The following is a 56,798-nucleotide window of genomic DNA, read 5'->3' on the forward strand; positions in this document are numbered from 1 at the left end:
TGGCACTCACCTGAACCATGCAGAAATCCGGCTCCTGCATCACCAGAAGAACCCCGTGCGGTTGAATCAAACCGGGGATGTGGATGGGTTCGCGGTCACAGTTGGTCAGGTCGATGGCCTGTTCGGGGGGCAGCAAATTCAGGTCTTCAAAAAGCGGCATGTGTTCCTTTGACTTCCCTGTGCTTCTCTGTGCGGTCCAGAGCGTCCAGAAAACCCTGGAAGGTCTTCTGAGCCCCTTGCACCACCTGCTCCACATCGGTGGTCTGGTCCAGCAGAAACTGCCGCACCTTTTTCCAGATTTCTCCGGTCTGGCCCTGGTGACCGCTGAAAAACCGACCTCCGGTTTGCGGGGTGATCCCGAGGGTCTGCAAATGGCGACCGATCAATTGCCCACCCAGCATCGACCCCTCCACCACGTATGTGGCTCCGAGGACCTCCTGCCAACTGTGCAAAGGGAAGTCTGGCTTCCCCTCTGGCATCTGCAAACCAAAAAACTTCAGGTCCTGTGCCAGCCAGTTTCTCTTGGGAACCGGCTTCCAGTCCAGATGTTTCCATTCAGGCCGGGCTTCCATCTGGGGCTCCAGCCTGACGTAAACTTCCGCGAAACAGGTCAAAACCCGCTGGTACTCTGGAATTTCAGTGAGGTTGAGGAGGTCCAGACGGTCCTCCAGTTGATGGTGTACATCCCGTGTGCTCTGCTTGAGGTGCAACAACACAAGGTCCAGAGGGGGTTTGGGATCCACAGTTCCCGGTGAAATCAAAGGCATAACACAGACTCGGGGATCTTCCTGATCGGTTCGGTAAGGAAAGTGACATTCTTTGGACTCAAAAAACCCAATTGAATTTCAATGATAGAGAAATGATAAAAGATTTGGTGCCTTTTTGGTTGGATGTGGAGGTGATTTTTTCGACTTGTTTTGACTTGAAAGCAAAACAGCTTCTCAAATGGCATTTTGATGTTGGTTTTTTTTGATCAAATGCACCCTGAACGCTGTACCGCAAACAGAACCCTGTCTTTTGAAGCTGTGGGGGAAAACGATGCAGAACTGGAAAACCCCCTCAGGAGAAAATTTCATTCTGTCCCAACAGTTCAAAAAGTTTTCAAAAACCATGAAGAAAATAAAGAAGCTCACCAGAGCAAAAAACAACAAGGCGAAACTTCTTCCGCCTTGTTGCTGTGTTGGACGTGCGATTTTGACAGACTTTACAGAAATTGTGACAGGTCGGCAGTCACTTCATAAGCACAGTTGTCTTCGGATTCATTGCGAATCAGGATCGACAGTTTGCCTCTGGGGTCCACTCCGGCTTTGCTGACATCAAACTGGTACAGCATGCTGCCTTCCCAGAGGTTGTTGGCCGCTTTCTGCCAGTCGGTCACCAGAATTTTCTTGGCAGGCAGGGTGGGTTCGCCTTTGGCGTTGCGGATGGCCACCGTGTAGGCGTTGCGCAGCTTTTCTTCTTTCAGACCCGTCATGGTCAGGTACACCCGCAATTGACCATTGGGAAGGGTCTGGGCTTTGATCAGGTCCTCGGGTTTGGGTGGACTTTTGAACTGGTTGCGGGCTTCGGTGGCGGCCAGAAACACATCATCGGCCTGACCGGTCAGGGTGATGGTTTTGGGGTAACTGCCTTTCGAGAAATCGGTGGGGGCTTTCAGCCAGTTGCTGACACACTGGGGGCCTCCATCGATGGCCTTGACCACATCACCTGCTTTGAATTTGCCTTCGGCGACGGTCAAATCAAGGGTCTGGAAGGTGGCGACTTCATCTGCACGGCCATAAGCGCTGTCAATGATGCGTTTGGCGGTGGCAGCGTCCAGGGTGGGGGTCCAGGCCAGAGCGGTTGCGCCCAGCACAGCAGAAGCCAGAGAAAAAGAGGTGAGGATCAGAACTTTACGCATGGGGACTCCTTGGAACATTTTGGAACATGGGGGTTTTCACTTGAGGTAGACCAGACGGCAACGGGTGCTGACTTGCAAGAAGCGCGCCACATCTGCGTCGTTTAAGACCACGTTTTCTTTGATTTTGGAGTAATACCCGACGGCTTTTGCTGCTTTGTAGCGGTAGACTTCGCCATCCAGAGCACCATTTTTGCGGGCCTCTTCTTCGGAGGTGAAGTACTGCTGCAAGCCAGCCTGCACCAGATCGGTGGACACCCCCTGCACGAGGGTCTTGTCCGGCCAGAGTTGCTTCATGCTGGCATCGAACACAAAACTGGTGGGGGTGCGCTCCAGCCCCAGACCTCGGGCATCAATCAAAGCCGTACAGGTGACGGGTTTGCTCTGGGAATTGGCTGCCACCGAAGGGCGTGCCGTGGTGCTCGGGGTGATGGTGCCCTGCGGGGTGTTGGGGCGGGTGGTTTCCAGACCGCCTGTGGTGCCAGAGGGGGCACTGGTGCTGCCTGTGGTTTTGGGACCTGTGGTGGCCGGCGTGGTGGTTTCACCTTCTGAATCTGTGGTTCTGCCGGGTGCAGCGGTGGATTCGGCAGGGTTTCCAGAGGAACCATTCTTGGGTGCTTGCCCCGTGGTCTCCGTCTGTCCCTGATTTCCCCGAACCCCGATGGTGGGAGCAGTGGTGGTCTGCGTGCCTGCATTGCCCCTCACGCCACCTGTGAAAGGAATGTTGGTGGTGCTGGTGGTGTCGGTGGTGCTTGCAGATGGATTTCGGCCCGCCTGAGTTGAGGTTTCATCCTCGCTCTGGTTGGTGCCAGAGGGCTTGACCGTGGTGGTCCCTGTGGTGGGTGTACCACTGCCGGTTTTGGGTGCTGTGGTGGTGCCAGCAGAGGCATTGTTGTCAGGGGTCTGGCTGCTGTTGGGCGCACTGGTTGTCCCGTCGGTTGCGGTGGATGCCTCTGGACGGCTGCCCGTTTGACCCTGTGCTGCAGTTGAACCCGCAGCAGGTTTCTGGCCTGTGGTTCCCTGCGTGTTCTCAGAGGCCTCAGGTCTGCCTGCGTTCACACTGCCCTGAGCCGTAGAGGAGGTCTCAGTGCGCCCCGAGGTGGTGCCTCCCTGTGTGGGATTCGCAGGGGTGGTCCTTGATCCTGTGGTGCCCGTTTCGGTTTCAGAACCTGTGGCTCTGGGGGAACCCGTGGCGGTCTCGGGGTTTTCCGTGTTCCTGTACCACGCATTCAGGGCTTCGGTTTCGGCCTGGGTGTTGGGGCGGGAAATCCCTGTGGTGCTTTCTGAACTCCCAGAGGTGGTGCTGCGGATGGGCGCACCGGAGGCAGAAGGGGCTGCACCCTCGTTGCCAGAGCGCACAGGGGCATTGACCGAACCCGTTTCAGAGCCGTTGGGTGCATTGCGGTTGTTGGTCACATCCACATTCCCATCGGTCTGGGGGCGCACCACACTGCTGGTGCTGTCCAGCGCACTGTCCTGACGCTCTGGAGCGTTGGCCTCACCTGTGGTGGGGTTTGCAGCCTCTGGACGTCCAGAGGTGGAAGGCAGGGGGCTTTCGGTTTGTGGCACAGGAAGTTCGGTGGCACTGCCCACAGGGGTGGGCGGAGCCACGGCTTCTTCGTCATCAGCAGGATTGGAGGTTCCTGTGTTGCCCACTGTTCCGGTTTGACCCGTGTTGCTTTTTGCAGGAGGGGTCACAGCAGGACGCACTGGACTGCTCTTGGGCACCGTCAGGTTGATGATTTCCAGAGGAGGCAGCACCGACTCTTCCAAAATGGGTTTTCGGGTGTCCTGCGTTTGCAGTTGTACCATCAACAGGCCCAGACCTGCTGCAAGGTGCAAGGCCACCGTGATCAGGGCTGCACGCCTGCGTTCGGTGTCGTGCAGCAATACGGGCAGGCGAACCGTCACTTTACTTCTCCTCCGTGGCCAGAGCGATCTTGACGGTGCCCACCTGACGGATGGCGTCCATCACGGAAACCACCACCCCATAATTGCTCTGTTCATCTGCACGCAAAGCCACCACCCCTCCCGATCTTTTGACAGCGGTCTTCACCTGCTCTTGCAGTTGTTGCAAGGTGACTTTTTTGCCCTCAAGAAAGATTTCACCGTTTCTCTGAACACTGATGGTGGGAATCCTTGTGCTGTCCTGTACGCTGCTGGAAGCGGTGGGCAGGTCCAGCGGCACCGTGCGGTCCTGACTCATCAGTTGGCTGGTGAGCATGAAAAAAATCACCAGCAAAAGCACGATGTCCACCATCGGGGCAAAATCGAAAGTCACCGGGTCTGCTTCACGCCGCCTGCGTCTCATGCCTGAGACACCTTCGGTTTGATGGGTTTGCGCTCGGGTTCATAGATCCCCAGAGGCACCCCTGTGAGCACCCCTTTCTGACGCAAACGGAACTCTTCGAGCCAGCTGCTCAGGGCTTCTCTGGAGCGGTCCACCTGCAGCATCACCCCATCGGCTTTGTTGCGAAGGATTTGCCGTCCGACGTAAGCCACAATGGCGACCACCAAGCCGCCAGCGGTGTTGATGAGGGCTTCACTGATGCCCACCGAAAGCTGGGTGGGGGTGGGCGCAGTGGTCTGGGAGAACACCAGAAAGGACCGCACCATCCCGATCACGGTTCCGAGCAGTCCCAAAAGGGGCGCAATCTGGGCGATCATCCCGAGGGTGTTGATGCCCTGATACACCCGGTCTTCTTCCAGCATGGTGGCGTCTTGCATGGCGGCCAGAGAAGCATCCCGACCTGCTGGATAGCGCTCCAAGCCCGCACGCATGACGTTTCCACTGGGTTGCTGGGCAGCAGCAGCATGCTCCACCGCTCCAGCCAGATTGTTTTGCATCAGGTCGGCATGCACCTGGGTTTGCAGCAGTTTCACATTGGGGTCCAACTTTGAGAGCACCTGAATGCGGTAGGCAATCTGATAAATCACAAAAACAGACAGCAGGATGAGGATCCAAAGCAAAGGTCCGGCGGCTTTCAGCATCTCTAACAGCGGCATGGACCCATTATCAGGACAAGTTGTGAGATGCACATTTATTCATGAAGGTCTTGCCCACCTGCAAAAAAGTCCTCATGTTGAAAGAACATTGTCCCGCATGGCATTTTCATGAACACAAACATGATCTCATTAAATTTGAATGATAAGCAACAATTAAGAAAACCCTTTCTGAGAGAAAGAATTTTGAACAACCATGGAGGATTTGTGTGGTGATGGAGGTCACAGCATGTCGCCCTTTTTGCTCTGCACATCTTGTGGATGTCTCAAAAGACTGCTCATCCACGCCTGATACACTGTCCCCATGAAGAAATGGGCGACCACTGCTGCCCTGCTGGCTTTCAGCGCACTGGCAACCACCACCCCTTCCACCACTATGGGCCGCGAAACCTGGGCCACCCAGGTCATCAACGGCGAACCCCTGTACGGCAAGGTCAAAGAAGTCACCGAATGCACCACAGACCGACCCACCTGCAAAACCCTCAAATTCAATGCCTCTGGCGTGGAAATGTCCAGCCTGAGCAACCGAAAACTGTTGTCCTCTGCTGGAGGCACGGTCAAATACAGCAGCACCTTCAAAAATGGAGCGGTTTACCTCGACACCTTTAAAAATGGGCGCATCTCACAGGTGGAGTATTATCCTCAAAAAGGCTTTCTGGAACGCAAAATGCAATACGTCCATGACAGCAAAGGCTTACTGACCCGCTACGACCTGCAGGAGTTCAACCGCTCTGGCAAGCAAATCCGCACGGTGTCCATGCAGTTCACCTACCAGAGTGGCCGTCTGGTCCGTTCGGTGGTCCTCACCCCCGGATTCGAGGTTTTTGCTTCGCACACCAGAGAGGGACGCAAGCTTTACGCGTTTGACAACGCCAGATTGCTGAATGTCTTTGATTACAAACTCGACAAGCAAGGCAACTGGACCCAGATGTATGAACTGGGAGAACTCAAAGCCGAGAGAAGAATCACCTATTACCCTTGAAATCACACTCTGGTCAAGAGCACAGAAGCAAATGGCAAACCCACGATCAGATGCAGAGCAGCACCGTTTGATCGTGGGTTGTCTGTCAGGCAAATCAGGTGGTTTTCATTTTGAGGTTCAGTTTGATTCTGGCGTTGGGGCTTTGCAAAAGCACCACAGCAAGCAGGAACAGTCCACGGATCACGGTCTGCCAGTAAGAGTTGATGTTGATGTGCCCGAGCCCGTTTTCAAAGTTCAGTACGGTGAAAATCATTCCCAGCAGCACCACTCCAATCAGGGTGTTGATCACGCTGCCACGACCTCCCGTGAGCAGGGTGCCACCCACCACCACTGCTGCAATGGCCGTGAGTTCCCAGCCCATCCCTTCGTTGGGTTGACCGGCGCTGAACTGGGTGGCCAGAATGACCCCTGCAAGGCCAGCAAGTGCACTGGAAAGGGTGTAGACCAGCCATTTCACTTTCTCGACAGGAATCCCCATGAGTCTCGCCGCTTCTTCATTGCCTCCGATGGTGAGGGCGAACCGACCATAAGGGGCTTTCACCAGAAAAACCGCCCCCAGCACAAACACCACCAGCAGCATCCATGCTGGAATGGGAAAGCCCAGAAAATCCCCCTGCCCGAGGTCTCCAACGCCCCCTTCGCTGCTCAACAGGACCGTTTGCTGCCCTGAGGCGATCAGGGCAAGACCTCGGGCAATCAGGAACATGCCGAGGGTGACCACGAAGGGCATCACTTTCAGGCGGGTGATCACCAATCCATTGAGGAGGCCCAGCACAGCGCACAGCAACACAGGCACCAGCACTGCTGCCAGCAATCCGTGAGGGCTCATCAGGGCAGCGATCACACTGGCAAAGGCTGCCATCGAGCCCACCGAGAGGTCAATCCCTCCGGTGATGATCACAAAGAACATGCCCAGTGCAATCAATCCAAACATCGCGTTGTAACGAAAGAAACTCTCGATGTTGTACTCGCTGAGGAAGCCGTTGTAGCGCAGACTGGCGAACACGAACAGCACCACCAGAGCCACCAAGGCTCCGTTTTGTTTCAAGAGGCTTTGCATCAGTTCCTCCGTTCTTTTTGCAGGGCCACGGCACCCACAATGATCAGGCCTTTGACCACGAGGGCCACTGCGTCGGGCACCCCCTGTGCCAGCAGGGTGTAACGGATCAACTGGATGATCAGGGCACCAATGAGGGTTCCCAGAATGGTGGCTTTTCCGCCTTCCAGCAAGGTCCCCCCCACTGCCACCGCAGCAATGGCGTCCAGCTCCATGTTTTCACCGACCTGATTGGCGTCGCTGGAAGAGTTCACAGCAATCACAATCAGTCCAGCCAGTCCAGCCAGCAGACCGCTGATGGCATACACCCACAGTTTCACCCGTCTGACCGGAATCCCGGCCAGTTCAGAGGCGCGTTCATTGCCGCCCACCGAAACCACCTGACGTCCAAAAACTGTCGATCTCAGCACGTACATGGCCACAGCCACCACCAGCACCATCAGGTACACCTGAATGGGAATCCCCAGCCATTTGCCCTGTCCAAGTTCAGCAAAACTCGCGTTGGTGAACGTCTGGAGTTTCCCATCGCTCATCACCTGGGCAATGCCTCGACCCGCAATGAACAGAATCAAGGTGGCAATGATGGGTTGAATCTGAAAGCGGGTGATCAAAAAACCATTGAACAGACCAAACAGACCGGCCAGCAAAATGGGAAGCACCATCGACAGCACATTGCCCACCACCGTTCCTTCAAAGTGGCTGTTCAGGAAGATCAGGGGGGCCAGAGCACCACTGATGGCCATCAGCGCGCCCACAGAGAGGTCAATGCCTCCAGTGGCAATCACCAATGTCATGCCCACCCCCACAATCACGATGGTGGCGACCTGCGTCAGGTTGATGTTCAGGGTTTGCAAGGTCAGGAAATTCGGAGTGAAAATCGCGTTGAACACAAAGAGCACCAGCAGGGCGATGATCCCCCCATACTGTTGCAGCACCTGTCTGAAGTCCATGGGTTTTCGGGGAGGGGTGTTTTTGGGTTTCATGGTGTGACTGTCAAGCATGGGCCGTTCCTTCCGTGCCCGCCATGGCATGCATGATCTGGTGTTCGGTGATGTGCTCGCCTGAGAGTTCTCCAGCACTCTCCCCTTCACGCAGGACCACCACCCGGTGGCAGCCCTCGGTGAGTTCTTCCAGTTCTGAAGAGATCATCAATACCCCGAGGCCATTCTCAGAGAGTTCACTGATGAGCCTCTGGATTTCGGCCTTGGCTCCCACATCAATGCCCCTTGTCGGCTCATCCAGAATCAGCAACTCTGGGTTCATGCACAGCCACCTTGCCAGAAGCACTTTCTGCTGGTTACCCCCAGAGAGTTCCCGGATGGGTTGCTCTGGTGACGAACATTTGATGCCCAGTCTGGAGATGAACCGGTCCACAATTTCTGTTTGTTGCTGGGCATCGATGCGTCCCAGCCTGGCAATGCGGGGCATCAGGGCCAAGGTGAGGTTTTCCCGCACCGAAAGGTGGGGAATGATGCCTTCCTTTTTGCGGTCTTCACTGCAAAATCCCATCCCCAGTGCAATTGCCTGACGGGATGAGGCAAGGGGGACCCTCTGGTTTTTCCAGAGCATTTCACCCGCATGGATTTTTTCTGCGCCAAAGAGGGCCTGTGCCGTTTCGGTGCGACCAGAGCCGAGCAAACCTGCCAGTCCGACAATCTCGCCTTTGTTCACCTGCAAGTCCACACCCTTCAGCCGGAGTCCCTGTTTGATGCCTTTGACTTGCAAAAGAGGCTGGGTGGCTTGGCTCTGGCCTTTCTGAAATCCGGTGCGACCACTGCGTTGCACGTCTCCCACTTCCCGACCCAGCATTTTGGAGACCAGTTCGTACTTGCTGATCTGTTTGATGGGACCGCTGTGAACCATCTTGCCGTCTCGCATCACCGTGATGCTGTCACAGATGGCAAAAAGCTCATCGAGGTAATGGGACACAAAAATCACCGAGACATTTTCACTCTTCAGTTTGTTGATCACTTTAAAAAGGGTTTCCACTTCGGATTCATCCAGTGAACTGGTGGGTTCGTCCATCACCACGAGTTTGGCTTTCATGCTGATCGCCCGTGCAATGGCCACCATCTGCTGGGTGGCAATCGGGAAAGACCCGAGTTCCTGACGCACATCGAGGTCAATGCCCATGTTCCGCAAGATCTCCTGTGCCTGATGGTTCATGCTTTTCCAGTCGATCATGCCGTACTTGCGGGGTTCACGGCCCAGCAGGATGTTTTCACTGACCGAGCGTTGTGGAACCAGATTGACTTCCTGATAGATGGTGCCAATTCCACCATGCTGGGCATCGAGTGGGGTTTTGAAGTCCACTTCCTTGCCATCAAACCAGATTTTCCCGGAGTCCTTGCGGTAGGCTCCAGTGAGGATTTTCAGCAGGGTGGATTTGCCTGCCCCGTTCTGACCAATCAGGGCGTGGGCTTCTCCGGGCCTCACCTTCAAGGATGCGTTGCTGAGGGCTCGGGTGCCTGTGAAACTCTTGTTGATGCCTTCCATGGACAGCAGCAGGTTCGGTTGGACTTGGGTCATCTCTCTCCCCTTTCCGGGAAAGGTCTCACCTGCCTTGGGGACAGGTGAGACAGTTTGTTGCTGGGGGTCTGTGGAGAGGAACAGACCCGCCAAGGGTTTCAGGTCAGTAAGCGTCTTTGAGGTAAAGTTTGGCGTTGGATTTGTCGAAGAACTTGTCTGGGTTGATGACCTTGAGCGGAATGGTCTTGCCCGCAGCGTAATCTTTGAGGGTCTGGAAGGCTTTCACACCGAAACGGGGGTTGCACTCCACAGTGGCCCCGAGCTTCCCAGCGATGATGGCGTTCAGGGCATCTTTTTCACCGTCGATGGACACGATGATCACGTCTTTGCCGGGTTTTTTGCCTGCAGCTTCCAGTGCGGTGATGGCCCCCAGAGCCATCTCGTCGTTGTGGGCAAAGACAGCCGTGACTTCAGGGTGGGCTTGCAGCAGGGTTTCCATCACCTTGCGGCCCTCATCGCGGGTGAAGTTTCCGGTCTGGGCAGCGATCACCTGCATGCCGGGGTAACTCTTGATGTAGTCGTGGAAGCCCTGTTTGCGGTCGTTGGCTGGAGAGGATCCGGTGGTGCCTTCAAGTTCGATGATCTTGGCGTTCTTCTTGGTGGCTTTGACCAGCCATTCTGCAGCCCGCTTGCCTTCCTGAATGAAGTCCGAGCCAATGAAGGTGATGTAGTCTGTGCCCGCTTTGGCGATGCTGTCGTCTACATTGCGGTCAATGATGATCACAGGGATGCCAGCTTTGCGGGCTTCCACCACCACAGGAGCGAGGGGTTTTTCTTCTCTGGGAGAGATGAAGATCGCGTCCACACGCTGGGCAATCAGGCTGCGCACATCGGCGACCTGTTTGGCTGCACTGCCGTTGGCGTTGGTTTCCACCAGGGTCCATCCCAGTTTCTTGGCTTCATCCTGCATGGATTTGCTGAAGGCCAGACGCCAGGGGTTGTCGCTTTCGGTCTGGGAAAAACCGACGCGGTATTTGTCTTTGACGGGCAGTTTGGGCAGGCTCTGGGCGCTTGCAGAGGCCAGCACGGATGTGATCGCTAACATGGAAAGACCAAAAACAACAGACTTCGACTTCATGTGATTTACCTCTGAGAAGGGAATTATCGACGGCAAAAAACCTACAGCAATACCCGGTTGAAGCAGAACATGGCAATGATCATGTTCCGTAAGTGAGCGATCTCATATTGAGTTGTAGACCATCGATAGGAGTCAGTTTGGCACAACACCTACACCTTGTCAATAGAAGCTCAAGATGCAGAATTCACCTCCTCAATACCACTTTGGTTTTTCTTCAATCCACACAGAGTTTTCACCAATACCATTCAACACAAATCAGCATTGTGAAGGATCACAACACTGACAATTGGCCCTGAAATACCACCAAGCCCAACGCATCAAAAGATCCAAACTGCATTGGCTGGATTTCTCGCAAGACACCTACGGCAATTCAAAACCCTCTGCCTTTTCAGCATGCTGATGGAGAAAAATTCAGTTGTCCTTCTGAAAACAAAGTCTTGTTTTTCATTTGAAGATTCATGCTGTTGACGCGGCCCTCCTTTGCATCAGGACGACCAGAGCAAGCAGACAGGGGTTTTTGTGATCGCTCACGCTTCATGCAGGAAACGGCCACAAAGGGTGGCTTTGCTCAATCAAAAGGGAGTTACGCTTTTCGTCAAAACAGAGAACCGCCCACCTGGGCGGTTCTCTGTTTGTTCACTGCAAGGAAGTGTGATGCAACCCGAGGGTCACATGGTGGCGGAAGCGTACATGTTGCCACCGTAGCGGCCCAGCACTTCACGCACCTGGGTGTGCTGGGTGCCCTCGGGCACGTCTACAGCAACCAGCACGTGGCCTTCGTTGACGGAGCGCTCGTAGTATTCGGCTTCGTCTTTTTTGTATCCAGCTTCAGCGAAAGCACTGGCGAGGGTGCCGGTGGTGCCACCGACCACTGCGCCTGCCACTGCGCCACCGGCCACAGAGCCGAGGGTGGAGGCCAGAGCGCCAGCGGTGATGAAGGGTCCCACACCGGGAATCAGGGCAGCAGCAATGCCGAACAGTGCACCAGCGGTGGCACCCACAGCCAGACCACGTCCAGCGGCGTTGCCCACATCCTGGCCCATCATGTTTTCGGCGTCGTTTTCACCACGGGCCACGAAAGACAGGTGGGTGTCTGCAATGCCCATGCGGCGGAGTTCATTGACGGCTTGTTCGGCTTGAGAACGGTCATTAAAAACAGCAGTAATACGGTCCATGTTGATTCCTCCTAAGTTTGGAACAACCTTCTTTGAGCAAGCTTCACCTCAGCATCTTTACAAAGATGTTGTGATGCGGCTCAGGTTGTTTCTGAAAAACATTATTGCAGGTGATTCATGACAAATATTTAAACCACAGGCATTTGATTTGATTACCCTTAAGATTATAGACAATCATACTTTTGTTTTCAGTCCCGCTTCAGATGAACATGGTTTTATGTCATCAAATCATACAATTCAGAAACAACAATAGGACGAGTTATGGAACTTCAGGATTCGAGATTCAGTTCTGATTCAGGTTGATTTTGTTTTCTCTGAATATAAAAAACCAAAACCTCTGGTGTCAGATTCATGCATCTTCATTTCCAGAGCTTCCACCACAGAACAAAACCTTATGTTCTTCATGGGAAATTTCACCCCAAGCTCAGGTGTCCTTCAGACGCTCTGGAAGGGGGTTTGAGGAGAGCGTTCAAATCGGGCGGTCCTTTCCAGTACACTGAAACCATGAACCTGTTGACTTTTCAATTTCCCAGAGGGGCTGGAACCATCGGGGTGCAAATCCCTGTGCACAACGAGGGTCTGGCAAGGGTGCAAACCCTGGTGGCCGATCCTGAGCTGCAAGGGCTGGACATGACGGTGCAGGGCCTGATTCTGGCTCTGGAATTGCAAAGCAAAGTGCTGGCCAATTATTTTGATCTGGAACCCGAGGCGCACTTCAAGTGCAAACTGCATCTGGCTCTGGAAAAACAGCGCATCACCACCATCACGGCCACCGTCTGCGAAGTGGGCTACGAGGCCAACGCAGTCACTTCTCTTCCCCTGCATTGTCAGGTGGATGCCGCAGGCAACGTGATCAATGTCAGCTTGATCTGAGTCGGTTTGATCCAAAAAGGGCTTTGATCCTCACAGCCACTGATTCAGGACCTGCACCGCAGCCTCGATTTGCTCGGGGGTGCCCTGAATGTCTGCCTGCAATTCTGATCCGCACACCGCCCCGAGGGACAAGAGCTGGATCACGCTGCGGGCATCTGCCGTGCGTCCTGCGTGCGAAAGTTGCACCTGAGCCCCAATCTTGCCCAGAAGGATGGCCATTTGTGCTGCGGGCCGGGCGTGGATGCCTGCCTGATCTTTGACGGTGAGGACCCTCAAAGGTGAACCTCAATGACTTTGAGGTTTTGAGGCAACTGCACGGGGGTGCTCAACTGGTCGGTGTACCAGGTGTCCAGTTCTTCCAGAGCACCCACCCGGTACGGCAAAAAGATGCCGTAATTTCGGCCCAGAACCACCACATTTTTGCGCATGCTGTGCCCGAGCAGTTCCCGTTTGTAGCGTGCGGTTTCCGGACTGGACACGGTGATGCCTGCCTGTGGGTGCAGTCCCTCGGCTTCAATGAAGGCCTGATTGGCAATCAGAAAGCGAATGTCCTGACTGCTGACCTCTGGGAGGGTGTAGCCTCTGGGGTGCAGTTGGCCCCCGAGCAAAATCACATCCATGTTGGTGCCTTGCAGCATCTGGGCGGCTTGCAGGTGGTTGGTGATCACGGTGACCCGCCGGGGGTTTTCCCGCAGGTGACTGGCCAGAGCCGGGGCGACCCTCTCCCCTTCCAGAATGATCACTTCTCCGGTGCTGATGTCTTGCAGGAGGGTGCGGGCAAAAGCTTCGTCCAGAGGGGCGATGCTCTGGGTGCCTGCGTCCGGTCTGGGGGTGGTGGCCCCTCCGCGCACCCGTTTGAGCATGCCTGCTTGTTGCAGGGTGCGCAGGTCGCGCCGCACGGTGGCCGGGCTGACCCCGAGCAGGTCGGCCATCTCTTCGACCCGCAGGGCTTTGCGGCTTTCGATCAGTTTGAGGAGGTCGTGGTGTCGCCCGGTCAGCATGCCTCAAAATAGCACACAGCTGATCAATTTGATCAAAATTTGCACAGCCTTCTGGGGTTTTTCAGGGCATTTTGCAGGGTTTTTTGGGGTTCACTCACAGGATGCTGATTCAAACTTGATCGGTTTTGTTCATCAATTGACAGTTCTGATCAGGCCCCTTTAGGCTGAAATCAGCATCCATGCAGCAACCTTGCATCCCGAATCCATCCTCATGTTCACCGCAGAAAGGCACGTCCATGCGCATTGAAGGCACCCCGGTCATGCCCGGCATCGCCCACGGCATCCTGTGGCACCCCGAGCCCACCGATTTGCCTGTTCACGGCTCTTTGCAAGCTTTTCGGGAGGTCAGGGAGCAGTTTCTGCAACGCCTCCGTTCCCTGCCCACAGAATTTCAGGTCACCTATCAGGCCATCGTGAATGACCCTTCGTGGGAGCATTTCGTGCAAAAACACCTTCAGGAGGTGCCGCTCGGGCAGGCTTTGCTCCTGACCGCCAGAGCCCTTTCTGAGCCCCTCTTTCAGCTGGAAGACCCTTACCTGAGGGCCAGAGGGGAAGACATCTTGCAGGTGGCTGCTTCCCTTTTGAGGATGCTTCAGGCCCCCTCGACACCACCTGAGCAGGCCATTTTGCTGGCACAGGACGTCAGTTTGCTGGAGTTGACCGAATGGCGCAACCAGCTCTCTGGGATGCTGCTCTGTGACATCTCCTCGACTTCCCATGTGGCGATTCTGGCCCGCAGTTTTGGCATTCCCACCCTGATTTTGAAAGGCCCACCTGCCTTGCAAGAACACACCCCCGCCATCCTGAATGCTTTTGAAGGCTGGGTGGAAACCCAACCCACCCAGAGCACCTATGACCGTTTCCCTCCCGAGCAACTGGACCTCGCTGCCCACCGGAGCCCGGTGTTTTATCAGGGCAAAAAGCGTGCGGTGTGGGCCAACATCAACCGTCTGGAAGACGCCATGCTGGCCGCCGAACTCGGGGCAGATGGGGTGGGTCTGGTCCGCACCGAGTACCTGTACGGTGCCCATGCCCACCTGCCCGGCCTGCACGAAGAAACCCTGATGTACGAACGGGTGGCCCGCCACCTGCACGGCAAACCCGTGACGGTTCGCACATTGGATCTGGGCGGAGACAAACCTCTGGTCCCAGTTCAAGGGCTTCCAGACTCGGGGATGCTGGGCCTCAGGGGCATCCGGCTCAGCCTGAAATTTCCCGAGCACTTCCGCCAGCACCTCAAGGCCATCCTGAACGGCTTCAAAGGCACGGAGTTGCGGTTGATGTTTCCTTTCGTCACCACCCCTGAAGAATTCTCTGCTGCCCGACAACTGGTGCTGGAGGTGGCCGGGCGTGAACACCTCCCCCTTCTGGGCATGATGCTGGAGGTCCCGGCTGCTGCTTTTTCCCTGCCAGAGTTCAAGCAGGCCGGGTGCGATTTCATCGCTTTTGGCACCAACGACCTGCAACAGTATTTTTTCGCATCCAGCCGTGCAGACAGCGAAACCAGCCACCTGCAAGACCCTTGCAGCCCGGCCTTCAAACGCCTGATCGAGCACACCGCATCGGAAGCCCGCAGGCTGGGGATGGGCCTCAGCGTGTGTGGCGAAGCGGCTTTTGATCCCAGACTCACCGCGTTCTGGTGGGAACTGGGCTTCCATGCCGTTTCGGTTCCCCCTGCTCTGGTGCCGTGGCTGAAACAACGCACCCAGAGCCTTGGAGGTGCCCCATGAAAACCGCCCTTGTGCTGGTGGCCCACACCCATCAACTGGCCCAATCGGTCCTGGAACTGACTTTGCAGATGACCCGCACCCCCCATTCCCTGTGGGCGGTGGGCGGAACCGATCAGGGTGGGGTGGGAACCAGTGCCCTGAAAATTCAGGTGGCCATCCAGACCGCGCTGGAACACCACGACGGGGTGGTGCTGTTGCTGGATCTGGGCAGCGCCTGTCTGAATGCCCGCATCGCCTGTGAGCACTTCAAAGACCAGCAGGTCCTGATTGCCGATGCCCCTCTGGTGGAAGGTGCCCTCTTGGCCGGGGTGGCCGCAGCCACCGGTGAAAGCCCCGAGACCGTCAAACAACGGGCCGAGGAGGCCAGAAGCATCCGAAAAGTGATTGGTCCGTTAGAATGAAAGCATCTCCGGCAAGTCCCTTTTTGCCCCTCGTCCTGACCGACTGGCCGTCCTGAACCTGGAGGCCCATGAAACACCGCTCGAAGCTCTTTGGAGGTTTGCAGCACATCGGCAAAGCCCTGATGCTGCCGGTGGCGGTATTGCCCGCAGCAGGCCTGCTGGTGGGCATCGGCACCCACGCAGCCACCCACCACTGGCTTCCCGAGGCGGTGGCCAACATCATGCTCAGTTCAGGCAATGCCATTTTGCACAACATTCCGTTGCTGTTTGCAGTGGGCGTGGCCATTGGCCTGACTGCAGGGGCCGGGGTGGCAGCTCTGGCAGCACTGGTGGGGTTTCTGGTGATGGTCTCCACCATGGGCAGCATCGCCGAGTTGCGGGGTTTCGACAGCCTGCAAACCAGCTTCGGGCGCAGCTTCATGAGTGAAGTGATGGGTGTGAAAACCATCGACACCGGGGTTTTCGGTGGGATGCTGATGGGCATCCTGTCTGCCCTGCTCTACAACCGTTTCCACACGGTGAAACTTCATCCTGCACTGGGTTTTTTCTCTGGGAAACGCCTTGTGCCGATTCTGTCTGCGTTGCTGGCCGTGGTGGTGGGCAGTGTGCTCACCCTGTTGTGGCTTCCCATCCAGACGGCTCTGGACGATTTCACCCGCATGGTGATGGCCAGCAACCCCGAGGTCAGCAGCGGCCTGTACGGCTTTTTGAACCGCATGCTGATTCCGTTTGGCATCCACCACATCTGGAACAACCCTTTCCTGTACAGCCTCGGAGAGTACGTGACGGCCTCTGGTGACGTGGTCCGAGGGGACAGTGCCCGTTTTCTGGGAGGGGACCCTCAGGCCGGGCTGTTCATGAGTGGCTTTTTTCCGGTGATGATGTTCGGTTTGCCTGCGGCAGCTCTGGCCATGGTGCACACAGCCAAACCCGGCAAACGCGCACAGGTGGCCGGGATCCTGTTCTCTGCTGCCCTGTCCAGCTTCCTGACCGGCATCACCGAGCCCATTGAATTTGCGTTCCTGTTTGTGGCCCCCTTGCTGTACGGGATTCACGCGCTTCTGACCGGCCTGAGCTTTCTGATCATGAATGCCTTGCAGGTCAAACTGGGGTTCAGTTTCAGTGCCGGTTTCATTGATTACATGCTGCTCTGGGGCAAAGCCAGCCATCCCCTGATGCTGCTTCCAGTGGGTGCCGTTTATGCCCTGCTGTACTATTCGATCTTCCGCTTTGCCATTGTGCGCCTGAACCTCCCCACACCGGGCCGCGACGACGAAACCCCCCAGAGCACCCCCGCAGCCCAAGAGCACATTGCCACCGAAGTGCTGGCCGCTCTGGGTGGAAGTGGGAATGTGCTGCACATCGAATCGTGCATCACCCGGCTCAGGGTGCAGGTGAAGAACATGCACCATGTGAACCCCCACCGCCTGAAGAACCTCGGGGCAAGCGGGGTGGTGCGCCTCGGAGAGAACGTGCAGGTGGTGTTTGGGGGCCAGAGCGATGCGCTCTGTCAGGACATCTTGCAGATCATGGAAGGGTCCAGATCGGCAGCCATCGTGCCACGCAAGGTCCAGCAGGTGGGCGGGGGCATTTTCATCCAGTCTCCGATGCGGGGCCGGATTCTGCCTCTGGCGCAGGTCCCAGACGATGTGTTCAGCCAGAAACTCATGGGGGATGGTTTCGCCATCGATCCCACCGACGGTCATGTGTATGCTCCGTGCGATGGAACCGTCGAGGCCCTCTTTCCGACCATGCATGCTCTGGCGATTCTTGCGGACAGTGGGCACGAAATCCTGATTCATGTGGGAATCGACACGGTGCACCTCGGAGGGGAGGGCTTTCAGGCCCATGTGCGTCAGGGAGACCGGGTGCGTGCTGGAGACCTGCTTTTGACGGTGCAACTCAACCAGATCCGTGAAAAGGTGCCGTCTCTGATCACCCCGGTGGTGTTCACCAACCTGCTTCCAGAGAACCGGGTGCTGCTGACCGACTCGGGCATCAACATTGTCTGAAGGTGTTTTTGTGGCTTGATATATGAATACTTGTTCAGATATAGTGGAGACATGAAGCAAGCCCCGACCACCCTCACCTACTTTGTCGACGAGATGGACTGTGCCAACTGTGTCAAAAAGGTGGAGGCCGCCACCAGCAAACTGCCCGGAGCCACGGTGCTGCGCAGCAACTTCACCACCCAGATTCTGGAAGTCACGCTGGACGAGCAAGTCACCCCCAGAGCCACCCTCGAAAAAAACCTGAAAGACATGGGTTACGGTCCCAACCTGCAAGCCGAAAACGGACAGCAACCCAGAACCCAGAACCAAAAACCGGCTACAGACCGCTCAGATGAACACGAGAAAAACGCATGGCACCAGACCCGGCAAGGCAAACTGGTCATCCAGAGCGGCATCCTGCTGGGGATGGCCTACCTGCTGGGCTTTCTTCTCCCTGAATTTGCCCGCTGGTTTTACATCGCAGCCACCCTGCTCGGGGTGTGGCCCCTCCTGAAAAAAGCGGTGGCTTCGGCGAAACTGGGCGATCCTTTCAGCATCAACATGCTGGTCAGCGTGGCTGCCCTGTCTGCGCTCTTGATCGGTGCAGAAGCCGAAGGGGCCGTGGTGGTATTCTTTTTCGCCATCGGTGAACTGCTGGAAGGGGTGGCTGCCGGGAAAGCCCGCCAGAGCATCAAAAAACTGGCGGCTCTGGCCCCCAAAACCGCCACGGTGGTCCATGAAGGGCACACCCACGAAGTTCCGGTCAGCAGCCTGCAAGTGGGGCAGGTGGTGCAGGTCTCTCCCGGCGGAAGGATCCCCTCCGACGGCACCCTGCTGGAAGGGGAAAGCAGCATTGACGATTCCCCAGTCACCGGAGAGAGCATCCCGGTCCACAAAAGTCCTGGCAGCACGGTTTTTGCTGGATCGATCAATCTGGAAGCCGTGATCCGGGTCCGGGTGGACAAAACCTCCCGAGACAACACCATCGCCCGCATCATCAAAATGGTCGAGGAGGCCGAAGAGTCCAGAGCCCCCACCGCCCGTTTCATTGACCGCTTCAGCCGGTATTACACCCCTGTTGTCGTGCTGGTCAGCCTGCTCACCGTGCTGATTCCTCCGCTTTTTCTGGGAGGGGCATGGATGGACTGGATTTACCGGGGCATCTCGATTCTCCTGATCGGCTGCCCTTGCGCTCTGGTGCTTTCCACCCCCGCAGCCATCACCTCTGGCATTGCTTCAGGGGCAAGGCGTGGACTCTTGATCAAAGGTGGGGCTGCACTGGAAGCCCTCGCAGGCATCAAAACCGTGGCCTTCGACAAAACAGGCACCCTCACCGAAAACCGCCCCAGGGTCACCGACATCCTGCCCCTGAAGGTCACGCAGGACCAAGCTTTGCAACGGGCCGCTTCCGTTGAGCAGGGTTCCAGTCACCCTCTGGCCAAAGCTTTGCTGGAAAAAGCCAAAACCCTTTCTTTGCTGCCTGCTCAGAATGCACGGGCTTTGCAAGGCAGAGGGGTCAGTGCCCTGATTGAAGGGGTGCAGCACAGTGTCACCTCTCCCAGGCATGCAGCAGAGCAAACCGACCTGACAGAGGTCCAGAGCCAGATTCAGGACCTTGAACATCAGGGCAAAACCGTGGTGGTGCTGCTTCAGGAAAACACCCCTCTGGCCCTCTTTGCCATCCGCGATGAACCCAGAGCAGACGCCAGAGAAGCCCTTTTGCAACTGCAAAGCATGGGCATTCAGACCACCATGCTGACCGGAGACAACCACCGCACCGGACAGGCCATCGGGCAACAGCTCGGGATTCAGGTGCAAAGCGAACTCCTGCCTGAAGACAAGCTGTCTCACATCCGCGCCCTCAAGCAACAAGGTGGAGTCGCCATGGTCGGAGACGGCATCAACGACGCCCCTGCTCTGGCAGAATCCACCGTCGGCATTGCCATGGGTGGTGGAACCGAAGTGGCCCTCGAAACCGCAGATGCAGCCCTGCTGAGAAACCAGACCAGAGATGTTCCAGCGCTCATTCAACTGTCCAGAAGCACCATGAGAAACATCCAGCAGAACATCGTGTTCGCTCTGGGCCTCAAAGCGGTGTTTCTGGTGACCACCCTGATGGGCTACACCAACCTCTGGATGGCCATTCTGGCCGACACCGGAGCCACCCTGCTGGTGACTGCCAACGCCCTCAGGCTGCTCAGGAAGTGAGAGAACAGTGTGATGCACAGCACTTTTAAAAGTCCTCACAATTCGATCACCTACAATGTTTTCGGATGAAACCCACTCTTGGTATCACACTTTTGATGGCAGGCCTGCTCGGTCTGGTTGCATGCAACAACAGCTCAAAAGACATTGAAGGCGTGGAAACCTTCAAAGTCGAAGGGGCAGGCAACCACCAGAACGGCAAAATCAGCTACGAGCGCATTCCCCCAGCCGGTGGCCCCCACAACCCCATCTGGCAAAACTGCGGGGTCTACACCCAGCCCATTTTCAGTGAATATGCAGTGCACTCCATGGAGCACGGTGCTGTCTGGATCACCTACCAGCCTGACCTTGCTCAGGACGATGTGAACAAACTGGTGGATGCTGCCAAAATCAACAGTTACACGGTGCTCTCTCCATACCCTGACCTGCCCAGCAAAGTGGTCGCCAGCGCATGGGGTGCCCAGCTCAAACTGGACAGTGCCGATGACCCCCGCCTGAAGGACTTTGTGCGCAAGTACGCCCAGAGCAAAGATGCCCCCGAACCCGGAGCCACCTGCTCTGGTGGTTACAGCGGAGTCCAGTAAACCCAGGTGTTTTGAATGGGCAGACCTTGAGGGTCTGCCTTTTTGATGGGTGCCGCCAACCAACCAGAGGCCACATTCTTGAACATCTGATCAGGTATCATGTTCTGAATGAGCAACCCTGTCCAAGACGACCAGTGCGAAATCCTCTGCGTGCACCCAGAGGCTGTTTCCACTGCCCTTCAGGCCATCCCCTCTGAAGACTGCGTGGAGGGTGCTGTGCTGCTCCTCAAAGCGGTTTCAGATGCCACACGCCTGAAAATCCTCTCGGCCCTGTCGGCAACAGAGCTTTGCGTGTGCGATCTGGCGCAGGTGGTGGGCATCAGCGAATCCAACACCAGCCATCAACTGCGCTTGTTGCGCACTGCCAAACTGGTGCGTTACCGCAAGGAAGGCCGGGTGGCTTACTACAGCCTTGCGGACCACCACGTTCGAGAACTCCTCAACAGTGCTCTGGAACACGCCAGAGAATAAAGCATGTATTGTTTCACGTGAAAACCAGCAGTTCAGCTTTCCAGCACTTCCAGCACCGTTTTGGGCTGCAAGGTGCCTTTGAACCACACCACTTTGACCGGCAGGTCTTTGAGGTCCACTCCGGTTTCGCCCAGATTGAGGCGTTCAGAGATGGCAATGATCAGGTTTTCACAGTCCACTTTCTTCAGTTGCTGGAATTTGCGTTTCAGGTACTCGGGTCGCCAGTAGCCGATCACTTCCAGCACAAAACTGCGTCCATCCGGGTGGGTGATGCGAAAATCGGGAATCATCACGCTGCCCGGGACCGGAAGCAAGTCCACTTCCTTTTCCAGCACCCATTCGGTTTTGGCTTTGGCCCACTTGCCTGCAAAGGATTCTTCCAGAGCACTGTCAAAAATCTGGCCTTTTTTGTAGTGGCTGCGCAGACCGCACTGGGAATCCAGAGTGTAAGTCAGGGTTTCTTCACCTGACATCAGGTCCAGAGAACGGGGTTTCAGGCTGGCGGTCAGGTTCCATTTGCTGACGTTCAAAAGGGCCGGGAGCAGTTTGGCCATGGCCAGTCCATAACGGGTGCTGGAAGAAAACAGGCTGGTGGGACCATCCACGGTGATGGTAAACCCGGTGTCCTGATCCCCTTCGATGTAGGTCATCAGGCCAAAGAGCTTCAGGAATTTGAACAGGTACTTGTACTCTGCTTGCGAATTGCGAAAAGCGGTGAGTTTGAGGTCGTAAGCCCGGTAAAAAATGCCCTGCGCCTGCGCGGTGTTGAAACGGTCCAGCAAATCTTCAGGGGTGGGGGCCTCGAAGGTGGTCAAAAAGTGCCGCTCTGGAAGGTCGGCATACAGGCCTTCTCTGAGTTGCCCTGCGGTGAGGGGCAGCCCCAGTTCATCGGAGAGGGCTCTGGCCACCTCTTCAAGGGTGCTTTCAGAACGCAGGTCAATGGGGCCTTTTTGGGCAGCATGCAAGAAGACCTTTTCACGGAGTTGCACCGGTTCCAGAGGGGTGATCTGCTCAAACGTGGCATGTTCGGTGCTCAGGATGTGCGCGAGACCCCTCTTTGTGCGGTAATCGGTGCTCTCCCCTTCCAAGGTTTGTAGGGCTTCTTGCAAGTCCCGTCTGGGCAGGCCCACATGCTGTTCGAAGATTTCGATGATTTCTCTGGCCAGTTCAATGGTTTTGGAGGTGGTCTTCAGCAGCCTGGGACGCACCTGTCCATCTTTGAGGGTGTATTGCAAGAGGTCGCTGGTCAGCATGTTGTTTCAGGGATCCTTTCTGTGTTGGGGGCGGTCTTGAAGTTCAGGGAACACTCAAACAAAATTCAAATGGAACACAAAATCAAGCAGGATCAATTTGTGAAAAAAAGCTGTTGATTTCAAAAGCCAGACTATAACATGTTCTCCAGAGGTCACACATGAAAAAGCAAAAAACAATTCTGACAACCATCGCAATCCTTTCTGGCGCTTTCTCTTCTGCTCTGGCCATCCATTATCCTGCTCCCATTCCTGTGCCCACACAACCGCAGGTCTATCAACTGGTCGGAGAAAGCCTGATCAACTTGGGCATTTTGCAACTGAAGCAATGCCATTACCGCTCAGAGACTGGGGCCACCAAAACCACCCAGATCGCCAAAGAGGACACCTGCCCCAAGACCATCACAGATCGATTTGTGATCCGCTTCTGAATCACAAATCCTCCCAACTGACCGAAGTGTTCAGGTCCAGGGTCCCTTGCTCCAATCCTTTGATGGGGGTGGGGGGCTTTTTGGGTTCTTCCACCCCCCTTCTGCGCTCCGAGACCCGTTCTTCAGAAGTACCTTCACTGATGACCTCGTACAGGATGGCCTCTTTGCCTTCTTTGCGCCGCAAGATCCGCCCGAGCCTCTGGATGTATTCCCTCTGGGTGGCGGTGCCGGAAAGCACCATGCCGATGGAGGCCTCTGGCACGTCCACCCCTTCATTGAGCACCCTTGAAGTCACGATCACCGGATAATCTCCAGAGCGGAAACGCTCCAAGGTGGCGTGACGCTCTTTGACCGGGGTCTGGTGGGTGATGGCCGGAATCAGGAACTGCTCGGAGATCTTGTACACGGTGGCGTTGTCATCGGTGAAAATCACCGTGCGTTCCCCGAGGTGCTTGCTCAGAAGGTCAGACAGCACCCGAAGTTTCCCAGAGGTGCCGAAAGCAATTTCTCGGGCGCTGCGGTGGGCCAGCATGGCACCCCGTCCAGCTTGACTGCGGGCGCTTTGCTTCACGAACTGCTGCCACCCTTGCAGGCTGGAGAGGTTGATGTTCTGGTCTTTCAAGAATCGGTTGCGTTCCTCAATCAGGCGGTCGTATTCCTGCCGTTCCTCTGGCGACAGGCTGACTTTGATTTGCACCTCTTTGAAAGGTGAAAGCACCCCTCCAGAGAGTTGCTCTGGGGTGCGTTTGAACACTGTCGGTCCAATGAGGTGGGTGAGCCTTTCATGGGCCCCATCGGTGCGCTCCAGAGTGGCAGTCAGGCCCAGACGGTACGGGGCGATGCTGTAATCGGAGATCACCTGATAGAAATCGGTGGGCAGGTGGTGGCACTCGTCGTAGATGTGCAGGGCATACTGGTTGCCAAGACGCTCCGCATGGATGGCAGCACTGTCGTAGGTGCTGACCAGAATGGGGGTGTCGTCTTTGCTGCCCCCTCCCAGAAGGCCCACTTGCGCCTCTGGAAAGGTTTTGAGGAGGCCCGCATACCACTGGTGCATCAGGTCCAACGTCGGGACGCAGATCAGGGTGCTGCGCGGGGTGGAGTGCATCACCAGTTGGGCCAGAATGGTTTTCCCTGAACCGGTGGGCAACACCACCACGCCCCTGCGCCCGGCCTGCTTCCATGCATGCAGGGCTTGCTGCTGGTGCAAAAAAGGCTGGATCTCGGGGGTGGGAAGTTGCAGCTCCTGAAAATGCCGGGCATCATCTTTGACATCGATGCCCCCTTTGCGCATGGCTTCCAGAAAGTTGCGGTACTGGTGGGCAGGCAGGCGGAACTTTTCGATGCGCTCATCCCACTGCACAAATTGCGCCCACTCGCTGCCCTTGGGTGGAGGGTGCAGGATCAGGGTGCCTCGGTCAAAAGTCAGGGTGGAAACTCGGGCCATGCAAATCCCCTCCATTTTAGCTTTGTTTTCAATAAAATAACAGTGCTGTTTTACGTTAATATCAGATCAAACCAGCAAAAAAAGCTGCTTTCACAGCCTCTGGGCCCTGTCACTCCACCAACAAGGGCAAGTAAATTTTCAGCACCTGAAAATCATCGTGCTTGATGGGTTTGGCATCCAACACCAAAGTGTACATCCCATTTTTGGGTGGGGTGAACTTGAAAAACAAGCTTTCCTTGTCGGCCTGCATCTTGCCCATCGCCACGGGACGCACTTTGGGGTCTGGCATCCCGGCATAAACCAGCACCGTGCAACTGCACTCTTTGGCCTGAATGGAACTCTGGTCTTCACGCAGAAACAAAAAGCGCACCATGCCTTCTTTGGTGGCCTTCAACACCGCAGGATCGGTTTTGTAGGAAATGGTGGTTCCCACTCCAGTGAAACCGTTGTGGGCCATCCCGGTGCCCAGAGCGGCCAGGGTCAGCAAAATGCCTGTCAAATGTCTCTTCAAATGTCTCATGGACTCTCCCTGAATGCCGGGTTGTTGATGAATTCCTCATCGGTCAGGCTTTGCAGGAAAGCCACCACATCGTCGATTTCCTGATCGGTCAAGCCGAGGGGACGCATCAAAGGATCGGCATTCAAATTCGCTTCTCCACCCAGATTGTAATGTTCCACCGCTTCGCGCAGGGTGGCTTTGCTGCCATCGTGCATGTATGGGGCGGTCAGCGCTATGTTGCGCAATGTGGGCGTCTTGAATTTACCAATGTCTTCGTCTTTTTGGGTGAGACGGGCAAGGCCGGGATCTTCATCAAAGACGTACAGGGCAGTGTTGTGCGGCAACTCATCGGTGAAATTGCCTCCGGTGTGGCAGTGGAAACAATCTGCTTTGTCAAAGAACAGTTCCATGCCACGCTTCTGCTGCTCGTTCAGGGCGTTCAAATCGCCCCTCTGGAACTGGTCGTAAGGGCTGTTGAAGCTGATCAAAGTGCGCTGAAAACTGGCCAGAGCCTCCACCACATGCTGCATGCTGGGTTCGGCACCGAAAGCCTCTTGGAAAAGGGCAGGGTACTTTGGGTCTGCTTTCAGTTTGCGAACCACTTCTGCCACATCGGAAGCCATCTCGTTGTGGTCGGTGATCGGTCCCACCGCTTGCAGTTCCAGGCTTTTGGCCCCACCCTCAAAGAAAAAACTCTTTCTGAAAGCCACATTGGTCAGGGTGGGAGCATTTCGAATGCCTTTGCGTCCTTCTACCCCCGGCGACACTGGGTTGTGGTCTGCAAAAGCGAAACTCGGGTTGTGGCAACTGGAACACGACACCGTGCCATCGGCGCTGAGCACCGGATCGTAAAACAGTTTTTTCCCGAGGGCGATTTTCTCGGGGGTCAGGGGGTTGGTTTCAGGCACCTCGGGCAGCAGGGTGGGTGCTGCGGAGACGCCCACCACCCCCAGCAGCACCAGTGGAAAAATCCGTTTCATGTCACTCCAGAGTAAACGCAGACAGCAGGTTCAGGTAAGCAGCCCCAAACACCGGGCCACTGTGCACCTGCTGGTATTTGGACTGGCTCAGGTCGTATTTCTCTCCAGCCAGACCCGCCTTGAACATCTGGGCGACATCCAGTTTCAGGTTGATGGTGCCCCCTTGTGCTGTCACAGGAATCTGGATTTTCTGCATCTGCAAGTCGGCCAGATTGTACTGCAGTTTGTAACTGTCAAGGCCAAGGTGCAAAGAGAAAGGCTGTTGGGCCTGATCTTTCAGGAATTTGCCTTCGATTTTGTAGAACACGTAGCCCGGATTCCAAGCCCACACCATGCCAGAGTCCACACCCAGAGGGGGTTTCTGTGCAGTGGGATCCAGATGGTTGAGGGCTCTGGGGATTCCAATGCTGAACCGCACCCCTTTGTAGGTTCCGGCAGGCACATCGGCAGTGAAAATGGGCAATTTCTGGGTGCCAGTGGCTTTGTTGAATTCCAGCAGTTTCAGTCCGTCCAGAGGGAGTTCGGTCCCGTCGGCTTTGACCAGTGCCACCTCTGAGAAGTAAAACTTCACCAGATCCACCTGATAGGTGTTCCCTGCCCCATTGGTGTAGGTTTTGCCGAATTCCAGAGGTTCCTGCCCTGCATTCATCGAGAGGTTGATGCTCAGAGGCGCGGCCTGCGCTGCACCCAGCAGCATCAAAGTCACAAAAAAAGGCTTCATGGTCATGATTGTAAAGGACGATGATCCCTGCTGTGTCCTAAGAAAATTTCTGAGCCTTAACCCAGAGGTGAAAAACATGAAGGTTTTTAATATGAAGCTGGCCCACAATACCCACTGTAGGGTCATTTTTGAAAGGCTTCAAGTTTGTTTACAATGTCAGGATGGACCGTTTACAGGTGATGGATGGACACATGTCCGTCTACGAAATTCTCAGCCGATTTGGGCTTGCCCCTCCCGGCAAACACTGGAAACGCATCCTGAAAACCCACGCAGACCAATTGCCAGAGACCCGCAACATGCAATTCCTGATGGGCGATGGGCGCAAAGGCAGGCTGACTCCCGGCATTCAAGTGCAGGATTACGACCGTCTGGTTTTGCTGCTGGACAACCTCAATCTGGAACCCGAAGACGTGGTTTTTTACCTTCCAGCCGAACAAGAGGCCTTACAGGTGATTGTGGCTTCTTTTGCAGATCTGACTTTTGAAAACCAGCGCATCGAACAGGGCTACTCCATTGACCTGTACCTGCCAGAGCACAAAATTGCTGTTCAATGCTTGCGGTCTGCCCAGCATCCAGAGCGTTTGCAAACAGAAATGGAACTGCAAAGGCAGATTTCTGCTGCTCTGGGCTGTACTTTTGTCAATTTGAACCCCCATGAAAAAGGTTTCAATGTGGGGGAGACGATTTTCAAGATCCGGCAGAAACTCAATCCATAGCAATCACATGTTCTCTGAAAACAAATAAAGGGTGTTGTCCATCATCAACACCCTTCAAACCTTCACTTGATGTTCTGCTTTTCACTGCAGCATGCACAGATCACTGTCATGATCTCAGGTGCAAATCTCATATGGAATCGGATGTCACGCCCTCAGGAGTGGCAGTATAGACTTTTTTTCCAAAGTCATTTGAAACCATATAATTGAACACTTGTCTTGCGCTACCTGTAATGGTGAGAGCACCGTCCTTACAAGGTGTGATTTTGTACTTTGTCATGTTGACTTCGTCGAGCAAATCAGGAGCCGAAGGATAAAATTCTGAATCTGCATTGTCTTTTTTCCAGGCAAAGGCCGCTTCTCTGAGAGCGACTGCACAATTGTAGGCACTCTGATCTGCCTGCACAGACTTTTCAATGGGAACTTGACCACCACACGAAACCAGACCAAGAACAATCATACAAAACATGACTTTTCGCAACATCATTCCTCCAATACTGTGATTTTCCTGCTTAGTTTATCATTTGTTGATCTGAAAGTCACCATGCAGGCCAAAGAAATCAGGATTTCGACTTTCTCTGATGGGGTTGAATTCAATGGAAAGCAGGTTTTAAACCCTGACCATTTTCAAGCTTTTGGAAATCACTGGACTGAACAGCCCATATGAAACCCCCAGCACCACAGCACATCCCCCAATGGCCCACAAGGCTCCAGAAAACCACACAAAGGGCGTGGTAATCACCCAGAATGCTGCAAGAAACTGGGACAACAGGAAAGCCTGAGGTCTAGAAAAGAAGTTCTGCCACGGAATCGGTGAAATCAGGAACAGCAAAACCATCCAGAGGGTTTGTGGAACCATCATATCGCCTGCAAATTGCACGTTGGTCCGGTTTTCCAGGAAAAACACGTACACCGCCTGCATCAGGCCAATGCTGAAAAGCACACTGAGCAACCACTTGAACAACTGCACTGGACGGGAATCCTGCGGATTGATCCAGCCATAGGCTTCCCAGTACGCCATGATCTGGCTTTCCTGAGGGGTGTAATGCACCTGACGGAACCCATGGTTGGCGTCTGCGGCACTGCCCAGATCGTGCAGGGCTTTGGTGCGAGCCTCTTCCAGAGGGAGTCCGAGGTCCTGATACGCCATCACCGCTTCTGCAAAATGGCAGTGCAATTCCTGCTGGATGCGTTTCTGGTCTTGCAGGGACAGGTTTTGGGTTGCCTCTCTCAGCCATTCCTCGATCATGCTTTGCCTCCCAGTACGCTGTTGACGGCATTGACAAACGTGTGCCATTGTTCCTCCTGTTGCAGAAGTTGTTTTTTGCCCTGTTCGGTCAGGCGGTAACTTTTGCGTTCACGCCCAGAAACGGTTTCTGAAAAGGATTCGATGGCCCCCTGATGTTCCAGACTGTGCAAGGTGGGATAAAGGGTACCTTCTTTGAAAGAAAGCACTTCTCTGGACAGGGTTTTGATGCGCTGTGCAATGCCATATCCGTGCAGAGGCCCGTTTTGCAGGCATTGCAGGATCAGCAGGGGAAGGCTGCCCTTGTAGTTCATGGGTTCAGTATATACCTAGGTTTTCGATATATCAATATCCTATGCATCGGAGTCCATGGCTTATCTTCTCAGGCCATAATGCAATCTGGACGTGGACTCCCGCACCACCAGAGACAACTCAAAATGGGGCATCTGGGGATTTTCCTCCTGCAAAACCCGAAGCACATGATCGGCCAGTGACTTCCCTATTTCGTAGGTCGGTTGATGCACCGTGGTGAGCGGAGGCGACATGAACGCCGTACCGGGCAGATCGTCAAAGCCCACCAGAGAGACATCCTCTGGCACCCTCAGGCCCTTGCGGTACAGTGCCAGCCTGGCCCCTGCGGCCATCTGGTCGTTGCTGGCAAATATCGCAGTGAAAGAAGCAAGGCTTTCCATCAGTTGCATCACCGCCAGATAAGCGGTGCGCTCCAAGTAATCCCCCTGCAACACCAGCTTGGGATTGAAAGGGATTCCGGCGTCCTCCAGAGCACTCTGGTATCCCCTCAGGCGTTCCTGGGCATCCACCTGCATGTTTGCACCCGTGATGTGCACAATCTCCCGGTGCCCGAGTTCAATCAAATGGCGGGTGGCAAGGTACCCTCCCTGAAACTGGTTGAGCACCAGACAACGCTCTTCCATGCCCGTCACCTTGCGACCAAACACAAACAGAGGAATCCTTCCCGAGATTTCCAGCAGTTCTTCGTCAGGCAGGGTGCTGCCCAGCAAAATCAGGGCATCCACCTTGCGGTAAATCAGGCTTTCGATGGCCCGTTTCTCGTGGGTGGCAGACCAGTGACCGCTGTTGAGGATCGGCTGGTAATCGGTTTCCAGCAACTGGTGCTCAATGCCCCGGATCACATCGGCATAATACGGACTGACGATGTCCTCGGCGATCACCCCGATGCTCATGCTTTTTCCGCTGATCAGGGTGCGGGCCAGATAATTGGGCTGAAACCCGAGGTCCTTGAGGGCGGTCTCTACGGCCAGACGTTTGTCTTCCGCCACAAAAGCCGTGCCATTGATGATCCGTGAAACGGTGCTGATGGACACGCCCGCAGCTCTGGCAACTTCATTGATGGTCACATTGCGTTTTTTCATGGGCTGTCCCTGTGTTGCCAGTATAAGACACTTCTGAAAGGCTTTTCATCTGCATGGACCCGAGCAGCAAATCCATGCAGATGATGGCCCTTGTGGATCAGGGAAGCAGCATCACATCGTCCACTTGCACATTGCCTGCAGACGGCACGGTGTCTGCCACCAGATTGAATTTCACCAGTTTGGCCAGCACTTCAGCGGTGGTCTTTTTGACCGGAGCCCAGTCTGGCTGCACAAAACTGCTGAGGGGTACATCCACAGTTTTGGTTTCCACAGAGACATCCACGTACACCTGAGGGTGGCTGCCATCGGCAATGCCCAGAGCAGCATCCCCGATCAGCTCAAGGCGCACCTTGCTGGTTCCGGTGGCCTGCAGGGTCAAACGCAAGGTTTTGTACTGGCTGAGATCCACAGCCACAAGCTGGTTCTCTGCATTGCGAGGCTTGAACTCCAACCCAAGCACCACCCCTGCATAATCGTTGGGGGCCTTGATGCCAAAATCAAACGCTGCCCTCTGGGAACGTCCATTTTCCGCGGGCATGACCACCGCTGGAGGTTCATTGCCCTGATCCTGATTGCTGAACGTGCTGCTCTGGGCTGCATTTTGCTGGAAGCCCGACAGGAACACTTTCCCGCCATCCAGAGTGGTCAGGCGTCCATCCGACAGGGCTTCAAAGTCGGCAATTTTCTTGCTGTTGCCTGTTGGAGGGGTCACAGGACCGAAACTGGCAGGCACTTTCAGGAGTGCAGCCCCGTTGCCACGCACGTATTTGCTTCTCAGGCCAATGGCCATGCGTTCTTTGCTGCCCACCGAGGAATCAATGCGCCAGTCTTCTTCTTTCTGGATGTCAAACCACACGATGGCTTTCACCTGAGGGAACACTTTGGGCAGGTCGCTGAACATGTTCTGGATCCACTCGGGTTTGCTGCCTCCAATTTCAGAAGAGGCAAACTCTGCAAGGATGATGGGTTTGGAGGGGGCAATCTTCAGGGCACGGTCGTAAGCCCCTTTGAAGACATTCTGGAAACTGACCCAGGCTCCCCACGAGGGGTTGGTGCCCCAGTTGTACCCATCAATGCCCACCCAATCCACGTACTTGTCACCGGGGTAGGCTCTGGCAGGATCGTTCCAGCTTTCACCGGGCACATCGGCGTTGTTGTAACACCAGATCCACTGCACTTTGTTGGCCCCTTCCGCAGTGAACAGGTCATGGACATGCTGGTAGGCTTTGACATAGGTGGCGGGGTCCTGACCGTTGGCAGCCACCGACCATGGATACCAGTTGCCGTTGAACTCATGCCCCCAGCGCAGCAAAATGGGCACGTTCACCGCTCTGGCTTCCTTGGCCCACATGCGGATGTAGGTGTCCCATTTGCCGTCCAGAATGTCTTTCAGTTTGATTTGCCCTGCATCGTTAACCCCGAGGTTCCAATCCCAGGGCTCCCAGGTGATGTTGGGCACCACCCCTTGTTTGCTGAGGGCCAATACCTCCTCTTTGGGAAAAGCCGCATTCCCTTTCCAGGATGTGTACCACATCACCGTGGCAGGCTGAAAACGCAGGTCTTTGGAGACCTCATCAGGCACGGTGGCCTTGTTGGTCCGTTCTCTGAAAATGCCGAAGAACACCCCAGAGGTGCTTTCGGCATTCTGGTCTTTCAGGACGGGCAAACCTGCAATGCCAGAGGCCGGACCTTCAGGCGCTAGAGGGGTTGAGGTGGAAGCACAACTGCCCAGCAAGGCAGTCAGGATCAGCCAAAAGGGGATGGTTTTCACTCGGGTGTTCACGGTTTCCTCTCCATGCTTCTTCAGAGAAATGCTTTTCTTGAGATCATGATCGAGCCATCTGTAGAGCAAACTTTGAATGGATGATCCAAATCAAACTGCTTTTTATGGGACGCCATTTTCTCAAGATACTTTTGCTTTGATGCCAGATTAGCACTTGAAAACCTTTTCATCAAGATGGGCTTGCTTTTTCTGATTTTTTTGCAAAGCAACAAACTTCACAACCAGAAAAGTGACATTTTTTGAAAAAGTTCGGAGAAATCTTTTTGAAAATCCTTTTCTGGAAAACCAATTTTGGTTCCCCACTCCATTCAGCTTCAAGGTTTGTTTGCCATCCGCATGATCCCCTCTTGCAGAAAAGCCTTTCACGGGTTACAGTGGTTTTACATCCACAACCCAAACACCAACCACTTCTCGTGTGGAACGAGATGCATCCCATTTTTGCTCTGGAGGAGCACCCCTCCAGACAGGAGGTTTCTGTGAGAAAAATTGCCCTGATGTCCTCGGCTTTTCTGTTCGTGGCTTGCAGCCAGACGGTTCCCCTCTCCAGCACCGCTGAAGTGCACAAGCAAGCCGACAGTGGCACACCCATGTCTGGCCAGAGCTGGACCGGAGGAAGCTTCACCGATGATTTCACCTTCTGGGGCCTGAACGATGCCCTCTGGGAACGCATCAACAACAACAACGGTTCGCCTTTTGGTTGTGCCTTCAATCCCAACAACGCTTATCCGGACGTGGCTGCACAGAACAGCGGCAAACTCAATTTGCGCCTGGACACCAATGGCACCCGCTGCGCCGAGGTCAAAACCCGGACCCGAGAAGCTGCACCCAACTCGACCATCGGCGGGAACTTCAACATGGACCGGGTCTCGGGAACCGTCTCCTCCATTTTCACTTTCAAACGCTGGGACACCGGTGGCGGAAGCTGGCAGGAAATTGACATCGAACTGATTCCTTCTTGGCCCGGCGCAAACAACCAGCCCAGACTGCATCCGGCCATCATTTATCAGGCTTCTCCCACCTCTGACAAATACATTTACGAAGGTTTCCTCGATGTGGGGAGTGACTTCCTGAATGCAGCCAGTTTCCCCACCATGCTGTTCAACTGGGGTTCCACCTCTGTCCAGTGGAAGTACAACGATCAGGTGATTTTTACCATGAACCGCACCACCAACCCCTCGCCTGTATCGTTCTCGTATCGTGAAAACGGCTACACCGTGTACGTTTACCGCAACAACACCAAAGGGGGCACCCTCAATGTCAAATGGGACCACTTCCCCACCGACAAAACTTACATTTACATGAATTACTGGCGGGGCGACAACACCAACGGCATCGACCAGTTCCTCGGGTGGTACCCCTCCAACAATCCCTCTGGCACTGCCCGGTACAACAAACTGTTCTACGTCCGCTGGTGAGCAGAAAGACCTGACCGCTGCTGCGTTTATCCGTGAGACAGGAGGACCCAGAGGAATCTTCCTGTCTCAAAAACCCTTTCCTGAGCAACAACATCTTGTTCTTCTGCCAAATGCTTTAACATCAGGCCATGTCCAGTCACAATCCATGGCCTGATTTCTGGATTCCCCAACCCGAGTTGCACCTCACCAAAAAGCAATTGCAACATTTTGAAACCCTAGAAGAAACCTTTGTGGCTTCGGCAAGTGGAGCATCCATTCCTTTTCAAACGACTCAACCACAAGAAAAGTGGGCCTTTTTACACTGGCTGTCCCAGAGGCAACCAGTGCTTTTTCATGGCTCGACCCATGGCAACATCGAATGTTTTGAACCCAGAGCCCCCTTTGACCGGTCGGCTGATGATTTCAGCAAACAAACTGCGGTGTATGCCAGCAGTGATGCCCTCTGGGCCATGTTTTACGCTGTGCTGGATCGCTCTATTCCTGTGCGTTTTCTGAATGGCGCCCTGCAATTCCAGCAAGAGGACGGCTGGAGCAGAATGCATTACTTCTTCTCTGTAGATTCTCTGGATGAGGTGGCCGCAACCCGAAATCCTTGGCACTCTGGAACGGTATACATCCTCCCTGCCAAAGGTTTTGAACAGCAACCTCCTTACACCCTGCAAAGCCACACTGTGCTTGAACCGCACTGGGCTTCCCTGGCACCTGTCAAACCTCTGGCACACATCACAATTGAACCAGAGGATTTCCCTCTTTTGCACCTTGTTCGGACACATCAATCTGAAGTCATTGACCAGTGGGCCAAACTTGAGCCTGATGGTTTTCCATGGCTGGATTCACAGGGGAACGCTCAAACACTGCCCATCCACCCTTCAAAAAACTGAGGCTTCAAGACTTGCTGAAATGCTCAGCCACCACTTCACCAGATTCAGGCTCCTGATACACCTGATCCATGGCCCCTTCAAAGGTTTCCAGGATATGTTCAAACCGACCCACGTGAAGCCTTCTGGCGAGACCTTCCTGATCTGGCAACCTCAGGTCCACACTCCAACTGGCGGTGCTGAGGCCCACATCAATGGGCGTGAACTCAAAGCAACCCGGCCCAAAGTCCAGAGGCTGCATGACCACATCTCTGGGATCACCAATGGTTTTCAGGGGATCGTTCAGGGCTTTGCGTTCCAACAAACCTTGCACCACCGTTTCAATGCAAGCTCGGGAAAACTGGTCGTTCAGGTACACCCCTTCGGTGTCGGTGACTGCCACATCAAAATCAGCCGAGGGTTTCACAATGATGCTCAAATGGGCCATGCCTCAAAATAGCGGGTTTTCCCCTGTGGATCTGCCAGAAAACCCACAGATTGAGTCAGTGAAATCTCGGGTTTCACTTTGCTGCGCCGGCGCAGCAAAGTGAAATTTATTGTTCCAAAGGATTTAAATCATGCTTTTGTAAACTCAGTTCATAAAAAAATCTTTTTGTACATAATTTGAACTGTTGGTGTGCTTTTCGGTGTATAACTGACAGCATATGGCCAACAAACGGACTGTGCCCATCTCCAACTTCAGGCAGGGTCTCAAACGGCACTTTGATGAATTGAAACGTGGACAGAGCGTGCATGTCTCAAACCATCACAAAACCATCGGGGTGCTGCTGCACCCGAGCGATTACTGGGAACTTGCAAACGGAGGCAAGAGAATGAGTGAAATCATCACGTTGTACAACCACACCGGGGGGTCTGCCAAGACCACCCTCACCCGAGAACTTGCCTATGGACTGGCCCAGAAAGGGTACCGGGTGCTGGCTGTGGATCTGGATTCTCAAGCCAACCTCACTGAATTTCTGGGTTACCTGATTGATGTGGACATCCGCCCCGAGCACACTGCACTGAGTGCCATTCTGGAAAACCAGCCCCTGACCCCTCTGGAAACCCGCTTTGGTTTTGACCTGATTCCCGGCCACGAAGACCTCAGGCGGGTGCGTCGCGCAGACATCGCCGAACTGCTGAACCTCAGAAAACACCTCAAAAAAATTGCTGCTGAACGGGGCTACCAGTACATCTTGATTGACGCCAGCCCAGCAGGTGAAACCCTGAGCAGCATCGCATCTGCCAGTGCCAACAAACTGATCTGCCCAATTCCTTCCACCATCAAGGGCCTGCGCAGCATCCGCTCCACCATCAGTGTAGTTCAGGAATCTGCGTCCATCAACCCGGATCTGGAAATCCTGATGTACGTGCTGACCCGCGCTGGCCGCACCTCTGGGGTGCGTTACGCCAACGAACAGATCACCGAACAACTCGATGCTCTGGGTGTCCCCTACTACAACGGCCTGACCGAACGCAGCACCCCCTTTGAGTTTGCTGCCGCAGAATGCAGGCCGGTGATGTCTCTGGAATACAGCAACCGCAACATGAGCGGCATCGAAACCACCAAAGAGGAACTGAAGCAGATCGTGAACCTGCTGGAATCCCTCACCCAGACCCCGGTGCAATCATGAAGCCCAGAGTGCCTGACACCATCAAAGAAAAACAACAGGTGCAAATGGGAGCCCTGAAACTCGGCAACCAGATCAGTCTGAATGCCATTGTGCCCAGCACCGAAAACCCCAGAAAGCACTTTGACCCTTCAGAGCTTGAGGCTCTGGCAGACTCGATCAGAACTTACGGGGTCATTTCCCCCATCACCCTCAGGAACCACCCCGAGAAGCCCGGTTATTACCGGATCATTGCTGGAGAACGCCGTTACCATGCAGCCAAAGCGGCAGGCCTCGGGGAGATTCCAGCCTACATCCGCAACCAGAATGACCAGCATGAAGATCTGGAACGGGCCTTCATCGAAAACGCACACCGCGAAGACCTGAACGCCTATGAGCAGTTGGTCTCCACGTTACACATTTTGGAACGCCGTTTGCAAAAGCCTCAGGCAGAAATCATCCGGAATTTACAGGAAGCCTACCGCACCCCTGAAAGCCAACCCGAACTGCTGGAGGAATACCAGAAGCTGACCCGAGTGGTGAAAGTGCCAGAACTCGGGACCTTTGTGACCAAACGCCTGCCCATCCTGAATTACCACCCCACTTTGCTGCAGCTCTTGCAACAAGGGCAACTCAGCATGAGTTCGGCGGTGGAACTCAACCGCCTCAAGCACCTTTCTGATGAAGACTTTGAAGGCTGGATTCAGAGGGCATTGGTCCTGAGCTCCAAAGACCTCAGGACCAAAATCAACCAGTTTCTGGCACCCAGTCGCAAAACCCAATCGGTATCCGCTCTGGTGAAGAAAGCCTTTGGAAGCAGCGTCAGGAGAATGACCCCTGAAGACCAGAGTCGCCTGAAGGAACTGCTGCAAGAAGTGGAATTGCTTGCAGCCAAATACCAATCATAAATCCGTTTTCAACCTTTAAAACCGTTTTGCTGCGCCGGCGCAGCAAAACGGTTTTTCCTTTTCAGGACATCAAAACAAGTTTTTGATGACTGGCATCAACAGCGGTCGTCCTCCAGACCCAAAACCCGCAAAACCTTCTGAAACCAACGGTTCTTGCAGGTGGTCTCGAAGGTTTTCAAATTTGGAAAATTTTCCCTCATTCCAAAACTCAAACTGAATTTTCTCAATGGGAGTGGCCAGGGCCAAAACTTCAGGAGAAAGCGGATGCATGACATCCATCATGCACCCATCGGCCACCAAACCCAAAAGTGGAATAACATCCTGTCATGGATGCCAGACTGAACCAGCAAATGCACTTCATCATCACCTGTGATCGTTTAAAGCACACCCTCAGAAAAACCAACTTGCACAACGGCAGTCGCAAAGAAAACAGCGCAGAACATTCCTGGCATCTGGCCCTGATGGCCCTCACCCTTGCAGAGCACGTCCCTGAGAAAACCTCCATCCACAGGGTCATCGAGTTGCTGCTGGTACATGATCTGGTGGAGATTCTGGCTGGAGACACTTACTTTGCAGCTTCTGCTGAGGAAAAGGCAAAGCAAGCAGAACTGGAACAGGAAGCTGCAAGAGATTTGTTTGCCTTGCTTCCCGAACCCCAGAGCCAGCACTTTTTGACTTTATGGAAAGAGTTCGAGGAGGCACAGACCCCAGAAGCCCAATTCGCACGGGCTCTGGATGCCTTGCAACCGATGCTGCTTGCATGGGGGATGCAGGGAAAGGGCTGCAAAGACGAATACCCAGAGCTGACCCGCAGAACCCTTCTGGAACTCAAAGCCAAACATCTACAGAAGTTCCCAAGCTTGTGGGATTACACACAAGACATGCTGACCGAAGCGGTGCAGTGTGGGGCTCTGGATGGGGGAGAGGAGGACAAAGCCAATTCGGCAACATGAGGCCCACCCAAGAACCATGCACATGGCAAAATACACCTGATCAAACCTTCAAACCCTTTTGCTGCGCCGGCGCAGCAAAAGGGTTTTCCCTGTCTCAGATGGTTGTTATTGGATTTCAAGAATCTTTCTCAGGCATCAGTGACAATGGCTTCAACTTCAATCTCAACAAGCATGTCTGGATGCACCAGAGCCTGAATCCCATACATGGCTGCCACTGGTCGAATGTCACTGAAGAATTCTCCGTGGGCACGTCCCACCTCTTCCCATCTGGAAATGTCGGTGACAAACATGCGGGTGCGGACCACGTGTTTCAGCTCCACCCCTGCAGCTTCCAGAGCCCTCTGGATGTTCCGGAGGGTTTGGCGGGTTTGCAGATACATGTCACCCACACCCACAATGCGTCCGGAACCATCTGAATCGGTGGCGGTGGTTCCAGCCACATGCACAATGTTGCCCACACGCACAACCCTGGAGTAACCAATGACTGGCTCAAGTGGAGAAGATCCTGAAAAATTGATGCGTTTCTGATCTGACATCTCAGGATTGTCGCAAAGGGAAGACCCAATTGCAAACCCTGTCCACAGCCTGAGAGGCTAAACTTTTTCCATGAACTTTTGCATTCTTCATCCTGCCGAACCTTTCCAGATCAGAAAAGTCGATGAACAATTCAAAGAAGAAAGAGAAACTGCCCAGATGTTGGGTTTTTCCACACTCCTCATGTCCCATGAAGATCTTCAAGAGGGAAAATGGAAGCTCTCTGGAGACTTGCAAAGTGGTACCAGAGTCATTTACAGGGGGTGGATGCTGACCGTCCCGGAGTACCAGATTTTTGAACGTCTGGCCATGGCCAGAGGCTTGAACCTCTTGACCTCCTCTGAGCAATACCAGAGCACCCATCAGCTGCCTTTCTGGTATCCGCTCCTGAAGGAACACACCCCTGAAAGTCGGTTCTTTGAAAATGCCAAAGAGGCCATTCTGGGCCTGCAAGATGTGTCTTGGAAAGCTTTTTTTGTGAAAGATTGGGTCAAATCCCTTTCGACAGGCAGGGGTCCTGTTGCCCATCATTTGTCAGAAATTGCGGACATTGAACAACAGATGATTCACTTTCGTGGAGGGGTTGAAGGGGGTCTCTGCGTGCGTGAATTTGAACCTCTGGTTGCAAACACTGAAGAACGCTGTTTTGTGGTTCATGGAAAAGTTTTTTTGCGTGCAGGTGTTGCTGAAAAACATCCACAAATCGCCCATCTGGCCCACATTGCAGCACAAAAAGTGGGGTCTCTGTTCTTTTCTGTGGACATTGCTCTGGATGAAAAGGGCAAGGCAAGGATCATCGAATTGGGTGATGGTCAGATGAGTGACCTGAAACACTGGAATCTGGAAAACTTTGCTCTGGTTCTACAATACCTCAAAGAGAACTAAAAGCCGTCCTAGAAAGGAAAAGTGCATTGATTTTGATTCGGTTTCCAAGCAAAAATTGTCCCTTCTGTAAAATCCAATGGAGGCAAACTATCGTACTTTTTGTAGCGTTTTAAAGGAAAGGCAATCCGACACAAGAAAAAGGAGCATTTTGATGAAAATGCTCCCCCACAACTGGCAATTTCAGATCATCGCCTAAAATCAATTTTAAGGCCCCTCGAGATTTCCCATACACATTTACCGCACCCTATACCCCGCACCCATCTTAAAATCCATCACAGAACTCAATAGAGCAACTTGCGGATGGCATCCACAAACCCATTCAGTTGTTTTTGGATCACAGCGGTGCTGGCCTCCCGGATCAACTGGTAACCATCCACTTCACCCTGAACCACAGCCTCCTGAAGCAAGTCATACTCCAGAGGCTTCAGGGCAGAACGGATCAGCAGGTTGAGGGTCCGAACCACATGCTCTCCACGTTGCTCGGGGGTCATCTGGTCGTACTCTTGCCTCAAGCGTTCCTGCTCAGACACTTCTGCGCCAGCAACTTGCCGGTCAAGCTCCAGACGTCCTGCAACTTGTGGAGAGGCCTCTGTGGCATTTCCCTCTTCCAGAGCGTATTTGTTCGGATTGGTGAGCAAATCCACCAGAAAACCGCCCCGGTTGCGTGGCTTGAAACCCGACTTGAGCAGGTTTTCCATGCGCTGGGCTGCATCTTGGACCTGATCGCCATACTGGCGCACCAGATCTCTGGCTCTGGGTTCTGCCACCCCGTGCTCCATCAGGACATCCACCAGTTCCTGCGTGACTGGATGGGACAGCACCCCTTGCGCAAACGCATAAGTGATGTTCTGCTTTTTTCCGCGCCCAGAGTAAGAAACACTGGCCAGATATCCTTTGGCGATCAGCTCTTCATGGGCAGGCTCAAGCGCCCGACGGATGCGGTGGGCCGTGGGCAAAACCAGTTTGCACATCTCGGCCCATTCCAGCAGGTCCACTTGAAGCACCTGCACGGTTCGGGAGGGGTCCTCTGGATCCACCCTCTGGGCGTCCAGCAAGCGGAAAAGCGCTCTGGTGGTGGGTTGTTCCAGTGAGCGCATGAACTGCAGGTCCAGAGGCTTGATGTACCCGGCCCGGATGCTGTGCACCAACTCCTTGGGCAACACCACCCGGATGATGGATTTGCCGTCCAGGGTGTCTCCGTCGGCAGAAGTGAATTCAATTTTTTCCACGTACCGGAAGCCCACCGTGACCCAGCGGCGCTTGGGGTGATCGCGCCAGCCTTCGGTGATCAGGTAGCTCGAGGAGTACAGGCGGAGCAAGCTTTCTCTGGCGAGGTTGTAATACCGGACGCTGGTGGAAAGCCCTGCAGCACGCAAAAGCTGGTAGGTGGTGAAGGTCAGTGCCCCATCTTCCGGGCTGCCCGATTCGATGAACAGGTTGATGATGGCTGCGCTGATGTCGTTGTCAATGCCGTGTGGAACGCCACCGTACTCTGTTGTCCCTGCACAGACAACGCGCACAACTCTGCCGTCGGTTTCGTGTTCGACTTCCCAGCGGGTGAGGGTTTCGGGGATGTTTCGTTGAACGCTGATCAATCCCAGGCGGGCCAGGTTGAGTTCGTCAAACCGTCTCAGGTGGATGGGTTCTTTTTTGGCCATGGCGTGTCTGCTTTTTTGGAAAAAGCCTCCTGTTGTTGTTTTTTTATTATATCTTTTCTATAAAAAACATATTTGTTGTACAACAACAGGGGCGCCCCCCACTTTCGCTCTGGGACGACGAATTTTCGTCAAAACGCTACAAAAAGTACGATACTTTTGGGCCAAAACGCTACAAAAAGTACGATACCCGAGAGCAAAACGCTACAAAAAGTACGATAAAAACGCTACAAAAAGTACGATACTTTTTGGTCTCTCATTTCTCTCATTTTCGTCAAAACGCTACAAAAAGTACGATACTTTTGGGCCAAAATGCTACAAAAAGTACGATACCTGTTTGTGTTTATCCACAGGCTGAAAAATGACCGATTTAAGCTGAAAAAAGTGTGCTTTCCGGGTAAACGCTACAAAAAGTACGATACCCAAACGCTACAAAAAGTACGATACCCAAAAAAACGCTACAAAAAGTACGAGGATTGGGTCAAAACGCCACAAAAAGTACGATATTGGTCCAAGTTCAAAAAAATCAACTGAATTCCATCCAAAAAGACTTTTTGCCTTTATGAGACCAGTTGCTCTTGAGGACAGTTTTGTCTTCTGGAGTCACAATTTCACATGGTTGTCCATTGACGTAAAAATATCGAATAAATATGTTTTCAACTAAGTAATATGTATATACATCTTGCTGAATTCTGGCTGAAATGAATCGCTGGAATCCCAAAACGCTACAAAAAGTACGATAGTCCTGATGGACTTTGATGAGGGTGTTGCAAACGCTGGTTTTTGAAAGGGAGACAACTCAAGTGGATCTCTGGCATCCTCAAAACGCTACAAAAAGTACGATAGTTGGAAGGGATGGAGGACAGAATCGTGCACCCAGAGCATGAACATGCACATGCACATCAACAGCATCATGCTCTCTGAATCAAAACTGGATCAAACAGCGTCAGGTGGCCCGCTGGCGACGGTATTGTCTTGGAGAGATGCCCACCTCAGATTTGAAGACCGCATAAAAGCGACTGAGAGAACCAAAACCTGCTTCCAGAGCCACATCCAGAATGCTGCAATCCGAAGTGATCAACAGCCTCTGGGCGTGGGCCAGACGGTGCTGGGTCAGGTATTCCAGCAGGGTCAGTCCCATGGTGCGTTTGAACAGGGACATTGCATAGTTTGGGTGCAAGTTGGCCCCTCTGGCGATGTCTTCCACGGTCAGTGGATCGGTGTAATTGGAAGACACGAAAGTGGCCATGGTTTCCACACGGGTCAGGTCCTCAGGATGGGTGCGGGTGGCCATGATGCGCTCTGGGGCCTGTGACAGATCCCGAGCAGCACGTCTCAGGCGGGCTTGCAGCTCCAGATACACAATCTGCTGGATTTCCAGTTGGTCCGGGTCAGGTGAAGGGGTGTTCTGCACCTCTCTGGCCCAGCGTTCAAAAAGCTGAATGTCGAAAGCTGGGGCTTCACGGTGCAGGACCAGTTCGCCATGCATCACGGGATGGACCAGCTTCTGGGGGATGTTCCAGCGCAGAAAATCGGTGAGTGGGATGTGCACCACCCCGAGTTTGCAGCCTTCCTGAAGGTGCACAATCCGGTGTGGGGTGACCGCCCAGAAGATGGCCAGATCGCCCGCTTTGAGGACCTGCATCCCACCCCCGAGCAGGTAGGTGAGTTCCCCACTGCACACGAGGTTGAGTTCGATGTCACTGTGTCTGTGGAGGTGGTCGGCAATGCCGGGTTGGCCCACCCAGCACCAGAAACCTGAAGTGTAATTCGTACTGTCCTGCACTGGCACTCCCTTAGAATACAAGAAAAAGTCTACCAAAAACGGCAAGACTTTGGCTTTCGCTGAAGCTAGACTGATGGCAACACAACAGAACTGATCTGCAGGATCGTGAACGCTTTAAAGGCGTTTCATGCAAGGAGAAACCATGATTCGAGTGACCATCTGGAACGAAAACCGCCATGAAAAACGCAACCCCAAAGTGACCGCCATTTATCCAGACGGCATCCACGGGGCCATCAAGAAAGGGCTGGAAGCCTACGGTTTTGACGCCAGAACGGCCACCCTTGACGAGCCAGAGCACGGCCTGACCGATGACGTGCTGAACAGCACCGATGTGCTGGTCTGGTGGGGTCACCTTGCCCACGGTGAAGTGCAAGACGAGATTGTCGAAAAAGTGCAGCAACGCGTGCTGGCCGGGATGGGCCTGATTGTTCTCCACTCGGGTCACTTCTCCAAAATCTTCAAGAAACTGATGGGCACCACCTGTGACCTCAAGTGGCGAGAGGCCAACGACAAAGAGCGCCTGTGGGTGGTCAGCCATTCCCACCCCATCATGGAAGGCATCGGTGAGTACGTGGAAATTGATGCCGAAGAGATGTATGGAGAGCCTTTTGACATTCCGGCCCCCGATGAACTCCTGATGGTGAGCTGGTTCTCGGGTGGGGAGATCTTCAGAAGCGCTGTCACCTACCGCAGAGGACTGGGAAAAATCTTTTATTTCCGTCCCGGTCACGAAACCTACCCCACCTACCACAATGCTCAGGTGATCCGCATCATCGCCAACGGGGTGAAATGGACCGCGCCTGCCCTGAACGATCCCCGCAAATTTGGCAATGCCAAGGCTCTGGAAGCAGGGGTTGAGTGATGACCGAAGTCAAACCTTTCCGGGTGGCCATCATCGGGGCCGGGAACATTGCTGGGGCCCACTACAGGGGTTACACCGCAGCAGGAGCCCAACTGGTGGCCATAGCTGAGCCTTTCGAGGTGACCCGCCAGAGGCGCGAAACCGAGTGGGGTGTGCCCGGTTATGCCACTGTGGAAGAACTGCTGGAAAAGGCCGATTTTGAAGCCGTCAGCATCTGCACCCCCAACGCCTACCACCACGGGTTGACGCTGGCAGCAGCAAAAGCGGGCAAGCACATCCTCTGTGAAAAACCGCTTTCGATGTCCATCGAGCAGTGCGATGAGATGATTCAGGTGTGCAGGGAAGCCGGTGTGGTGCTGCAAACCGGGCACCACCTGCGCAGCAACCTGTACGTTGAACAGGCCAAGCAGATCATTGACGCTGGAGGGATTGGAGACATCACTTTCATTCGCCTCAGGCAGGCCCACGACTGGTCTGGCAGTGAAACGGTTTCACCTGCTTTCGGTTCGATTGCACAGGCCGGTGGGGGCACCATGCTGGACAACGGTTGCCACATGTACGACCTCGCCCGTCACTTTGCTGGAGATGTGAAATCCATTTTTGCCCGCACCGCCACCCTCAAATACGACATCGAGGTGGAGGATGTCAGTGTGGCCAGTCTGGAATTTGCCTCAGGTGCTCTGGGCAGCGTGGAAAACTCCTGGACCGCCACTGGATGGGAAGAAGGCTTCTGGGTGTATGGCACGCAGGGGGTGCTGGAGTGCCAGATCCGCAACGGCATTCCCCGTTACCTCAAACACATCACCCGCATCGGTGGAAACCGCGACTGGAGCCGTCCCGACGAGGTGCTGTACAGCTTCACCTCTGAAGGAGGACACCCGAGACAGGTGGTCAACTTCATGCGCAGCATCCGTGAAGGCCAGAAGGTGATTTGCACCGGAGAAGACGGCCGGGAAAGCGTGCGTCTGGTGCTTCAGGGTTATGAAAGTGCCCGCAATGGTCAAGTGGTGACACTTTTGTGATGTGACCCCTCTGCACACTGTCCCCCTTGAGAGAGGGGGACAAATCTATCTCGCTTGCCTTGTCTTGAAAGGCTTTCAGAGGTAAGTTAAAAGGGCCTGACTCAATTTCCAAATGCTTCATCCTGACGGTGTTTTTGCGATTTGGTTTCGCCAAAAGCCGTCCTCTTTCTCAAAGGAGATGCCATGCCAAGACCTGTGACGCTTTTTACTGGACAGTGGGCCGATTTGCCCCTGAGTGATCTTGCTCCCCTCGCCAAGGCCATGGGGTACGACGGTCTGGAACTCGCCTGCTGGGGAGACCACTTCAATGTTCAGGAAGCCCTGAAAAACCCCGAGTACATCAAACAGAAACTCGAACTCCTGCACCAGCACGACCTGAAGGTGTATGCCATCAGCAACCATCTGGTCGGTCAGGCGGTGTGTGACCTCATCGACGAGAGACACAAATCCATCGTTCCAGAGCACGTCTGGGGAGATGGAGACCCGGAAGGGGTGCGCAGACGTGCCGCCGAAGAAATCATGGACACCGCCCGTGCTGCGCAGGCTCTGGGGGTCAAGGTCGTCAACGGTTTCACCGGGTCCTCGATCTGGCATTCCATTTACGCTTTCCCGCCGACCAGTCAGGACTTCTGGGAGGCCGGTTTTGAAGACTTCGGCAAACGCTGGGGAGCCATTCTGGACGTCTTCGAGCAGTGCGATGTGAATTTCGCTCTGGAAGTGCACCCCACCGAAATTGCTTTTGACATTGCCACCAGTGAACGGGCCATCAAAGCGGTCAACAACCATCCCCGTTTCGGGTTCAACTACGATCCCAGTCACCTCGGATACCAGCATGTGGACTACATCCGCTTCATTCGGCAGTTTGCAGACCGGATTTTCCACGTGCACATGAAAGACGTGTGGTGGGGACACGGAGACGGCAGCGTGGGGGTTTTCGGAGGGCACACCAGCTTCGGAGATTACCGCCGTTACTGGGATTTCCGTTCTCTGGGACACGGGGACATCAAATTTGAAGATGTGCTTGTGGCCCTGAATGACATCAACTACTCGGGACCGCTTTCGGTGGAGTGGGAGGACATCCGCATGGACCGGGTGCACGGGGCCAGTGAGAGTGCAGCCTTCGTGCGAAAACTGGACTTTACTCCCTCCAGAGTGGCTTTCGATGCCGCTTTCGAAAGGAAATGAGCAGATGGCCCTGAAATACGGCATGATCGGGGGCGGCAAGGACGCATTCATTGGAGCGGTGCACCGCAAAGCCATCGCACTGGATTCCACCGCAGAACTGGTGGCCGGGGCTTTTTCCAGCAACCCAGAGAAAGCCCTCCTCTCTGGCAAAGAACTGGGTGTGAAGCGCAATTACCCCACTTGGGAGGCCATGCTGGAAGGCGAACTGGCCCTGCCTGAGGACGAGCGCATTGATTTTGTGGTGATCGTGACCCCGAACCACATGCACTACCCAACTGCGAAAGCTTTTGCAGAAGCGGGGTTCAATGTTGTGTCCGACAAGCCTCTGGTGCACAGCAGCGAACAGGCCGAAGATCTGGTTCGCATCGTGCAGGAAAAAGGGGTGGTTTTCGGGGTGACCTACAATTACACCGGATACCCGATGGTGCGTCAGGCCAGAGAAATGGTGCGTCGCGGTGACCTCGGGGCCATCCGCAAAGTGATTGTGGAGTACAACCAAGGCTGGCTTGCCACCAAACTGGAAGAAACCGGAGCCAAACAGGCCGACTGGCGCACCGATCCCAAACGTTCAGGGATCGCCGGGGCGATGGGAGACATCGGTTCCCACGCAGAGAACCTGATGAGCACCATCACTGGACTCCACATCTCCCACATCTGCGCAGACCTGACCACCTTTGTGGAAGGCAGGCAACTGGACGACGATGGAAACGTGCTTCTCAAGTTTGACAATGGAGGCAAAGGGGTTTTGATCGCCTCCCAGATCGAGATTGGCATGGAAAACGACCTGAGGATCCGGGTTTTCGGAGAGAAAGGCTCTCTGGTGTGGCATCAGGAAGACCCGAATGGACTGGAGTTTCACCGTCTCGGCGAACCTGTGCAAGTCCTCAAGCGCGGCAACGACTACTTGTGTGATGCAGCCAAAAAAGCGTCCCGCATCCCTGCAGGTCACCCCGAGGCGTTCCTTGAAGCGTTTGCCAACATCTACCGGGGTGTGGCAGAGGCCATCCTTGCCCGCAAAGCTGGGAATCCCCTGACAGAATTCGATTTCCCCACCGTGCAAGACGGGGCTCTGGGCGTAAAGTTCATCGAAAAAGTGGTGGAAAGCAGCCAGTCAGACCAGAAATGGACCGTGTTCTGAAGGGCCAAACACCATTCAAAGAAAAGCCCATCCTGATCAGGATGGGCTTTTTGTGGTGGGTCAGCCTCAACGCCCCTGTTTTTTGAGGTACTTCTGGTACTGCTTCTGGAAATGCTGGCGGGTTTTGCTGCTGAGCATGCTGGCAAGTCGGGCCTTTTCCTGTTGTCTTTTCATAAAAGCTGCCCTGCTGGACTGTTTCTGGGTTTTCACTTGGGTTATGGGAACACGTTTCAAAACCACTGCGGGTTTTGGGATCGCAGAACGCACCACCGTTTTTGGGGTGGGTTTGGGTTTTGAAGGTGTCCGCCCGTTCACAGCAACCGGAGTGGCCTGACGTGCAGTGGCTCTGGGACGGCTTGCCACAAGGGCTGACTGAGGACGAATTTCGTTTTTCAAGAAGGCCATGTGGCGTCCAGAGATGTTGATGGTGCGGATCCCTGAGGGTTTGAGGAAAGCCATTTTTTCTTCCCCTTTTAAAGCCAGAGACATGGTTTTTTGCCAGATGGGTGCAGCAATGTCTCCACTGTAGGCTGTTTTGGGCATGGAGGTGTTGTCGGGTTTTCCCACCCAGACCGCGCCCACCCATTTGGGGGTGACGCCCACAAACCAGAGGTCTTTCACGTCGTTGGTGGTTCCGGTTTTGCCCCCCACCTGCCACCCCGGAATGCGGGCCTTCCAGCCCAGTCCGCCTTGTGCAGGGGTCAGGTCTCCGACCACCCCACGGATCATGTCCAGTCCCATGTAGGCCACCTGAGGGCTCCAGACCTTCACAGGACGGCTTGGTTTCACCTCGTACAGGGTTTTCCCATTGGAGGTGATGCGCTGGATCACACGGGTGGTGTGGCGCTTGCCCCAGTTGGCAAACGGTGCATACGCTGCAGCCATCTCCAGAGGGGTGGCCTCCAGTGCTCCGATCCCGATCGACAGTCCCGCTTGCGGATCGGGCTTGAGGCCCAGCAGGGTCAATTTTTGCTTGAAACTGTGCACCCCGAGTTTTTGCAGCAAGCGCACAGTGGGCAAATTCAAACTCTGGTTGAGGGCTGCCCGAAGCATGATGGGTTCCCCTGAAAAACGCCCACTGTAATTCTGGGGCTGGTATTTGCCTTTCAGGGGTGCATCCAGCACCGTGTCTGTCTGGTCCCAGCCTCTGGACAGGGCAAGGGTGTACAGCAAAGGTTTGATGGAACTGCCCACCTGTCTGCGTGTGCGTGTGGCGTGGTTCCATTCGTCAGCAATTCCATCGTTCAGTTTCTGGCCCACCAGAGCCTGCACCTCTCCAGAGTGCGGATCCACAATGGCCATGCCGAGCGTTGCTCCTCTGGGGATGCTGGCTTTTTTGCTGGCCTGTTCGGCGGCCAGTTGAACTTTGCGGTTCAGGGTGGTGTGCACCCGGACATCTGAGGTGTAAAAGGCTTCCATAGGCACTTTCTGCACCAGTTCCCGCTCCACCTGATCCAGAAAAGCATCGGCATAAGTGTACTCCGGGATGGGAAAGTGCTTTTTGCGGGCTTGCGGGTCGGTCAGTTGGGCTTTGACCACCTCTCCAGAGGGGCCATACTGAATTTTCCATCCCGCAGGTTGCAGCGGGTGTTTCCATGCCTCGTTGGCCTGTTTTGGGGTGATGTTTCCCGCTTCCACCATGCGGTCCAGCAGGTCTTTCATCAGGGGACGGTAGCCTGAATAATCGTTGTACCGCGCAGGGGTGGGGAGCAGCACCGCCAGATACACGCTTTCCGCCAGATTCAGGTCCTGTGCAGGTTTGTTGAAATAGGCTTTGGCAGCGTCCCCTGCGCCCACCAGATCGGTTCGTGCAACACCCCAGTAAATCAGGTTCAGGTAAAGCTCCAGAATCTGGTGCTTGGTGAATTGTTTTTCCACCTCAAGGGCAAAGAGGGCCTCTTTGAACTTGCGCTCTGGGGTGCGTGCGCCTTTCAGGTCGGACAGCAACGTGTTTTTGACCACCTGCTGGGTGAGGGTGCTTCCACCCTCCATGTCTCCAGAGAGGGTTTTCCAGAGGGCGCGGGACAGACCCCGATGGTCGATGCCGTTGTGCTGGTAAAACCGGATGTCTTCACTGGCCACCACCGCTTTTTGCAGCCATGGACTGATTTGGGAGAGCCCCAGATGCTTGCGGGCAGGCCCAATTTCTCCCGCTCTGGACACCCCGATCACCTTCACCACCCGGCCCTCCCGGTCCAGCAAAGTGGCCCTGCCTGCATGTTTCAGGTTGCTCAGGGTTTTCACCTGAGCAAAATCGGGTTTCCATTTCTGGTACAGCACAGTCACGGCAGCAACGCCCAGCAGCAACATCGACAACATCAAACGAAAAAACACTCGAAAAAACAGTTTCCATCCACGCATGCAGCCAGTCTATGAGGCCACTTTGAGAAGCCTGCCCGAAATTTCAACAAGAAACCCTGAGCAAACCTTCAGGTCCCGTCAGGTTCACAGTTGTGCCTGGGTTTGCAGCAAGCGCACCCGTTCTTTCTTCTGGGCAGACAGCAGGGCCATTTCTTGCTCACGCAACTGGATGCGTTCCCGTTTTTGCAGGGTCAACAAACGGCCTTCTTTTTGCAGCAAGGCGACCCTCTGGGATTTCTGTTTCTGGTTGAGGAGGCTGATTTCCCTTTGAACCGTGATGCGTTGCTGTTTCTGGGTTTGCAACAACCGGTCGTATTTGCGCGTCTCCAGAGCTTTCTGTTCTTTGGAAAGGGTGGCTGCAATCCTGACCTTCTGCAAAGTGGCATCCACCTGCTGCTGGCGCACCAGATTGGCCATTTTCAGTTTCAGGCGGTTTTGTTCGGTTTGCTGGGATTCCAGCAGGTTCTGGCGTTCCTGTTCTACAGACCCTCTGGCTTTTGCCTGCAAGGCCAGCAAGCGGTCTTCTTTCTGCTGGAAAACCTTCCTTTCTTTGTCCTGTCTGGCGTAAAGCGTGGCTTGCTGGTTTTTGTTTTTGGTGGCAGGCGTTGTTTTTTGGATGGCTTCGGTGCTGACAGGTTTGGTGTTTTGAGCCTGTGGAAGTGCAGAACGAACCACCTCTGGCCCTCTGGAGGCAGCTTGAGCCTTGATTTCCTCTGGAGATTCAAAAGCCGTGATTTTCCTGCCATTCAGGGCACCTGCCATGGCTTTTTGCCAGAGGGGTGCGGCCACATCGCCACTGAACAGGTTTGAAGGCAGTGGGGCATTGTCGCTCCTGCCGATCCAGACGGCCCCGGCAAGCTCTGGGGTGATGCCCACAAACCAGAGGTCTTTCACATCGTTGGTGGTTCCGGTTTTGCCCCCCACCTGCCAGCCCGGAATGCGGGCTTTCCAACCCAAACCGCCCTGTGCAGGGGTCAGGTCAGAGACAAAGCCACGCAGCAAATTCAACCCCTCAAAAGCGGTTCTTTCATCCCACACCTGTTTGGCCTCGGGCTTCTGGTTGTCCCAGAGCACCCTTTCACCTTGCAGGACTTTCTGGATCACCCTTGGTTTGAAGAAGGTTCCAGCGTTGGCGTAGGGGGCATATGCAGCAGCCATCTCCAGAGGACTGGCCTCCACAGCACCAATGGCCAGCGGAAGCCCTGCTCTGGGATCTGCCTGCAGCCCCAACTGTTGTAGCTTGCTGGCAAAAGGATCAACGCCGATCTGGTCGAGCAAGTGCACGGCAGGCAGGTTCAAGCTGTGGTCCAGAGCATCCTGAAAAGTCACAGCTTTGCCACTGTAACGACCATTGAAATTCTGAGGCTGATATTCACCTTTGAGGGGCAGGTCCAGCACGGTGCTGTGCAGAGTGAACCCTCGGGTCAGGGCAAAGGTGTACAGCAAAGGTTTGATCGAACTGCCCACCTGCCGTTTGGATCGGGTGGCATGGTTCCATTCTTCCAGGAGGCCATCCCCCAACTTCTGGCCCACCAGAGCTTTCACATCGCCATTTTTGGGGTTGAGGAGGGCAATCCCCAGTGTGGTGCCCTCAGGCAAGTTGGCTTCGATGCTGGCCCGTTCAGCGGACCTCTGGGCCTGCACATTCAGGGTGGTCAGCACCGACACATCCGATTGGTACAGCAAACTTTTGGAGAAGCGCTCCAGCAGTTCGCGCTCCACCTGATCCAGAAAACCATCTGCAAAACGCACTCTGGGCGCAGGTGAATTCTGTTTTCTGGCGTCTGGATTGACCAGAGTGGCTTCCAGAAGGTTGCCCTGCTCGTCATAACGCACAGACCATCCTGCAGGTTTCAGGGGAAACCGCCACGCTTCCAGAGCTTCCTGAGGGGTGACCATGCGGCTTTCCACCATGCGGTCCAGCAGGTTTTTCATCAGGGGGCGGTAAGACGGGTAATCCAGATACCGCCTCGGGTTGGGCAACAAGGTGGTCAGGTACACGCTCTCTGCAAGGTTGAGGTCTCTGGCATGCTTGCGGAAATACACCAGCGCCGCATCTTCTGCACCCATCAGGTCGGTGCGTCCCACACCCCAGTACACCACGTTCAGGTAAGCGGTCAGGATTTCGACTTTGCTGAATTTCTTCTCGACCTTCAGAGCCATCAGGGCCTCTTTCAGTTTGCGGGTGGGGTTTCTGGCCCCTTGCATCTCGGAGAGCAGGGTGTTTTTGACCACCTGCTGGGTCAGGGTGCTTCCGCCTTGTGGATCCCCTCTCAGGGTGCTGAACACCGCCCGACCCAGACCGCGCCAATCGATGCCAGCGTGCATGAAGAAACGCTCGTCTTCGCTGGCAACCACCGATTTGCGCAGCCACGGACTGAAACCGTCCGTGCCCAGCACCTGACGGCTGACCCGTGCGCCACTGCTCAGGGTGGGGGAGAGGGCGGCCAGCACTTCACCGTTCTGGTCCAGTATGGTGGCTTTTCCGGCGTACTCCAGTTGCTTGACGGTGTGAACCCGACGGATCTCGGGTTGCCAGCTGAGCAGGATGAGGGCAAAAAGGGCGATCAAAGCGAAAAAAACATAAAGCATCACCCTCAAAACAAGATTCAAACGGGGCATGGGGTCATTTTACAGCTGCAGCAGACCTCTGGCAGTGCCTGTTGCTGACGGATCAGGGGATCTGTACGTGCTGATTCCAGCTGAAATTCAACGGTGTACCATGGAGCACAGCATCTCTTTGATCCATCAAAGCTGTCTGGGACAACCAGAACAGTCGTTTTTCCAGTGATTGAACATTCACACCCTTGCCGTCCTCTAAAGGAGACCCATGAAACTCGACATTGTGCATCAGGCCGCCCCCGAGAAACGCCACCCGACCCCCATTTTGCTGGTGCATGGTCTCTGGGCTGGCGTGTGGGCCTGGAAGGAACACTTCATGCCGCATTTTGCCAGCGCAGGATACGACGTGTACGCGGTGAGTTTGCGCGGCCACGGAAACAGCGAGGGCACCGAAAAGCTCTTTACCACCCGCCTAAACGATTATATGAAAGACGTTCATGAGGCTGTGCTTTCCCTGCCTCAGAAGCCCATTTTGATTGGTCATTCCAATGGGGGGATGGTGGTGCAAAAATACCTGCAAGAGCACACCTTGCCTGCTGCTGTGCTGCTGGGAACCATGTCCATCAGCGGATCTTGGATGACCTTCCTGAGGGGCCTGAAAAACGATCCTGCTTTGTTTTTGAAGGTCACCTTCACCTTCAACCTCCAGCATCTGGTGGGAAGCCCTGAACGGGCAAGAACCGCCTTTTTTTCCAACACCCTCTCTGCAGAAAAAACAGCCAGGTATTTTCAGCAGATGGGACGGGAATCTTTTGTGGCTTTTCTGGACACCCTGTTTGTGCAGCTTGATCCCAGAAAATTGAAAACCCCCCTGCTCGTTCTGGGTGCAGAACGTGACTTTTTCTTCACACCTGCCCAGCAACAGCAAACCGCAAAAGCTTACGGCACCACGGCCCACATTTTTCCCAACATGGCCCACGCCATGATGCTGGAAGAGGGCTGGCAGGAGGTTGCAGACCACATCTTGAACTGGCTGGGGTTAGAGATCTCCCGGTTGTGAATCCCCCGTTGCGCGCTTCGCTTGCAAGTGACCCCTTATGAAGGGGTGGAGATCCCCCGTTGCGCGCTTCGCTTGCAAGTGACCCCTTACGAAGGGGTGGAGATCCCCCGTTGCGCGCTTTGCTTGCAAGTGACCCCTTACGAAGGGGTGAGGATCCCCCGTTGCGCGCTTCACTCGCAAGTGACCCCTTTGTAAAGGGGTAGGGGTTCCGTTGGGCATCAGCGATCTCTTGAGGATGGGGTAAAATTCTGGTCATGACGTTGCCTTTCGCTGTGAGCCAGGATGAAATCAACAAGATCCTCTGGAAGGCCTGCGACACCTTCCGGGGGACCATCGACCCGAGTGAATACAAAGATTACATCCTCGTGATGCTGTTCTTGAAATACATCAGCGACACGTGGAATGAACATTACGAACAATTGAAAACCGAATATGGCGATGACCCAGAGCGGTTGCAGCGCAGGCTGGAACGGGAACGGTTCTACCTGCCTGAAGGACAGAGTTACTACGACCTGTACAACAACCGCGACAAAGACAACATTGGGGAACGCATCAACAAAGCGCTGGACGCCATTGAAGAGAAAAACAAGAAACTTGAAGGGGTGTTCAGAAACATCGACTTCAACAGCGACAGCAAACTGGGACAGACCCGAGAACGCAATGTGCGCCTGAAAAACCTGCTGCAAGACTTTGCGGACCCCAGACTGGACCTCAGGCCCTCCAGAATTGGGAATCTGGATGTGATCGGGAATGCCTACGAGTACCTGATTGCCAATTTTGCCGCTGGAGCAGGGAAAAAAGCTGGAGAGTTTTACACCCCCGCCGAAGTGTCCGAACTGCTGGCCGAACTGATGAACCCCCAGCCCGGCGAACGCATTTACGACCCCACCTGCGGAAGCGGCTCTTTGCTGATCAAGACTGGAAACCAGCTTCTCAAGAAAGGCATCCAGAACTTCAGCCTGTTCGGACAGGACATCAACGGGTCCACATGGGCACTGTCCAAAATGAACATGTTCCTGCACGGGCTGGACAGCGCACGCATCGAGTGGGGCGACACCATCCGCAACCCCAAACTGCTGCACGACGGGCAAACCCTGATGCGCTTTGATGTGGTGGTGGCCAACCCGCCGTTCTCTCTGGACAAATGGGGGGCAGAAGACGCTGCCGATGATCCGTTCCGCAGGTTCCATCGGGGTGTGCCTCCCAAGAGCAAAGGGGATTACGCCTTCATCTCCCACATCATCGAGTCCATGCATCCCCAGAGGGGCCGGGCCGGGATTGTGGTTCCGCACGGGGTGCTGTTTCGGGGCAGCAGTGAAGGCAGCATCCGGCAGAAACTCATTGAAGAGAACCTGCTGGACGCCGTGATTGGCCTGCCCTCCAACCTGTTCTTTGGAACGGGCATTCCGGCAGCCATACTGGTGTTCAGGCATGGGAAAACCGACACCAGCACGGTGTTCATTGATGCCAGCAGGGAATATCAGGAAGGCAAAAACCAGAACAAACTCCGCGACACCGACATCCAGAAAATTGTGGACACCTACCTGAACCGGACCGAAATCGAGAAATATTCCAAAGTGGTCCCGGTGCAGGAGATCCGCGACAACGATTACAACCTGAACATCCCGAGGTACGTGGACACCTTCGAGGAAGAAGCAGAGATTGATGTGGCTGCTGTGCAGCAGGAGATTGAGCTGTTGGAGGAGCAGTTGCAGGAGACTCGGGGGAAACTTCAGGGGTATTTGAAGGAACTGGGGTTGGTTTAGCACAGCCTTTGTGTAAAGTTGGCTTTTCTCGGGTATACTTGGAGCAACCATACCCACCAAGCCTCTTGTTCCACAATGCTTACAGCGGTGGGTTTTTATTTTGTCTGGTGTTGATGAGACGAGGGAATCATGTTGCCAAAAGAATGGAAGGAATGCCAGCTAAAAGATGTAATTGCAAGCCTTGAAGCTGGTGTTAGTGTGAATGGAGAGGGTAGACCAGCAGATCTTAATGAAAAAGGTGTTCTTAAAGTCAGCTCTGTATCATATGGAATTTTTAAGCCTCAAGAAAATAAAGCTATTATTGAAGATGATGTAAGTAGAGCCAGACTAAATCCCAAGAAAGATAAGATTATTTTTAGCCGGGCAAATACTCCAGAGCTTGTGGGTGCTAGTGCTTATATTTATCAGGATTATCCAAATCTATATTTGTCGGATAAACTCTGGCAGATAGAGCCAAGGAGTGACAACATATCTATGAGGTGGCTTTCTTTTTTGCTTGGATCACCTACGATGAGAAAAAAGATAGCTGACTCTGCATCTGGGAGCAGTAAAAGTATGCAGAATATCTCTAAAGCTGACTTTTTAGAGATAGAGATTAGTTTGCCCCCCCTGCCAGAGCAGAAGAAAATCGCTGAAATCCTCGGGGCGTGGGACACCGCCATTGAACAGTTGGAAACCCTGATCGAGAAGAAGCAACTGCTTAAGCGTGGCCTTATGCAGAAATTGCTCACTGGGAAGATGCGATTTCGGGAGTTTGAGGAAAAGGATTGGTCTGAAGGTCCGTTGGGAGATTTTGTTGAAAAAATAGTAGGTGGTGGTACTCCTAGACGAGAAATCTCAGAATATTGGAGTAATAATGAAATTCCTTGGATAACAGTAAAAGATATGAAATCTAAGATTATCCATAGAACGCAGGAATATATATCAAAACTTGGACTTGCTAAAAGTGCTACAAGTCTGATTACTGCAAACACACTTATAGTATCTACTAGAATGGCTGTGGGACGTATTGTTTTTTGTGATCGAGATGCAGCTATAAACCAAGACTTAAAAGCTATATTTACTAAGAATATTCTAAATCCACATTTTTTGGGATTCTATTTTGAGTATTATGGTAATATAATTTCTGGAATGGCTAATGGTAGTACTGTGAAAGGAATAGGTTTAGATCAGCTCAAAGCTTTACGCATATGCATTCCCTCTTTAATCGAGCAATGTAGAATTGTAGAAATATTGCAGTTGAGTGAGTATGAGTTGCATATTTTGAGGAAACAAATTGAGACCCTCAAAACACAAAAACTCGGGCTACAACTGGAATTGTTAAGTGGACGGCTTCGAGTAAATACAGACAACCCCTAGAGGGGTGTTTACATTTTTCGGAATTATGGCTATTATGTAAGCAGTATTGTGTTGGGCAGGCATTGACCTGCTCTGCAAGCACGAGCAGGTCAATGCCTGCCCAACAAATGTTGGACACAGTGCTCGTCTTTTACAAATGCACTGGATAGTGTATAATGTAGAAGTACGAACGAGAAGTCCGCCAGCAGATGCTGTCGCTCAAGCTCAAGAAAGAGGTTTACTACCTTAAGGGTATGAAGTAAGAAATTACTTCGGTTAGCATGGACCTTATCATGCGATACGGCGCTCCTTCGAGAGCGCTTTTTTGTATTATTGTAGTATGCATAACCTAGACCCTTACTTAGACGAACTTTTGAAGCCAGAAATCCTGAAAGAAATTTACTGCGAGTACAAGTTTACCAAAATAGATAGGATGATGGCCTCTGAAAATGGTTTTCAGGATATATTCTTAATTTCGGGAGAAGAAAGACTGGAGAGGGTTTTCAATATTAAAGATAGTCAAGTTGTTAAAATTCCGTTAGGTTCTGATGGTATAACCTTCGAATCATTCGAGAAGAACTTTGATAATTACTCAAAGGGGATAATTAAGCGCTTAAAAACCGGAAAATACATATTTAAACCCTTTAGAGAAGTTTTGGTAATTAAAGATCAAGATAGATTAGAATTTCCCCGCAAAAAGGACTATTTAAGGGAGATGGAAAAAGGCAACACTAGAAGTCTAGCTATTTGTGCAATTCAAGATATGATAGTGCAATTAATAATATATCGCTTGATTTATGATATTATAGAAAAAGAATTTGAGGTCTTTGATAAACGCAAAAAAAACAAAATAAAGCCAGTATCATATGCATATAGAAAGAAGAAATCAACTATGGATGCTGCTTCATCTGTGTTGGAGTATTCAAAATTGGGGTATACTTATGTTTTAGAAGCGGATTTAAAAAAATTTTTTGATACGATACCATGGAAACCATTAGAACACGAAATCTCGCGATATATAGATGCAAATAGTAGAGTATTCAAAATCCTACATAGATTTATGCACGTTAATATGATCGAGTTTATGTCTTATAAATATGATAAAAGAATAAACTTTAAGACAATGAATCCTTATAGCAAAGAAGCGAATCTTAAAATGCTAAAACGAACTGCTGGAGTGCCTCAGGGAGGTGTCCTATCTGGATTGCTTGCGAATTTGTACATGCATCGTTTTGATGAATGGGTAGTAAGAGTTCTTAAGAAGGATTTTGATATACAATATGTGAGATACGCTGATGATTTTGTAATTCTTGCTAGGAGTGAGCAAGATGCAGAAGATGCATACTATAGGGTATATGAGTTTATAAATAAACTATACGCAGAAGGGGGGATGGAGTTAAAACTTTATCCGCTATCTGAGTCCATTAATTCAAAAACGAAAATCACCAATTTAAATCTCA

At 53.8% G+C, this 56,798-nt stretch carries 54 protein-coding genes (2 of these 54 cut by a window edge); 24 read left to right on the plus strand and 30 right to left on the minus strand.

What is annotated here, in order from left to right:
• The 6 genes from Q371_RS04470 to Q371_RS04500 all read right to left on the minus strand — a co-directional run.
• Positions 1–160, minus strand: partial view of an ATP-binding protein gene (locus Q371_RS04470; protein ID WP_051963238.1) — the 5' portion only. Its footprint begins 2,072 nt before the window's first position; only the first 160 of its 2,232 coding nucleotides appear in the window; the start codon lies at positions 158–160; its stop codon lies off the left edge, out of view.
• Positions 147–767, minus strand: a complete 621-nt coding sequence (locus tag Q371_RS25325; RefSeq protein WP_051963240.1) for a biliverdin-producing heme oxygenase — start codon at positions 765–767, stop codon at positions 147–149. Before Q371_RS25325 ends, Q371_RS04470 begins: the two co-directional genes overlap by 14 nt.
• Before the next feature lie 437 nt (positions 768–1,204).
• Positions 1,205–1,900 carry a hypothetical protein gene (locus tag Q371_RS04485; protein ID WP_034336727.1) on the minus strand — a complete coding sequence of 232 codons (696 nt, stop codon included), beginning with the start codon at positions 1,898–1,900 and terminating at the stop codon, positions 1,205–1,207.
• A 36-nt stretch (positions 1,901–1,936) separates the two neighbouring features.
• Positions 1,937–3,808 carry a hypothetical protein gene (locus tag Q371_RS04490; RefSeq protein ID WP_034336729.1) on the minus strand — a complete coding sequence of 624 codons (1,872 nt, stop codon included), beginning with the start codon at positions 3,806–3,808 and terminating at the stop codon, positions 1,937–1,939.
• 1 nt (position 3,809) lies between these two features.
• Positions 3,810–4,208 carry an ExbD/TolR family protein gene (locus tag Q371_RS04495; protein WP_034336732.1) on the minus strand — a complete coding sequence of 133 codons (399 nt, stop codon included), beginning with the start codon at positions 4,206–4,208 and terminating at the stop codon, positions 3,810–3,812.
• On the minus strand, positions 4,205–4,903 hold the full coding sequence (locus tag Q371_RS04500; protein ID WP_051963242.1) for a MotA/TolQ/ExbB proton channel family protein: 699 nt from the start codon (positions 4,901–4,903) through the stop codon (positions 4,205–4,207). Before Q371_RS04500 ends, Q371_RS04495 begins: the two co-directional genes overlap by 4 nt.
• 301 nt (positions 4,904–5,204) lie before the next feature.
• Here Q371_RS04500 and Q371_RS04505 point away from each other — a divergent pair, with 301 nt between their 5' ends.
• A complete protein-coding gene (locus tag Q371_RS04505; protein ID WP_034336734.1) occupies positions 5,205–5,882 on the plus strand; it encodes a hypothetical protein in 678 nt (225 codons plus the stop codon).
• A 94-nt stretch (positions 5,883–5,976) separates the two neighbouring features.
• Here the strand turns inward: Q371_RS04505 and Q371_RS04510 are convergent, their stop codons facing one another.
• The 5 genes from Q371_RS04510 to Q371_RS27670 form a co-directional block, all read right to left on the minus strand.
• Positions 5,977–6,942 carry an ABC transporter permease gene (locus tag Q371_RS04510; RefSeq protein ID WP_034336736.1) on the minus strand — a complete coding sequence of 322 codons (966 nt, stop codon included), beginning with the start codon at positions 6,940–6,942 and terminating at the stop codon, positions 5,977–5,979.
• A complete protein-coding gene (locus Q371_RS04515) occupies positions 6,942–7,940 on the minus strand; it encodes an ABC transporter permease subunit (RefSeq protein WP_034336738.1) in 999 nt (332 codons plus the stop codon). Before Q371_RS04515 ends, Q371_RS04510 begins: the two co-directional genes overlap by 1 nt.
• Positions 7,933–9,468 carry a sugar ABC transporter ATP-binding protein gene (locus Q371_RS04520; RefSeq protein WP_034336740.1) on the minus strand — a complete coding sequence of 512 codons (1,536 nt, stop codon included), beginning with the start codon at positions 9,466–9,468 and terminating at the stop codon, positions 7,933–7,935. The genes Q371_RS04515 and Q371_RS04520 overlap by 8 nt, the downstream gene beginning before the upstream one ends.
• Before the next feature lie 103 nt (positions 9,469–9,571).
• The gene (locus Q371_RS04525) at positions 9,572–10,513 is read right to left on the minus strand and encodes an ABC transporter substrate-binding protein (RefSeq protein WP_245618228.1); all 942 of its coding nucleotides are present in this window, start codon (positions 10,511–10,513) and stop codon (positions 9,572–9,574) included.
• 701 nt (positions 10,514–11,214) lie between these two features.
• Positions 11,215–11,721 carry a hypothetical protein gene (locus tag Q371_RS27670; RefSeq protein ID WP_051963244.1) on the minus strand — a complete coding sequence of 169 codons (507 nt, stop codon included), beginning with the start codon at positions 11,719–11,721 and terminating at the stop codon, positions 11,215–11,217.
• A gap of 504 nt (positions 11,722–12,225) precedes the next feature.
• On the opposite strand from Q371_RS27670, the gene Q371_RS04535 reads away from it, so the two are divergent.
• Positions 12,226–12,594 carry a hypothetical protein gene (locus tag Q371_RS04535; RefSeq protein ID WP_157442513.1) on the plus strand — a complete coding sequence of 123 codons (369 nt, stop codon included), beginning with the start codon at positions 12,226–12,228 and terminating at the stop codon, positions 12,592–12,594.
• Positions 12,595–12,624: 30 nt separating this feature from the next.
• Here Q371_RS04535 and Q371_RS04540 read toward each other — a convergent pair whose 3' ends face one another.
• On the minus strand, positions 12,625–12,870 hold the full coding sequence (locus tag Q371_RS04540; protein ID WP_034336748.1) for an HPr family phosphocarrier protein: 246 nt from the start codon (positions 12,868–12,870) through the stop codon (positions 12,625–12,627).
• A complete protein-coding gene (locus Q371_RS04545; protein ID WP_034336750.1) occupies positions 12,867–13,595 on the minus strand; it encodes a DeoR/GlpR family DNA-binding transcription regulator in 729 nt (242 codons plus the stop codon). The genes Q371_RS04540 and Q371_RS04545 overlap by 4 nt, the downstream gene beginning before the upstream one ends.
• Before the next feature lie 236 nt (positions 13,596–13,831).
• On the opposite strand from Q371_RS04545, the gene Q371_RS25330 reads away from it, so the two are divergent.
• The 6 genes from Q371_RS25330 to Q371_RS04575 all read left to right on the plus strand — a co-directional run bounded on the left by Q371_RS25330 (position 13,832) and on the right by Q371_RS04575 (position 20,977).
• Positions 13,832–15,325: a putative PEP-binding protein gene (locus tag Q371_RS25330; RefSeq protein WP_051963245.1), complete on the plus strand. Its 1,494-nt coding sequence runs from the start codon at positions 13,832–13,834 to the stop codon at positions 15,323–15,325.
• A complete protein-coding gene (gene dhaM / locus Q371_RS04555) occupies positions 15,322–15,726 on the plus strand; it encodes a dihydroxyacetone kinase phosphoryl donor subunit DhaM (RefSeq protein ID WP_034336754.1) in 405 nt (134 codons plus the stop codon). Before Q371_RS25330 ends, dhaM begins: the two co-directional genes overlap by 4 nt.
• A gap of 68 nt (positions 15,727–15,794) precedes the next feature.
• On the plus strand, positions 15,795–17,738 hold the full coding sequence (gene ptsG / locus Q371_RS04560; protein WP_034336757.1) for a glucose-specific PTS transporter subunit IIBC: 1,944 nt from the start codon (positions 15,795–15,797) through the stop codon (positions 17,736–17,738).
• A gap of 51 nt (positions 17,739–17,789) precedes the next feature.
• Positions 17,790–19,925, plus strand: a complete 2,136-nt coding sequence (locus Q371_RS04565; RefSeq protein WP_034336759.1) for a heavy metal translocating P-type ATPase — start codon at positions 17,790–17,792, stop codon at positions 19,923–19,925.
• A gap of 65 nt (positions 19,926–19,990) precedes the next feature.
• Complete coding sequence (locus Q371_RS04570; protein WP_034336762.1) at positions 19,991–20,506, plus strand: thioredoxin-like domain-containing protein; 516 nt, start codon at positions 19,991–19,993, stop codon at positions 20,504–20,506.
• Between the two features lie 108 nt (positions 20,507–20,614).
• Positions 20,615–20,977, plus strand: coding sequence for an ArsR/SmtB family transcription factor (locus Q371_RS04575; protein WP_034336765.1), 363 nt, complete (start codon positions 20,615–20,617; stop codon positions 20,975–20,977).
• A gap of 32 nt (positions 20,978–21,009) precedes the next feature.
• Here the strand turns inward: Q371_RS04575 and Q371_RS04580 are convergent, their stop codons facing one another.
• Entirely contained in the window at positions 21,010–22,230 is a 1,221-nt protein-coding gene (locus tag Q371_RS04580; RefSeq protein ID WP_034336768.1) for a DUF790 family protein, read from the minus strand.
• Between the two features lie 158 nt (positions 22,231–22,388).
• Here Q371_RS04580 and Q371_RS04585 point away from each other — a divergent pair, with 158 nt between their 5' ends.
• A complete protein-coding gene (locus Q371_RS04585; protein WP_034336770.1) occupies positions 22,389–22,658 on the plus strand; it encodes a hypothetical protein in 270 nt (89 codons plus the stop codon).
• Position 22,659: 1 nt separating this feature from the next.
• Here Q371_RS04585 and Q371_RS04590 read toward each other — a convergent pair whose 3' ends face one another.
• From Q371_RS04590 to Q371_RS04605, 4 genes are all read right to left on the minus strand, one after another.
• Positions 22,660–24,105, minus strand: coding sequence for a DEAD/DEAH box helicase family protein (locus Q371_RS04590; RefSeq protein ID WP_051963247.1), 1,446 nt, complete (start codon positions 24,103–24,105; stop codon positions 22,660–22,662).
• Positions 24,106–24,214: 109 nt separating this feature from the next.
• Complete coding sequence (locus Q371_RS04595) at positions 24,215–24,625, minus strand: hypothetical protein (RefSeq protein WP_034336772.1); 411 nt, start codon at positions 24,623–24,625, stop codon at positions 24,215–24,217.
• On the minus strand, positions 24,622–25,584 hold the full coding sequence (locus tag Q371_RS04600; RefSeq protein ID WP_051963249.1) for a cytochrome-c peroxidase: 963 nt from the start codon (positions 25,582–25,584) through the stop codon (positions 24,622–24,624). The genes Q371_RS04595 and Q371_RS04600 overlap by 4 nt, the downstream gene beginning before the upstream one ends.
• 1 nt (position 25,585) lies before the next feature.
• Positions 25,586–26,305, minus strand: coding sequence for an MbnP family protein (locus Q371_RS04605; protein ID WP_034337069.1), 720 nt, complete (start codon positions 26,303–26,305; stop codon positions 25,586–25,588).
• Positions 26,306–26,466: 161 nt separating this feature from the next.
• Between Q371_RS04605 and Q371_RS04610 the strand changes: the two genes are divergently transcribed.
• A complete protein-coding gene (locus tag Q371_RS04610) occupies positions 26,467–27,021 on the plus strand; it encodes a hypothetical protein (RefSeq protein WP_157442514.1) in 555 nt (184 codons plus the stop codon).
• A gap of 127 nt (positions 27,022–27,148) precedes the next feature.
• Here the strand turns inward: Q371_RS04610 and Q371_RS04615 are convergent, their stop codons facing one another.
• From Q371_RS04615 to Q371_RS25335, 5 genes are all read right to left on the minus strand, one after another.
• Positions 27,149–27,502, minus strand: a complete 354-nt coding sequence (locus tag Q371_RS04615) for a hypothetical protein (RefSeq protein ID WP_157442515.1) — start codon at positions 27,500–27,502, stop codon at positions 27,149–27,151.
• 126 nt (positions 27,503–27,628) lie between these two features.
• A complete protein-coding gene (locus tag Q371_RS04620) occupies positions 27,629–28,267 on the minus strand; it encodes a hypothetical protein (protein ID WP_034336780.1) in 639 nt (212 codons plus the stop codon).
• Positions 28,264–28,578 carry a PadR family transcriptional regulator gene (locus Q371_RS04625; RefSeq protein ID WP_034336783.1) on the minus strand — a complete coding sequence of 105 codons (315 nt, stop codon included), beginning with the start codon at positions 28,576–28,578 and terminating at the stop codon, positions 28,264–28,266. The genes Q371_RS04620 and Q371_RS04625 overlap by 4 nt, the downstream gene beginning before the upstream one ends.
• A gap of 60 nt (positions 28,579–28,638) precedes the next feature.
• Positions 28,639–29,658 carry a LacI family DNA-binding transcriptional regulator gene (locus Q371_RS04630; protein ID WP_034336785.1) on the minus strand — a complete coding sequence of 340 codons (1,020 nt, stop codon included), beginning with the start codon at positions 29,656–29,658 and terminating at the stop codon, positions 28,639–28,641.
• Between the two features lie 97 nt (positions 29,659–29,755).
• Positions 29,756–31,441 carry a glycoside hydrolase family 26 protein gene (locus Q371_RS25335; RefSeq protein WP_157442516.1) on the minus strand — a complete coding sequence of 562 codons (1,686 nt, stop codon included), beginning with the start codon at positions 31,439–31,441 and terminating at the stop codon, positions 29,756–29,758.
• 425 nt (positions 31,442–31,866) lie between these two features.
• Between Q371_RS25335 and Q371_RS25340 the strand changes: the two genes are divergently transcribed.
• Positions 31,867–32,856, plus strand: coding sequence for a LamG domain-containing protein (locus Q371_RS25340; protein ID WP_051963255.1), 990 nt, complete (start codon positions 31,867–31,869; stop codon positions 32,854–32,856).
• Between the two features lie 128 nt (positions 32,857–32,984).
• Positions 32,985–33,737, plus strand: coding sequence for a hypothetical protein (locus Q371_RS04650; RefSeq protein ID WP_051963257.1), 753 nt, complete (start codon positions 32,985–32,987; stop codon positions 33,735–33,737).
• A gap of 4 nt (positions 33,738–33,741) precedes the next feature.
• Here the strand turns inward: Q371_RS04650 and Q371_RS04655 are convergent, their stop codons facing one another.
• Positions 33,742–34,161, minus strand: a complete 420-nt coding sequence (locus Q371_RS04655; protein WP_034336789.1) for a hypothetical protein — start codon at positions 34,159–34,161, stop codon at positions 33,742–33,744.
• Positions 34,162–34,378: 217 nt separating this feature from the next.
• Between Q371_RS04655 and Q371_RS04660 the strand changes: the two genes are divergently transcribed.
• Entirely contained in the window at positions 34,379–35,347 is a 969-nt protein-coding gene (locus Q371_RS04660; RefSeq protein WP_034336791.1) for a ParA family protein, read from the plus strand.
• Complete coding sequence (locus Q371_RS04665; protein ID WP_034336793.1) at positions 35,344–36,231, plus strand: ParB/RepB/Spo0J family partition protein; 888 nt, start codon at positions 35,344–35,346, stop codon at positions 36,229–36,231. Before Q371_RS04660 ends, Q371_RS04665 begins: the two co-directional genes overlap by 4 nt.
• Before the next feature lie 69 nt (positions 36,232–36,300).
• Here the strand turns inward: Q371_RS04665 and Q371_RS04670 are convergent, their stop codons facing one another.
• Positions 36,301–36,513, minus strand: coding sequence for a hypothetical protein (locus Q371_RS04670; protein ID WP_157442517.1), 213 nt, complete (start codon positions 36,511–36,513; stop codon positions 36,301–36,303).
• A gap of 44 nt (positions 36,514–36,557) precedes the next feature.
• Between Q371_RS04670 and Q371_RS04675 the strand changes: the two genes are divergently transcribed.
• On the plus strand, positions 36,558–37,184 hold the full coding sequence (locus Q371_RS04675) for an HD domain-containing protein (protein ID WP_051963259.1): 627 nt from the start codon (positions 36,558–36,560) through the stop codon (positions 37,182–37,184).
• A 128-nt stretch (positions 37,185–37,312) separates the two neighbouring features.
• Here the strand turns inward: Q371_RS04675 and Q371_RS04680 are convergent, their stop codons facing one another.
• Positions 37,313–37,720, minus strand: coding sequence for a RidA family protein (locus tag Q371_RS04680; protein WP_034336799.1), 408 nt, complete (start codon positions 37,718–37,720; stop codon positions 37,313–37,315).
• Positions 37,721–37,790: 70 nt separating this feature from the next.
• Here Q371_RS04680 and Q371_RS04685 point away from each other — a divergent pair, with 70 nt between their 5' ends.
• Positions 37,791–38,603 carry an ATP-grasp domain-containing protein gene (locus Q371_RS04685; RefSeq protein WP_034336802.1) on the plus strand — a complete coding sequence of 271 codons (813 nt, stop codon included), beginning with the start codon at positions 37,791–37,793 and terminating at the stop codon, positions 38,601–38,603.
• 281 nt (positions 38,604–38,884) lie between these two features.
• Here the strand turns inward: Q371_RS04685 and Q371_RS04690 are convergent, their stop codons facing one another.
• Both Q371_RS04690 and Q371_RS04700 read right to left on the minus strand, forming a co-directional pair.
• Positions 38,885–40,261 carry a replication initiator protein A gene (locus Q371_RS04690; RefSeq protein ID WP_051963261.1) on the minus strand — a complete coding sequence of 459 codons (1,377 nt, stop codon included), beginning with the start codon at positions 40,259–40,261 and terminating at the stop codon, positions 38,885–38,887.
• Positions 40,262–41,204: 943 nt separating this feature from the next.
• On the minus strand, positions 41,205–42,050 hold the full coding sequence (locus Q371_RS04700; RefSeq protein ID WP_157442518.1) for an AraC family transcriptional regulator: 846 nt from the start codon (positions 42,048–42,050) through the stop codon (positions 41,205–41,207).
• A gap of 136 nt (positions 42,051–42,186) precedes the next feature.
• Here Q371_RS04700 and Q371_RS04705 point away from each other — a divergent pair, with 136 nt between their 5' ends.
• The 4 genes from Q371_RS04705 (at position 42,187) to Q371_RS04720 (ending at position 46,251) form a co-directional block, all read left to right on the plus strand.
• Positions 42,187–42,906: a ThuA domain-containing protein gene (locus Q371_RS04705; protein ID WP_034337090.1), complete on the plus strand. Its 720-nt coding sequence runs from the start codon at positions 42,187–42,189 to the stop codon at positions 42,904–42,906.
• Positions 42,906–43,928, plus strand: a complete 1,023-nt coding sequence (locus Q371_RS04710) for a Gfo/Idh/MocA family protein (protein WP_034336807.1) — start codon at positions 42,906–42,908, stop codon at positions 43,926–43,928. The genes Q371_RS04705 and Q371_RS04710 overlap by 1 nt, the downstream gene beginning before the upstream one ends.
• A 183-nt stretch (positions 43,929–44,111) precedes the next feature.
• Positions 44,112–45,113 carry a sugar phosphate isomerase/epimerase family protein gene (locus tag Q371_RS04715; RefSeq protein ID WP_034336810.1) on the plus strand — a complete coding sequence of 334 codons (1,002 nt, stop codon included), beginning with the start codon at positions 44,112–44,114 and terminating at the stop codon, positions 45,111–45,113.
• Positions 45,091–46,251 (plus strand): Gfo/Idh/MocA family protein, encoded by a 1,161-nt coding sequence (locus Q371_RS04720; protein ID WP_245618231.1) that lies wholly within the window; start codon positions 45,091–45,093, stop codon positions 46,249–46,251. The genes Q371_RS04715 and Q371_RS04720 overlap by 23 nt, the downstream gene beginning before the upstream one ends.
• Before the next feature lie 66 nt (positions 46,252–46,317).
• On the opposite strand, the gene Q371_RS04725 is transcribed toward Q371_RS04720, so the two are convergent.
• Both Q371_RS04725 and Q371_RS04730 read right to left on the minus strand, forming a co-directional pair.
• Complete coding sequence (locus Q371_RS04725; RefSeq protein WP_051963266.1) at positions 46,318–48,612, minus strand: transglycosylase domain-containing protein; 2,295 nt, start codon at positions 48,610–48,612, stop codon at positions 46,318–46,320.
• Positions 48,613–48,696: 84 nt separating this feature from the next.
• Positions 48,697–51,234: a transglycosylase domain-containing protein gene (locus Q371_RS04730; RefSeq protein WP_051963268.1), complete on the minus strand. Its 2,538-nt coding sequence runs from the start codon at positions 51,232–51,234 to the stop codon at positions 48,697–48,699.
• 208 nt (positions 51,235–51,442) lie between these two features.
• On the opposite strand from Q371_RS04730, the gene Q371_RS04735 reads away from it, so the two are divergent.
• The 4 genes from Q371_RS04735 to Q371_RS04750 form a co-directional block, all read left to right on the plus strand.
• Positions 51,443–52,234, plus strand: coding sequence for an alpha/beta hydrolase (locus Q371_RS04735; RefSeq protein ID WP_034336814.1), 792 nt, complete (start codon positions 51,443–51,445; stop codon positions 52,232–52,234).
• Between the two features lie 254 nt (positions 52,235–52,488).
• Entirely contained in the window at positions 52,489–54,000 is a 1,512-nt protein-coding gene (locus tag Q371_RS04740; RefSeq protein WP_034336817.1) for a type I restriction-modification system subunit M, read from the plus strand.
• Between the two features lie 129 nt (positions 54,001–54,129).
• The gene (locus tag Q371_RS25345) at positions 54,130–55,359 is read left to right on the plus strand and encodes a restriction endonuclease subunit S (RefSeq protein ID WP_084571237.1); all 1,230 of its coding nucleotides are present in this window, start codon (positions 54,130–54,132) and stop codon (positions 55,357–55,359) included.
• Between the two features lie 319 nt (positions 55,360–55,678).
• Positions 55,679–56,798, plus strand: the 5' portion of a protein-coding gene (locus tag Q371_RS04750; protein ID WP_034336819.1) for a reverse transcriptase domain-containing protein. The gene runs 491 nt beyond the window's last position; 1,120 of the gene's 1,611 nt are visible here — the first part of the coding sequence; it begins with the start codon at positions 55,679–55,681; its stop codon lies off the right edge, out of view.

It is taken from the genome of Deinococcus misasensis DSM 22328, assembly GCF_000745915.1.
Classification (GTDB): Bacteria; Deinococcota; Deinococci; order Deinococcales; family Deinococcaceae; genus Deinococcus_C; species Deinococcus_C misasensis.

What these genes read in the sequence shown, in the direction of transcription:
- Q371_RS25325 (WP_051963240.1), bottom strand. Translation starts at nt 767, where the DNA reads ATGCCTTTGATTTCACCGGGAACTGTGGATCCCAAACCCCCTCTGGAC.
- Q371_RS04485 (WP_034336727.1), bottom strand. Translation starts at nt 1,900, where the DNA reads ATGCGTAAAGTTCTGATCCTCACCTCTTTTTCTCTGGCTTCTGCTGTG.
- Q371_RS04495 (WP_034336732.1), bottom strand. Translation starts at nt 4,208, where the DNA reads ATGAGACGCAGGCGGCGTGAAGCAGACCCGGTGACTTTCGATTTTGCC.
- Q371_RS04500 (WP_051963242.1), bottom strand. Translation starts at nt 4,903, where the DNA reads ATGCCGCTGTTAGAGATGCTGAAAGCCGCCGGACCTTTGCTTTGGATC.
- Q371_RS04505 (WP_034336734.1), top strand. Translation starts at nt 5,205, where the DNA reads ATGAAGAAATGGGCGACCACTGCTGCCCTGCTGGCTTTCAGCGCACTG.
- Q371_RS04510 (WP_034336736.1), bottom strand. Translation starts at nt 6,942, where the DNA reads ATGCAAAGCCTCTTGAAACAAAACGGAGCCTTGGTGGCTCTGGTGGTG.
- Q371_RS04515 (WP_034336738.1), bottom strand. Translation starts at nt 7,940, where the DNA reads ATGCTTGACAGTCACACCATGAAACCCAAAAACACCCCTCCCCGAAAA.
- Q371_RS04520 (WP_034336740.1), bottom strand. Translation starts at nt 9,468, where the DNA reads ATGACCCAAGTCCAACCGAACCTGCTGCTGTCCATGGAAGGCATCAAC.
- Q371_RS04525 (WP_245618228.1), bottom strand. Translation starts at nt 10,513, where the DNA reads ATGTTAGCGATCACATCCGTGCTGGCCTCTGCAAGCGCCCAGAGCCTG.
- Q371_RS27670 (WP_051963244.1), bottom strand. Translation starts at nt 11,721, where the DNA reads ATGGACCGTATTACTGCTGTTTTTAATGACCGTTCTCAAGCCGAACAA.
- Q371_RS04535 (WP_157442513.1), top strand. Translation starts at nt 12,226, where the DNA reads ATGAACCTGTTGACTTTTCAATTTCCCAGAGGGGCTGGAACCATCGGG.
- Q371_RS04545 (WP_034336750.1), bottom strand. Translation starts at nt 13,595, where the DNA reads ATGCTGACCGGGCGACACCACGACCTCCTCAAACTGATCGAAAGCCGC.
- Q371_RS25330 (WP_051963245.1), top strand. Translation starts at nt 13,832, where the DNA reads ATGCGCATTGAAGGCACCCCGGTCATGCCCGGCATCGCCCACGGCATC.
- dhaM (WP_034336754.1), top strand. Translation starts at nt 15,322, where the DNA reads ATGAAAACCGCCCTTGTGCTGGTGGCCCACACCCATCAACTGGCCCAA.
- ptsG (WP_034336757.1), top strand. Translation starts at nt 15,795, where the DNA reads ATGAAACACCGCTCGAAGCTCTTTGGAGGTTTGCAGCACATCGGCAAA.
- Q371_RS04565 (WP_034336759.1), top strand. Translation starts at nt 17,790, where the DNA reads ATGAAGCAAGCCCCGACCACCCTCACCTACTTTGTCGACGAGATGGAC.
- Q371_RS04570 (WP_034336762.1), top strand. Translation starts at nt 19,991, where the DNA reads ATGAAACCCACTCTTGGTATCACACTTTTGATGGCAGGCCTGCTCGGT.
- Q371_RS04575 (WP_034336765.1), top strand. Translation starts at nt 20,615, where the DNA reads ATGAGCAACCCTGTCCAAGACGACCAGTGCGAAATCCTCTGCGTGCAC.
- Q371_RS04580 (WP_034336768.1), bottom strand. Translation starts at nt 22,230, where the DNA reads ATGCTGACCAGCGACCTCTTGCAATACACCCTCAAAGATGGACAGGTG.
- Q371_RS04585 (WP_034336770.1), top strand. Translation starts at nt 22,389, where the DNA reads ATGAAAAAGCAAAAAACAATTCTGACAACCATCGCAATCCTTTCTGGC.
- Q371_RS04590 (WP_051963247.1), bottom strand. Translation starts at nt 24,105, where the DNA reads ATGGCCCGAGTTTCCACCCTGACTTTTGACCGAGGCACCCTGATCCTG.
- Q371_RS04595 (WP_034336772.1), bottom strand. Translation starts at nt 24,625, where the DNA reads ATGAGACATTTGAAGAGACATTTGACAGGCATTTTGCTGACCCTGGCC.
- Q371_RS04600 (WP_051963249.1), bottom strand. Translation starts at nt 25,584, where the DNA reads ATGAAACGGATTTTTCCACTGGTGCTGCTGGGGGTGGTGGGCGTCTCC.
- Q371_RS04605 (WP_034337069.1), bottom strand. Translation starts at nt 26,305, where the DNA reads ATGAAGCCTTTTTTTGTGACTTTGATGCTGCTGGGTGCAGCGCAGGCC.
- Q371_RS04610 (WP_157442514.1), top strand. Translation starts at nt 26,467, where the DNA reads ATGGACCGTTTACAGGTGATGGATGGACACATGTCCGTCTACGAAATT.
- Q371_RS04615 (WP_157442515.1), bottom strand. Translation starts at nt 27,502, where the DNA reads ATGTTGCGAAAAGTCATGTTTTGTATGATTGTTCTTGGTCTGGTTTCG.
- Q371_RS04620 (WP_034336780.1), bottom strand. Translation starts at nt 28,267, where the DNA reads ATGATCGAGGAATGGCTGAGAGAGGCAACCCAAAACCTGTCCCTGCAA.
- Q371_RS04625 (WP_034336783.1), bottom strand. Translation starts at nt 28,578, where the DNA reads ATGAACTACAAGGGCAGCCTTCCCCTGCTGATCCTGCAATGCCTGCAA.
- Q371_RS04630 (WP_034336785.1), bottom strand. Translation starts at nt 29,658, where the DNA reads ATGAAAAAACGCAATGTGACCATCAATGAAGTTGCCAGAGCTGCGGGC.
- Q371_RS25340 (WP_051963255.1), top strand. Translation starts at nt 31,867, where the DNA reads ATGCATCCCATTTTTGCTCTGGAGGAGCACCCCTCCAGACAGGAGGTT.
- Q371_RS04650 (WP_051963257.1), top strand. Translation starts at nt 32,985, where the DNA reads ATGTCCAGTCACAATCCATGGCCTGATTTCTGGATTCCCCAACCCGAG.
- Q371_RS04655 (WP_034336789.1), bottom strand. Translation starts at nt 34,161, where the DNA reads ATGGCCCATTTGAGCATCATTGTGAAACCCTCGGCTGATTTTGATGTG.
- Q371_RS04660 (WP_034336791.1), top strand. Translation starts at nt 34,379, where the DNA reads ATGGCCAACAAACGGACTGTGCCCATCTCCAACTTCAGGCAGGGTCTC.
- Q371_RS04665 (WP_034336793.1), top strand. Translation starts at nt 35,344, where the DNA reads ATGAAGCCCAGAGTGCCTGACACCATCAAAGAAAAACAACAGGTGCAA.
- Q371_RS04670 (WP_157442517.1), bottom strand. Translation starts at nt 36,513, where the DNA reads ATGATGGATGTCATGCATCCGCTTTCTCCTGAAGTTTTGGCCCTGGCC.
- Q371_RS04675 (WP_051963259.1), top strand. Translation starts at nt 36,558, where the DNA reads ATGGATGCCAGACTGAACCAGCAAATGCACTTCATCATCACCTGTGAT.
- Q371_RS04680 (WP_034336799.1), bottom strand. Translation starts at nt 37,720, where the DNA reads ATGTCAGATCAGAAACGCATCAATTTTTCAGGATCTTCTCCACTTGAG.
- Q371_RS04685 (WP_034336802.1), top strand. Translation starts at nt 37,791, where the DNA reads ATGAACTTTTGCATTCTTCATCCTGCCGAACCTTTCCAGATCAGAAAA.
- Q371_RS04690 (WP_051963261.1), bottom strand. Translation starts at nt 40,261, where the DNA reads ATGGCCAAAAAAGAACCCATCCACCTGAGACGGTTTGACGAACTCAAC.
- Q371_RS04705 (WP_034337090.1), top strand. Translation starts at nt 42,187, where the DNA reads ATGATTCGAGTGACCATCTGGAACGAAAACCGCCATGAAAAACGCAAC.
- Q371_RS04710 (WP_034336807.1), top strand. Translation starts at nt 42,906, where the DNA reads ATGACCGAAGTCAAACCTTTCCGGGTGGCCATCATCGGGGCCGGGAAC.
- Q371_RS04715 (WP_034336810.1), top strand. Translation starts at nt 44,112, where the DNA reads ATGCCAAGACCTGTGACGCTTTTTACTGGACAGTGGGCCGATTTGCCC.
- Q371_RS04720 (WP_245618231.1), top strand. Translation starts at nt 45,091, where the DNA reads ATGCCGCTTTCGAAAGGAAATGAGCAGATGGCCCTGAAATACGGCATG.
- Q371_RS04725 (WP_051963266.1), bottom strand. Translation starts at nt 48,612, where the DNA reads ATGCGTGGATGGAAACTGTTTTTTCGAGTGTTTTTTCGTTTGATGTTG.
- Q371_RS04730 (WP_051963268.1), bottom strand. Translation starts at nt 51,234, where the DNA reads ATGCCCCGTTTGAATCTTGTTTTGAGGGTGATGCTTTATGTTTTTTTC.
- Q371_RS04735 (WP_034336814.1), top strand. Translation starts at nt 51,443, where the DNA reads ATGAAACTCGACATTGTGCATCAGGCCGCCCCCGAGAAACGCCACCCG.
- Q371_RS04740 (WP_034336817.1), top strand. Translation starts at nt 52,489, where the DNA reads ATGACGTTGCCTTTCGCTGTGAGCCAGGATGAAATCAACAAGATCCTC.
- Q371_RS25345 (WP_084571237.1), top strand. Translation starts at nt 54,130, where the DNA reads ATGTTGCCAAAAGAATGGAAGGAATGCCAGCTAAAAGATGTAATTGCA.